This is a genomic window from Streptomyces sp. NPDC052910 (assembly GCF_055585605.1).
In genome coordinates this window covers 398,830-455,417 of sequence record NZ_JBVJJR010000003.1, presented here as the reverse complement: position 1 = coordinate 455,417, position 56,588 = coordinate 398,830, and the positions used below count along the sequence as shown (strand labels likewise).

49 protein-coding genes and 1 pseudogene (1 of these 50 running past the window's edge) are annotated in these 56,588 nt (G+C 72.9%); 20 read left to right on the top strand and 30 right to left on the bottom strand.

What is annotated here, in order from left to right; translation table 11 throughout:
• Both ACZ6X9_RS13005 and ACZ6X9_RS13000 read left to right on the top strand, forming a co-directional pair.
• Nucleotides 1–848, top strand: partial view of an APC family permease gene (locus ACZ6X9_RS13005; protein ID WP_469778049.1) — the 3' portion only. 670 nt of this gene lie to the left of the window's left edge; the window shows 848 of its 1,518 coding nt (coding positions 671–1,518); the start codon falls outside the window, past its left edge; it ends in the stop codon at nt 846–848.
• A gap of 125 nt (nt 849–973) precedes the next feature.
• Nucleotides 974–1,876, top strand: a complete 903-nt coding sequence (locus ACZ6X9_RS13000) for an alpha/beta fold hydrolase (protein ID WP_469778048.1) — start codon at nt 974–976, stop codon at nt 1,874–1,876.
• A 13-nt stretch (nt 1,877–1,889) separates the two neighbouring features.
• Here ACZ6X9_RS13000 and ACZ6X9_RS12995 read toward each other — a convergent pair whose 3' ends face one another.
• Nucleotides 1,890–2,336: a hypothetical protein gene (locus ACZ6X9_RS12995; protein ID WP_469778047.1), complete on the bottom strand. Its 447-nt coding sequence runs from the start codon at nt 2,334–2,336 to the stop codon at nt 1,890–1,892.
• 203 nt (nt 2,337–2,539) lie between these two features.
• On the opposite strand from ACZ6X9_RS12995, the gene ACZ6X9_RS12990 reads away from it, so the two are divergent.
• On the top strand, nt 2,540–3,178 hold the full coding sequence (locus tag ACZ6X9_RS12990; RefSeq protein WP_469778046.1) for a hypothetical protein: 639 nt from the start codon (nt 2,540–2,542) through the stop codon (nt 3,176–3,178).
• Nucleotides 3,179–3,377: 199 nt separating this feature from the next.
• Here ACZ6X9_RS12990 and ACZ6X9_RS12985 read toward each other — a convergent pair whose 3' ends face one another.
• A complete protein-coding gene (locus ACZ6X9_RS12985) occupies nt 3,378–3,566 on the bottom strand; it encodes a hypothetical protein (protein WP_469778045.1) in 189 nt (62 codons plus the stop codon).
• 199 nt (nt 3,567–3,765) lie between these two features.
• On the opposite strand from ACZ6X9_RS12985, the gene ACZ6X9_RS12980 reads away from it, so the two are divergent.
• From ACZ6X9_RS12980 to ACZ6X9_RS12970, 3 genes are read left to right on the top strand one after another with little or no spacing between them, the layout of a single operon-like run.
• The gene (locus ACZ6X9_RS12980; RefSeq protein ID WP_469778044.1) at nt 3,766–4,683 is read left to right on the top strand and encodes a MerR family transcriptional regulator; all 918 of its coding nucleotides are present in this window, start codon (nt 3,766–3,768) and stop codon (nt 4,681–4,683) included.
• Complete coding sequence (locus tag ACZ6X9_RS12975; protein WP_469778043.1) at nt 4,680–5,912, top strand: glycosyltransferase; 1,233 nt, start codon at nt 4,680–4,682, stop codon at nt 5,910–5,912. Before ACZ6X9_RS12980 ends, ACZ6X9_RS12975 begins: the two co-directional genes overlap by 4 nt.
• Nucleotides 5,913–5,965: 53 nt before the next feature.
• Nucleotides 5,966–6,343: a cupin domain-containing protein gene (locus tag ACZ6X9_RS12970; protein WP_469778042.1), complete on the top strand. Its 378-nt coding sequence runs from the start codon at nt 5,966–5,968 to the stop codon at nt 6,341–6,343.
• A gap of 55 nt (nt 6,344–6,398) precedes the next feature.
• Here ACZ6X9_RS12970 and ACZ6X9_RS12965 read toward each other — a convergent pair whose 3' ends face one another.
• Nucleotides 6,399–6,839: a nitroreductase/quinone reductase family protein gene (locus ACZ6X9_RS12965; protein WP_469778041.1), complete on the bottom strand. Its 441-nt coding sequence runs from the start codon at nt 6,837–6,839 to the stop codon at nt 6,399–6,401.
• Nucleotides 6,836–7,783 carry an aldo/keto reductase gene (locus tag ACZ6X9_RS12960; RefSeq protein ID WP_469778040.1) on the bottom strand — a complete coding sequence of 316 codons (948 nt, stop codon included), beginning with the start codon at nt 7,781–7,783 and terminating at the stop codon, nt 6,836–6,838. Before ACZ6X9_RS12960 ends, ACZ6X9_RS12965 begins: the two co-directional genes overlap by 4 nt.
• Before the next feature lie 70 nt (nt 7,784–7,853).
• On the opposite strand from ACZ6X9_RS12960, the gene ACZ6X9_RS12955 reads away from it, so the two are divergent.
• Both ACZ6X9_RS12955 and glnA (ACZ6X9_RS12950) read left to right on the top strand, forming a co-directional pair.
• Entirely contained in the window at nt 7,854–8,216 is a 363-nt protein-coding gene (locus tag ACZ6X9_RS12955) for a MerR family transcriptional regulator (RefSeq protein ID WP_469778641.1), read from the top strand.
• 254 nt (nt 8,217–8,470) lie between these two features.
• The gene (gene glnA / locus ACZ6X9_RS12950) at nt 8,471–9,832 is read left to right on the top strand and encodes a type I glutamate--ammonia ligase (RefSeq protein WP_099200781.1); all 1,362 of its coding nucleotides are present in this window, start codon (nt 8,471–8,473) and stop codon (nt 9,830–9,832) included.
• Here glnA (ACZ6X9_RS12950) and ACZ6X9_RS12945 read toward each other — a convergent pair.
• Nucleotides 9,829–10,767 (bottom strand): S1 family peptidase, encoded by a 939-nt coding sequence (locus ACZ6X9_RS12945; protein WP_469778039.1) that lies wholly within the window; start codon nt 10,765–10,767, stop codon nt 9,829–9,831. The genes glnA (ACZ6X9_RS12950) and ACZ6X9_RS12945 overlap by 4 nt on opposite strands.
• A gap of 261 nt (nt 10,768–11,028) precedes the next feature.
• Here ACZ6X9_RS12945 and ACZ6X9_RS12940 point away from each other — a divergent pair, with 261 nt between their 5' ends.
• Nucleotides 11,029–14,085 carry a bifunctional [glutamine synthetase] adenylyltransferase/[glutamine synthetase]-adenylyl-L-tyrosine phosphorylase gene (locus ACZ6X9_RS12940; protein WP_469778038.1) on the top strand — a complete coding sequence of 1,019 codons (3,057 nt, stop codon included), beginning with the start codon at nt 11,029–11,031 and terminating at the stop codon, nt 14,083–14,085.
• Nucleotides 14,086–14,289: 204 nt separating this feature from the next.
• Here ACZ6X9_RS12940 and ACZ6X9_RS12935 read toward each other — a convergent pair whose 3' ends face one another.
• The 6 genes from ACZ6X9_RS12935 to ACZ6X9_RS12910 form a co-directional block, all read right to left on the bottom strand.
• Nucleotides 14,290–15,135 carry a phosphatase PAP2 family protein gene (locus ACZ6X9_RS12935; RefSeq protein ID WP_469778037.1) on the bottom strand — a complete coding sequence of 282 codons (846 nt, stop codon included), beginning with the start codon at nt 15,133–15,135 and terminating at the stop codon, nt 14,290–14,292.
• A 128-nt stretch (nt 15,136–15,263) separates the two neighbouring features.
• Nucleotides 15,264–16,289, bottom strand: coding sequence for a LacI family DNA-binding transcriptional regulator (locus ACZ6X9_RS12930; protein WP_469778036.1), 1,026 nt, complete (start codon nt 16,287–16,289; stop codon nt 15,264–15,266).
• Between the two features lie 25 nt (nt 16,290–16,314).
• Nucleotides 16,315–17,949 (bottom strand): glycoside hydrolase family 13 protein, encoded by a 1,635-nt coding sequence (locus tag ACZ6X9_RS12925; protein WP_469778035.1) that lies wholly within the window; start codon nt 17,947–17,949, stop codon nt 16,315–16,317.
• 274 nt (nt 17,950–18,223) lie between these two features.
• Nucleotides 18,224–19,069, bottom strand: coding sequence for a sugar ABC transporter permease (locus ACZ6X9_RS12920; RefSeq protein WP_469778034.1), 846 nt, complete (start codon nt 19,067–19,069; stop codon nt 18,224–18,226).
• A complete protein-coding gene (locus ACZ6X9_RS12915; RefSeq protein ID WP_469778033.1) occupies nt 19,066–20,040 on the bottom strand; it encodes a carbohydrate ABC transporter permease in 975 nt (324 codons plus the stop codon). The genes ACZ6X9_RS12920 and ACZ6X9_RS12915 overlap by 4 nt, the downstream gene beginning before the upstream one ends.
• Before the next feature lie 4 nt (nt 20,041–20,044).
• Nucleotides 20,045–21,349, bottom strand: a complete 1,305-nt coding sequence (locus ACZ6X9_RS12910) for an extracellular solute-binding protein (protein WP_469778032.1) — start codon at nt 21,347–21,349, stop codon at nt 20,045–20,047.
• A gap of 450 nt (nt 21,350–21,799) precedes the next feature.
• Between ACZ6X9_RS12910 and ACZ6X9_RS12905 the strand changes: the two are divergent.
• Nucleotides 21,800–23,206, top strand: a pseudogene (locus ACZ6X9_RS12905) (alpha-amylase); the annotation flags it as partial.
• A gap of 65 nt (nt 23,207–23,271) precedes the next feature.
• Complete coding sequence (locus ACZ6X9_RS12900; RefSeq protein ID WP_469778031.1) at nt 23,272–23,931, top strand: TetR/AcrR family transcriptional regulator; 660 nt, start codon at nt 23,272–23,274, stop codon at nt 23,929–23,931.
• A 7-nt stretch (nt 23,932–23,938) separates the two neighbouring features.
• Here the strand turns inward: ACZ6X9_RS12900 and ACZ6X9_RS12895 are convergent, their stop codons facing one another.
• The 8 genes from ACZ6X9_RS12895 to ACZ6X9_RS12860 all read right to left on the bottom strand — a co-directional run bounded on the left by ACZ6X9_RS12895 (nt 23,939) and on the right by ACZ6X9_RS12860 (nt 34,053).
• Nucleotides 23,939–25,921, bottom strand: a complete 1,983-nt coding sequence (locus tag ACZ6X9_RS12895) for a hypothetical protein (protein ID WP_469778030.1) — start codon at nt 25,919–25,921, stop codon at nt 23,939–23,941.
• Nucleotides 25,922–26,097: 176 nt separating this feature from the next.
• Nucleotides 26,098–26,892, bottom strand: coding sequence for a tyrosine-protein phosphatase (locus ACZ6X9_RS12890; RefSeq protein WP_469778029.1), 795 nt, complete (start codon nt 26,890–26,892; stop codon nt 26,098–26,100).
• Nucleotides 26,893–27,125: 233 nt separating this feature from the next.
• On the bottom strand, nt 27,126–27,773 hold the full coding sequence (locus tag ACZ6X9_RS12885) for a LuxR C-terminal-related transcriptional regulator (RefSeq protein ID WP_469778028.1): 648 nt from the start codon (nt 27,771–27,773) through the stop codon (nt 27,126–27,128).
• Between the two features lie 180 nt (nt 27,774–27,953).
• Complete coding sequence (locus tag ACZ6X9_RS12880; protein ID WP_469778027.1) at nt 27,954–28,538, bottom strand: cupin domain-containing protein; 585 nt, start codon at nt 28,536–28,538, stop codon at nt 27,954–27,956.
• 400 nt (nt 28,539–28,938) lie between these two features.
• Nucleotides 28,939–30,204: a sensor histidine kinase gene (locus tag ACZ6X9_RS12875; RefSeq protein ID WP_469778026.1), complete on the bottom strand. Its 1,266-nt coding sequence runs from the start codon at nt 30,202–30,204 to the stop codon at nt 28,939–28,941.
• Between the two features lie 506 nt (nt 30,205–30,710).
• Nucleotides 30,711–31,487: a winged helix-turn-helix domain-containing protein gene (locus tag ACZ6X9_RS12870; protein ID WP_469778025.1), complete on the bottom strand. Its 777-nt coding sequence runs from the start codon at nt 31,485–31,487 to the stop codon at nt 30,711–30,713.
• A gap of 534 nt (nt 31,488–32,021) precedes the next feature.
• Entirely contained in the window at nt 32,022–33,062 is a 1,041-nt protein-coding gene (locus ACZ6X9_RS12865) for a S66 family peptidase (RefSeq protein ID WP_469778024.1), read from the bottom strand.
• A gap of 82 nt (nt 33,063–33,144) precedes the next feature.
• Nucleotides 33,145–34,053 carry a phosphatase PAP2 family protein gene (locus tag ACZ6X9_RS12860; protein ID WP_469778023.1) on the bottom strand — a complete coding sequence of 303 codons (909 nt, stop codon included), beginning with the start codon at nt 34,051–34,053 and terminating at the stop codon, nt 33,145–33,147.
• Between the two features lie 392 nt (nt 34,054–34,445).
• Between ACZ6X9_RS12860 and ACZ6X9_RS12855 the strand changes: the two genes are divergently transcribed.
• The gene (locus ACZ6X9_RS12855) at nt 34,446–35,204 is read left to right on the top strand and encodes an SDR family NAD(P)-dependent oxidoreductase (protein ID WP_469778022.1); all 759 of its coding nucleotides are present in this window, start codon (nt 34,446–34,448) and stop codon (nt 35,202–35,204) included.
• A gap of 356 nt (nt 35,205–35,560) precedes the next feature.
• On the opposite strand, the gene ACZ6X9_RS12850 is transcribed toward ACZ6X9_RS12855, so the two are convergent.
• Entirely contained in the window at nt 35,561–36,127 is a 567-nt protein-coding gene (locus ACZ6X9_RS12850; RefSeq protein ID WP_469778021.1) for an AAA family ATPase, read from the bottom strand.
• A 137-nt stretch (nt 36,128–36,264) separates the two neighbouring features.
• Between ACZ6X9_RS12850 and ACZ6X9_RS12845 the strand changes: the two genes are divergently transcribed.
• From ACZ6X9_RS12845 to ACZ6X9_RS12830, 4 genes are all read left to right on the top strand, one after another.
• Nucleotides 36,265–36,690, top strand: coding sequence for a hypothetical protein (locus ACZ6X9_RS12845; protein WP_469778020.1), 426 nt, complete (start codon nt 36,265–36,267; stop codon nt 36,688–36,690).
• Entirely contained in the window at nt 36,687–38,618 is a 1,932-nt protein-coding gene (locus tag ACZ6X9_RS12840) for a caspase, EACC1-associated type (protein ID WP_469778019.1), read from the top strand. The genes ACZ6X9_RS12845 and ACZ6X9_RS12840 overlap by 4 nt, the downstream gene beginning before the upstream one ends.
• Nucleotides 38,619–38,951: 333 nt before the next feature.
• The gene (locus ACZ6X9_RS12835; RefSeq protein WP_469778018.1) at nt 38,952–39,650 is read left to right on the top strand and encodes a transglycosylase SLT domain-containing protein; all 699 of its coding nucleotides are present in this window, start codon (nt 38,952–38,954) and stop codon (nt 39,648–39,650) included.
• Nucleotides 39,651–39,825: 175 nt separating this feature from the next.
• Complete coding sequence (locus ACZ6X9_RS12830; protein WP_469778017.1) at nt 39,826–41,211, top strand: phosphatase PAP2 family protein; 1,386 nt, start codon at nt 39,826–39,828, stop codon at nt 41,209–41,211.
• Nucleotides 41,212–41,603: 392 nt separating this feature from the next.
• On the opposite strand, the gene ACZ6X9_RS12825 is transcribed toward ACZ6X9_RS12830, so the two are convergent.
• Nucleotides 41,604–42,476: a hypothetical protein gene (locus ACZ6X9_RS12825; RefSeq protein ID WP_469778016.1), complete on the bottom strand. Its 873-nt coding sequence runs from the start codon at nt 42,474–42,476 to the stop codon at nt 41,604–41,606.
• A gap of 368 nt (nt 42,477–42,844) precedes the next feature.
• Between ACZ6X9_RS12825 and ACZ6X9_RS12820 the strand changes: the two genes are divergently transcribed.
• Nucleotides 42,845–43,396, top strand: a complete 552-nt coding sequence (locus ACZ6X9_RS12820; protein ID WP_469778015.1) for a hypothetical protein — start codon at nt 42,845–42,847, stop codon at nt 43,394–43,396.
• Nucleotides 43,397–43,622: 226 nt separating this feature from the next.
• On the opposite strand, the gene glnA (ACZ6X9_RS12815) is transcribed toward ACZ6X9_RS12820, so the two are convergent.
• Nucleotides 43,623–45,032: a type I glutamate--ammonia ligase gene (gene glnA, locus ACZ6X9_RS12815; protein ID WP_469778014.1), complete on the bottom strand. Its 1,410-nt coding sequence runs from the start codon at nt 45,030–45,032 to the stop codon at nt 43,623–43,625.
• A 197-nt stretch (nt 45,033–45,229) separates the two neighbouring features.
• On the opposite strand from glnA (ACZ6X9_RS12815), the gene ACZ6X9_RS12810 reads away from it, so the two are divergent.
• Nucleotides 45,230–45,697, top strand: a complete 468-nt coding sequence (locus tag ACZ6X9_RS12810; protein WP_469778013.1) for an RDD family protein — start codon at nt 45,230–45,232, stop codon at nt 45,695–45,697.
• Nucleotides 45,698–45,958: 261 nt separating this feature from the next.
• Here ACZ6X9_RS12810 and ACZ6X9_RS12805 read toward each other — a convergent pair whose 3' ends face one another.
• From ACZ6X9_RS12805 to lipB, 4 genes are all read right to left on the bottom strand, one after another.
• A complete protein-coding gene (locus ACZ6X9_RS12805) occupies nt 45,959–46,642 on the bottom strand; it encodes a DUF4191 domain-containing protein (protein ID WP_469778012.1) in 684 nt (227 codons plus the stop codon).
• A gap of 54 nt (nt 46,643–46,696) precedes the next feature.
• Nucleotides 46,697–46,957, bottom strand: coding sequence for an SCO2195 family GlnR-regulated protein (locus tag ACZ6X9_RS12800; RefSeq protein ID WP_469778011.1), 261 nt, complete (start codon nt 46,955–46,957; stop codon nt 46,697–46,699).
• Between the two features lie 240 nt (nt 46,958–47,197).
• Nucleotides 47,198–48,136 carry a lipoyl synthase gene (gene lipA / locus ACZ6X9_RS12795; protein WP_469778010.1) on the bottom strand — a complete coding sequence of 313 codons (939 nt, stop codon included), beginning with the start codon at nt 48,134–48,136 and terminating at the stop codon, nt 47,198–47,200.
• Between the two features lie 282 nt (nt 48,137–48,418).
• Nucleotides 48,419–49,201 carry a lipoyl(octanoyl) transferase LipB gene (lipB, locus tag ACZ6X9_RS12790; RefSeq protein WP_469778009.1) on the bottom strand — a complete coding sequence of 261 codons (783 nt, stop codon included), beginning with the start codon at nt 49,199–49,201 and terminating at the stop codon, nt 48,419–48,421.
• 290 nt (nt 49,202–49,491) lie between these two features.
• Here lipB and ACZ6X9_RS12785 point away from each other — a divergent pair, with 290 nt between their 5' ends.
• Nucleotides 49,492–51,000 carry a regulator gene (locus ACZ6X9_RS12785; RefSeq protein ID WP_469778008.1) on the top strand — a complete coding sequence of 503 codons (1,509 nt, stop codon included), beginning with the start codon at nt 49,492–49,494 and terminating at the stop codon, nt 50,998–51,000.
• Between the two features lie 149 nt (nt 51,001–51,149).
• Here the strand turns inward: ACZ6X9_RS12785 and ACZ6X9_RS12780 are convergent, their stop codons facing one another.
• The 3 genes from ACZ6X9_RS12780 to ACZ6X9_RS12770 all read right to left on the bottom strand — a co-directional run bounded on the left by ACZ6X9_RS12780 (nt 51,150) and on the right by ACZ6X9_RS12770 (nt 54,191).
• Nucleotides 51,150–52,478, bottom strand: coding sequence for an NAD(P)/FAD-dependent oxidoreductase (locus tag ACZ6X9_RS12780; RefSeq protein WP_469778007.1), 1,329 nt, complete (start codon nt 52,476–52,478; stop codon nt 51,150–51,152).
• A gap of 168 nt (nt 52,479–52,646) precedes the next feature.
• Complete coding sequence (locus ACZ6X9_RS12775; protein ID WP_469778006.1) at nt 52,647–53,561, bottom strand: TIGR01777 family oxidoreductase; 915 nt, start codon at nt 53,559–53,561, stop codon at nt 52,647–52,649.
• 111 nt (nt 53,562–53,672) lie between these two features.
• The gene (locus ACZ6X9_RS12770) at nt 53,673–54,191 is read right to left on the bottom strand and encodes a DUF4240 domain-containing protein (protein WP_469778640.1); all 519 of its coding nucleotides are present in this window, start codon (nt 54,189–54,191) and stop codon (nt 53,673–53,675) included.
• A 197-nt stretch (nt 54,192–54,388) separates the two neighbouring features.
• Here ACZ6X9_RS12770 and ACZ6X9_RS12765 point away from each other — a divergent pair, with 197 nt between their 5' ends.
• On the top strand, nt 54,389–55,312 hold the full coding sequence (locus ACZ6X9_RS12765; RefSeq protein ID WP_469778005.1) for an SDR family oxidoreductase: 924 nt from the start codon (nt 54,389–54,391) through the stop codon (nt 55,310–55,312).
• A gap of 232 nt (nt 55,313–55,544) precedes the next feature.
• Here ACZ6X9_RS12765 and ACZ6X9_RS12760 read toward each other — a convergent pair whose 3' ends face one another.
• Nucleotides 55,545–56,528, bottom strand: a complete 984-nt coding sequence (locus ACZ6X9_RS12760; RefSeq protein WP_469778004.1) for a helix-turn-helix transcriptional regulator — start codon at nt 56,526–56,528, stop codon at nt 55,545–55,547.
• Between the last annotated feature and the right edge of the window lie 60 nt (nt 56,529–56,588).

Sequence of the window (56,588 nt, the reverse complement as noted above, 5' to 3'; positions counted from 1 at the left end):
GCGGCCACGTGCTGCCGCCGTGGACCGGCGTGGCGAGCCTCGTCCTCATCGTCGGCAACTTCCTGTCGTACGCGGGCATGGAGATGAACGGCGTGCACGTCGCGTCCCTGCGCCGGCCCGGCAGGCAGTTCCCGCGCGCGATGGCCCTGGCCACCGGCCTGGTCCTGCTGATCTTCATCCTGCCCGCGCTGGCCGTGAGCTGGGTGATGCCCGGCGAGGACCTGAGCCTCACGGCCGGTGTGATGCAGGCGTTCCAGGGCTTCTTCGACCACTTCGGGGTCGGCTGGCTGACCAAGGTAACCGGCGTGCTGCTGGTCGCCGCCGCGCTCGGCGGCATGCTCACCTGGCTGGCCGGGCCGTCCAGCGGGCTGCTGCTGGTCGCCCGGCAGGAGGGCTATCTGCCGCCCGTCCTCCAGAAGCTCAACCGGAACGGCGTGCCGCGCAACATCCTCGTCGCGCAGGGCGCGCTGACGACGGTCATCGCGCTGCTGTATGCGTTCCTGCCGGACGTCTCCAGCGCGTACTGGATCTTCTCGGTGATCACCACGCAGATCTATCTCGTCGTGTACCTGCTGATGTTCGCCGCCGTGGTGCGGCTGCGGCGGCTCCAGCCGGACCGGCCGCGCGGCTTCCGCGTCCCGGCCGTCCGGCTCGTCGCGGGCGTCGGGTTCGCGGCGTCGCTGGCGGCGATGTGCATCGGGTTCGTGCCGCCGGAGCAGTTCGGGGGGCAGCCGCTCTGGCGGTACCTGCTCATCGTCGGCGGCGGGCTGCTGACCATCGGGTTCCTCGCGCCGCTCGCGTTCCTGGCGTTCCGCAGGCCGCACTGGGCGGCGGCGGACGCGGACTGAACTCCCGCCCTGCGGAACCCCCGCCGCCCGTCCGCCGTTTCCCCGACGGGGAGGGGCGGACGGCGCCGCCGCTCCTCCCCGCCAACCCGAGCGCGTGGACGAGGCCGGACGAGGGGTGGACGAGGATGAGCGAAGGCCGGCCGCCGGGCCGGATGCTGCGGGTCGGCGGCACCGCCCTGCACGTCCTCAGCGAGGGATCCGGGCCGGTGTGCGTGCTGAGCCCGGGGCTGGGCATGGGCTGGTTCGACTGGGAGCCCGTCGTCCCGCTGCTCACCCCGCACCGCACGGTCGTCCGCTTCGACCGGCCCGGGCTCGGCTACAGTGCCCCCCTGACCGAGCCGCCGACCGCCCAAGGCGAGGCCGCGCGGATCGCCGGCGTACTCGACGCCCTCGGGCACCCGGGTCCGGCGACGGTCGTCGGCCACTCGCTGGCGGGCTTCCACGCCGAGGCGTTCGCCCGGCTGTACCCGGAGCGCACGGCCGGCCTCGTCCTCGTCGACACCAGCGTCGAGGAGAACGCCCGGCCGCTCCCCGCCCTCGCCCTGCGCACCGCCGCAGCCCGGGCGCGCGGCCACGCCTTCGCCACCGCCGGCCTGCCACGCGCCCTCGGCCCGGCCCTGCGCCGGCTCGCCGTCCGCGCCTCGTCCGCCGGCCGCGCCGACCCCGTCCCCGCCGAACTCGTCCGCCGCACATACGGCACGGGCCGCGTCACCCGCGCGCTGCTCATGGAGAACGCCCGCTACTTCGACGTCGCCGCCGAACTCGCACTCCTCCGCGCGGACCATCCCCTGCCGCCCGTCCCCGTCACCGTCCTCGCCGCCTCCGCCGGCACCGACTCCCGCCGCGAACGCCGCCGCCTCGCCCGCCAGCGCGCCCTCGCCGACCTCCTCGACGCCCACTTCACCACCGTCGCCCCGGCCGGCCACCTCCTCATGTACGACCGCCCGGAGGCGGTGGCGACCGCGATCCTGGAGGCCCCCCGGTCCCGCCCCGCGGCGGTGTCGACGGGCGGTCCCGCGCCCCTGTGAGCGTGGCTTCGCGTCAGGCGCGGGGCGGCTCGGCAAGCCAGGCCGCCCGCTGCGCCTCGGCGGCCAGGAACGGGAGGAGTGCCTCCACGGTCCTCCTCCTCGCCTTGGGCAACGCATAGAACTCGCGCATCCGGATGTCGAGCCGGAACGGCCCCCTCAGAGTGCGTCTCCAGTCGGCCGACTCCTTGGCGGTGACCGCGAAGACGTAGCACATCCAGATGGGCTGGGGTGAGGGCTCGGGGTGGTAGGGGGTCACGAAGAACCCGTCCGCGTCCACCTCCTCCAGCCCTCGCGCCCTCCTGCTGAACCCCTCCCGCTGCGCGGTGTCCATCAGTTCGCGTATCCGCCGCGCCGACGCGTATCGCGGCGTGGCAGGCACGGGCCAGCCCGTCGGCGAGTCCGTGAGCCGCACGAAGCGCGGGTAGCGCCAACTGTTCCCGGGCCGTTTCCCCTCTTCCATGCCCGCCGACTCTGCCGCCTCGGAGGCGAGTCGTCCACTCCCGGCCGTCCGTTGCCGATCGCCGGACGGGACGATCATTCAGCCCGTCCAGTGTTTGAGAACAACCGCCGCGGAGCGCGGTTTCGGGGGTGCGGGTGCGTAGCCTCCGCAGGAAACGGTGAAAGGGCGGGGACGGGGAGCCTCCCGGGGTGGAAAGGAAGAACATGGGGCTCGACATCAGCGTGCTGGTCGTCGACTGGGAGCGGCTCGCGGGGTTCGCGCCCGGTGAGCGGTGGGAGCGGCTGACGGACGCCGCGTATCCGGACGGGTGCGAAGGGGCGTTCGAGACAGGGCTGCCCGACGGGTGGGTGCGATTTCCGGACGAGGTGGCGGAGTGGTCCGCGCTGTACGAGTTCCGGTCCACGAGCGGCTCGTTCAAGGCGCACTTCTGGGCCGGCGAGCGGTGGGAGGACGTCCGGGAGCAGGCCGTGCCGGAGCTGCGGGCGGCGCTGGACGCGTTCCTGTCCGGGCTGTTCTGGGACCCGGGCGGTACGGCCGTGCCACCTGCGGGCGCCGGGCCCGACGCGCCGGGAACCCGGGAGTTCATCCCGTACGAGACCGGCCGGCGGTACCCGTACCTCCTCGTGGCCTGCCCGCCCGGCGCCGTCCCCGCCCTGGCCGCCGCCTGGGACACGGCGGAGCCGCTCCTCGACGGGCTGAAGGGGCCGCACACCGCCCACGCCGACGCCCCCGGCCGCTGGATCGCGAACCACGACGAGTTCGCCGTCCTGCTGCGCGAGTGGGCGGAGGTGGTGCGGGAGGCGCGGGCGCGGGGGTGGGGGATCGTCGGCCTGCCGTTCTGAGGGCGCCGGGGGCGGGGCGGCCGGGGCGGGGACGGCGGGGCGTGGCCGCTCGCCCGCCGCCCATCCTTCTGTCCGTCCGTCCGTCCGTCTGTCCGTCCGCCCGCCCGTCCGGCGGAGAGGAGCGGAGCGGGACCGGGCCGGGCCGGGCTCGGCGCGCGCGTCACTTCGGCCGGCGCCCCCGGTCACCCGTCCGCCGGCGTCAGGCGCCTCCGACGCCCAGGGCGGTGAGCAGCACCAGGACGAGGGTGGCGACGGCGAGCAGGCCGTGGGCCAGTACGACGACCATGGGGAAGTGCCGTTCGGCGGGGACGGTCTCGTCGGTGCCCTGAACCGTCGCGGGGGCGGCGGCGCGGGCGCGGCGGACGGGGATCCAGCGGGCCAGCATCACGAAGCCCAGCAGGGCGACCGGCAGCAGCAGTCCGAAGCGGAGACGACCGCCGTGTCACCCCCTCGGGCCGTGCCGCTCCCCCCGCCGTCTCGGAGAGCGATACGCCTCCGCCGCCACCGCCTGACCAGGCGCGGAGTCCCGCTTGACCCTCACCTCACGTCAGGCGGCAGGCTGAGGCGCGAACGAAAGGCAGGACCCCATGACGTACACCGTCGGACAGGTCTCGGGCTTCGCCGGCGTCACCGTGCGAACCCTTCACCACTACGACCGCACCGGGCTGCTCGCCCCCAGTGAGCGCAGCGCGGCCGGTTACCGGCTTTACACCGAGGCCGATCTGGCCCGCCTCCAGCAGATCCTTTTTTACCGGGAACTCGGCTTCTCGCTGGAGGAGATCGCCGCCATCCTGGAGAACCCCCAGGCCAACGCGCTCGACCAACTGCGTGCCCGGCACAAGCTGCTCAGCGAGCAGATCGGCCGGCTGCGGCGGCTCGTGGAGGTCGCCGAGCGGGCGATGGAGGTGCAGGAGACGGGGGTCGCGCTGACCCCGGCCGAGCGGTTCGACGTGTTCGGCGAGGTGGTCTTCGACCTGAGCTACGCCACCGAGGCCGCCCTCAAGTGGCGGGACAGTGACAAGCACCGGCAGTCGCTGGCCAGCGCCGCCGCCCACAGCAAGGACGACTGGCGGCGGATCATGAGTGAACTGGCGAAGTGGCGGGTGGAGTTGTGTGCCGCCTTCGACGCCGGCGAGCCGCCGGACGGCGAGCGGGCCATGGACCTGGCCGAGGCGCACCGGGGACACCTCGACCGCTGGTTCATGGACTGCCCGGCCGAGACCCACGTCCGGGTCGCCGACGACTTCGCCGCCGACCCGAGGGCGTTCGCCCTGCTCGTGCCGCCCTCCGAGCAGCGGCCGGGCCTGGCGGAGTACGTACGGGCAGCCGTACACGCCAACGCCGCCCGCGCCAACGCCGCCCACCCCGATGCCGGCCGCACTGATGCCGCCCTCACCAGCGCCGCCCGCACCAACTCCACCCACGCCAACGCCCCCCACACCAACGCCACCCACCCCGATGCCGCGCGGCAGGGCTTCCCGGAAGGTGAGGAGGACGCCCGGTGAGGATCCTGATCACCGCCGCGGGCTCGCGCGGCGACGTCGCCCCGTACACCGGCCTCGGCGTCCGGCTGCGCGCGGACGGCCACGACGTCACTCTGGCCACCCATGACCTCTTCGCCCCCCTCGTCCGCGCCGCCGGGCTGGGTTTCCGTCCGCTCTCGGGTGACCCGCGCACCGGGCGGCAGGAGGGTGGCAACCGGCAGCTCATGCGTACGGCGGCGGAGTTCGTCGGCCGGCTGGCGGGTGGGGTGGCGGAGGCCGTCACCGGCGGCGACGGCCGGGGGCCCGACCTTCTGCTGCTCTCCGTGACCACGGCCCCCTTCGGCCGCCACCTCGCCGAGGCCACCGGCGTCCGTACCCTCGACGTCCCCCTCCATCCCACCGCCCCCACCGGCGACTTCCCGCCCGTCGTGGGCGGCACCCGCTCGCTGGGCCGGTGGGGCAACCGGACGGCCGGCCGGCTCGCGCTGCGCGTGACCGACCGGCTCTACGCCGACGCCGTCCGCACCCTCCGCGCGGACCTCGGGCTGCCGCCCGCCACCCCGGCCGCCGTGCGGCGCCGCCACGCGGCGACGGGCGCGCCGGTGCCGCACGGCTTCACCGAGGCGCTCGTCCGCCGTCCGGCCGACTGGCCGCCCGGCCACACGGTGACGGGCCCGTGGTGGCCGCACCGCGACGCCGACCGGCTCCCCGCCGTCCTGGAGGACTTCCTGGCCGCCGGCCCGCCCCCGGTGTTCGTCGGTTTCGGGAGCATGCCCACCGACGACGGGGAGCGGGTGAGCGCGCTCGCCGTCGAGGCACTGCGCCGCGCCGGGCTCCGCGGTGTCCTCCAGTCGGGCGCCGCGGGTCTGTCCGCGACCGGTGACGATGACGTCCTGACCGTCGGCGACGTCCCGCACGAGCTGCTGTTCCCGCGGCTCGCGGCCGTCGTCCACCACGCGGGCGCGGGCACGGCCGCCGCGACGCTCCGCGCGGGTGTTCCCTCCGTGCCCGTCCCGGTCATGGCGGACCAGCCCTTCTGGGCCGCCCGCCTGGCCGCCCGGGGCGCGGCCCCGGCCCCCGTCCCGTTCCGCGACCTCACCGCCGGCCGCCTCGCGGACGCGCTGACGCGGGTGACGGCGGACCGGTCGTACGCCGACGCGGCCGGCCGGCTGGCCGCGGAGGTCGCGAAGGAGGACGGGGCGGGGCGGGTGGCCGAGATCGTGGCGGGGACGGCGTCCGGTGTGCGCTGATACCTGCTGGTACGTGCCGGTATGTTGTGGTGGCACTGGTACGTTCCGGTGGCATGAACGACACGGTGTACGTGGGCAACGCGGGCAAGGACGCCGCTCTCGACCGGGGCTGGCTGCTCGGCCACTTCAAGGACGTCTCCGACCCCCGTCACAGCGAGGCGGTCGAGATCAAGTGGGGCGTCCACCCGCCCGGCGACGAACGCGCCCAGTGGGTCACGGGCGAGGCCCGCACCGCCCTGCTGGTCCTGATCAGCGGCCGGTTCCGGGTGGAACTCCCCGGGCGCAGCGTCCTGTTGAGTGAGCAGGGGGACTACGTGGTGTGGGGCGAGGGGGTGGACCACTCCTGGCGCGCGGAGGAGGAATCGGTGGTGCTGACGGTGCGGTGGCCGTCCGTGCCGGGGTACCGGGTGGAGGAGAGCGGGGCGGGCTGACGGGCCGGGGCCGGCTGTCTTCCCGCGGAACCACGGTGTGAGCGACCGCTCGAACTCACAAGACGAAGTCCCAGCGCTCCAGCCGTACCACCGGCACCTCGCGTCCCGCCCCCTCGGCCCGTTCCCGGAAGCCGGCGAACTTCGGCTCGGCCTCGGTCTGCCGCCGCCACAGTTCCTCGTACTCCGCCGGGTCCGTCACCTCCACGGCCCGGGCGCGGAACGAGTCCTCGCCCAGCTCGACGCGGAGCGACTCCGGATGGGCGCGCAGGTTGTGGTACCAGGCGGGGGCCATGGGCGCGCCGCCGTTGAGGGCGAAGACGTGGGGGCGGCCGGCGTCGTCCGGCAGGTGGACGAGGGGTGTGGTGCGGAGCAAGCCGCTGCGGGCGCCCCTGGTGGTGAGCAGGAGCAGGGGCGTACCGGCGAACTCACCGCCCACCACGCCTCTGTTGGCGCGGAATTCGCCGATCACCCGCAGGTTGAAGGGGTTGCTGTTCATGACGTGGCCGCCTGGGCCCCCGGGGCCGTGGCCCGGTCGATGCGGGCGTACTGCTCGGCGGTGAGACGCAGGTCCAGCGCGTCCCGGTTCTCCGCCAGGTGCGTGGGCGAGGAGGTGCCGGGGATCGGAATCATGGTGGGGGAGCGGTGCAGCAGCCAGGCCAGGGCCGTCTGCGCCGGGGTCGCCCCCAGCTCCCGCGCCACGGCCGCCACCACCGCGACCGGGCCGTTCGAGTCGTTCACCTCGGCGTGCTCGCCCATCGCGAGGGGCCAGAAGGGCAGGAACGCGATGCCGTGCTCGGCCGCGTGGTCGATGACGGGGTCGTGCCCGCGTTCGCCGAGGTTGTAGAGGTTCTGGACGGAGTGGACGCGAACGATGCCGGACGCCTCCCGTACCTGCTCGACGGTCACCTCCGACAGCCCGATGTGACGGACCTTCCCCTCGTCCTGGAGCCGCTTCAGAGCGCCGACCTGGTCGGCGAGCGGGTACTCGGGGTCGACGCGGTGCAACTGGAGGAGGTCGATGCGGTCCGTGCCCAGCCGGCGCAGGCTCAGTTCCGCCTGCTGCCGCAGGTAGGCGGGGTGCCCGTGGGTGACCCACTCGGTGGGGGAGGGCCGGACCACACCCACCTTGGTGGCGATCACGACCTCGCCGGCGAACGGGCGGAGCGCCTCCGCCACCAGCTTCTCGTTCGTGCCGAGGGCGTACGCGTCCGCCGTGTCGAAGAAGCGGATCCCGAGTTCGACCGCCCGCCGGAGGAGCGCGACGGCGTCCGCGCGGTCGGTGGGGGCCGTCCAGATCGGGGCGGTGAAACCGCGCCGCTCGTCGGGTCGGCCCGCGAGGCGCATGGCGCCGTAGCCCATGCGGGGTACGACGAGATCGCCGCCGATGGTGTGGGTCAGGGGGTGGACGGGAGCCGGGGTGTGCGCTGTGTTCTCCTGCATGGCGGAGAAGGTAGAAGCTCACACGGGTGTGAGCTTCAAGCCGGAGCACGGCACTGTGAGGGGGATCACTGTGAAGATCGGCGAACTGGCGGCGGCCACCGGGGTGAGCGTCCGCCTGCTGCGCTACTACGAGGAGCAGGATCTGCTCACGCCCGTCCGCACGCCCGGCGGCCACCGCTCGTACGGCCCGGACGCGCCCCTGGCGGTCCGCCGCATCCGGGCGCTGCTGGACGCGGGGCTGCCCACGCGCGTCATCCGCGAGGTGCTGCCGTGTGTGGAGGGGGACGGGCTGTTCGTCCATCCCTGCGTGAGCGACCGGCTCCGGGACCGGTTGCGTGACATGGAGGAACGCATCGCGGAGCTGGAGGAGAGCCGGGCCGGGCTGGCGGCCATCCTCGCCGTCTCGGAGAACGCCGGGGCCGCGGCGGGGTGAGAGCGGCGGCGGGATGGGGCGTCCGGGTGCCGGGGGACGGCGGGGAGCAGGGGGAATGGAGGGGAACGCGGGAAACCGTGAGGCGAGGGGGAGACCCACCCCTGCGTCGCCCTTCCGTGGCACCCACAATGGAACCGACCACCACGGGACGCCCGGGCGCAACGCGTGCGAAATCGTGTGGTGGGATGCTGATGTGCCCCCGTCCTGCCCCGCGGCCGGGAGCCGGACGGCCTGACCAGCGAGGATAGGTAGCTATGGATAAGCAGCAGGAGTTCGTGCTCCGCACCCTCGAGGAGCGCGACATCCGCTTCGTGCGGCTGTGGTTCACCGATGTGCTCGGCTACCTGAAGTCGGTCGCCGTCGCTCCGGCGGAGCTTGAGCAGGCCTTCGACGAGGGCATCGGGTTCGACGGCTCCGCGATCGAGGGATTCGCTCGCGTGTACGAATCCGACATGATCGCCAAGCCGGACCCGGGCACCTTCCAGATTCTTCCCTGGCGCGCGGAGGCCCCCGGCACGGCCCGGATGTTCTGCGACATCCTGATGCCGGACGGCTCCCCGTCCTACGCGGACCCCCGCTACGTCCTCAAGCGGATCCTCGCCAAGACCTCCGACCTCGGGTTCACCTTCTACACCCACCCCGAGATCGAGTTCTTCCTGCTCAAGGACAAGCCGGTGGACGGCACCCGCCCGGTGCCCGCCGACTCCTCCGGCTACTTCGACCACACCCCGCAGAACGTGGGCATGGACTTCCGCCGCCAGGCCATCACCATGCTCGAATCCATGGGAATCTCGGTCGAGTTCAGCCACCACGAGGGCGCCCCCGGCCAGCAGGAGATCGACCTGCGCTACGCCGACGCGCTCTCCACGGCCGACAACATCATGACGTTCCGCCTCGTCATGAAGCAGGTCGCCCTGGAACAGGGCGTGCACGCCACCTTCATGCCCAAGCCGTTCTCCGAGTACCCCGGCTCGGGCATGCACACCCACCTCTCCCTCTTCGAGGGCGACCGCAACGCCTTCCACGAGTCCGGCGCCGAGTACCAGCTCTCCAAGGTCGGCCGCTCCTTCATCGCCGGTCTCCTCCGGCACGCGGCCGAGACCTCCGCCGTCACCAACCAGTGGGTCAACTCGTACAAGCGCATCTGGGGCGGCTCCCAGCGCACCGCCGGCGCCGGCGGCGAGGCCCCCTCCTACATCTGCTGGGGCCACAACAACCGCTCCGCCCTCATCCGCGTCCCCATGTACAAGCCCGGCAAGACCGGTTCGACCCGCGTCGAGGTCCGCTCCATCGACTCCGGCGCCAACCCCTACCTCACCTACGCCGTCCTCCTGGCCGCCGGCCTCAAGGGCATCGAGGAGGGCTACGAACTCCCCGCCGGCGCCGACGACGACGTCTGGGCCCTCTCCGACGCCGAACGCCGCGCCATGGGCATCGAACCCCTCCCCCAGAACCTCGGCGAGGCCATCGAGCTCATGGAGCGCAGCGAGCTGGTCGCCGAGACGCTCGGCGAGCACGTCTTCGACTTCTTCCTGCGCAACAAGAAGCAGGAGTGGGAGGAGTACCGCTCGGAGGTTACGGCGTTCGAGCTGCGGAAGATGCTGCCGGTGCTCTAGCCCCGCGGGGCGGGGCGGGCCCCTCCGCCGGTCTCCGCCTCCGTCCCGGGGGCGGGACGGGCCGTGGCCGGGGGAGCGCCGTCGGTCTTCATGGTCTCGCCGATCCAGTCCGCGTAGGCGGGCGCGCTGGTGTAGAGGCCGGGGCCCTGCGAGCACGGCACGCCCGGGGCGCCGGGACCCGAGGTGACGCCGATGAGTTCCCAGCGGCCGTGCCGCCCCTTGCGGATCTGCGGTCCGCCCGAGTCCCCGTGGCACGCCATGGCCTTGGGCACGGTGCTGATCGTGCACAGCCGGGTCCGGTCCGCGTAGCCCGGCGAGCACTCGGACTCGGCGCCCCTGCGGGTGTCCAGCTCCTGGAGCCGGTCCGGGAACGTGAACTCGCCGTCGACGACGGTGCCGAAGCCCAGGAGCCGGGTCCGTGTGCCGGGCGGGCCCGCCTGCTCGGCGATCCTGATCGGCCGCTCGCCGACCGGGCGGTCCAGGCGGATCAGCGCGAGGTCGTTCTTGTTGGGGCCCTTGTCGTCGCCGTTCACGTAGCCGGGGTGGACGAAGGCCCGGTCGATCTTCCGGACGGTGCCGCCGGACTTGCGGTGGTCGCTGCCGACCCGCACGATGCCTTCCAGCCTGAGACCTTCGAGCCGCACGCAGTGGGCCGCCGTCAGGACCCACCGCCGGTCGATCAGCGATGCCCCGCAGTTCCCGTCGTGCAGGCCCTGGTCCGGGGCCGACACCGGGATGACCGCCATGAACGGGTAGCTCTCGGTGGAGTCCGAGCCGTTGACGATGGCCCCGGCGCTTCCGGTCATGACGGTGGCGCAGACGGTCGCGGCGAGAACGCCGACCGCGGCGGTGCGAGCGGTACGAGCGGAACGGGTGAGGCGGGCAGTGCGTGTGGCATCGGCGGTACGGCTGCGCGGCTGTTGGAAACTGAGCACAGAGGGTTCCTTCTGCTGGGTCGATCCGTGTGCCTTCAGCCTTGTTGTCCGGGATCTTCCCCGCCATCCGGACAACGGGTCCGTCGGGGGTGTGGTCAACCCCCCTCCGCCGTACCGGCTGGCCGGAAGGACGCGGCGCCCGGCGAAACCCCGCACGCGATACGCGAGCCCCGACCGGCGGGTGCCGTGCCTCGTGCGGGCGCCGCTGTCGATAGGCTGGAGATCGAGCCTTGACCGGGCATGGTCAGTGGAGGCGATGGGATGACAGTGCCGGACGGGCGGCCCGAGAACCGCCGTGGCAGCACCTACACACGGCTGGTGCGGAGCGGGTTCACCGATCCGGCCGCCGCCGAGCGGCTGCTGGACGACGCCGGCGGGCTCGCGGCGCTGCGCGACGACCCCGTGTTCCTGGACGCGCTGGGGGCGACCGCCGATCCCGATCTCGCGCTGCTCGGGCTGGTCCGGCTCGCCGAGTCGCTGGAGGGGAAGCGCGGGGCGGCCGAACGGCAGGCGCTGCTGGACACCGTCGTCACCGCCAAGCCCCTGCGGGACCGGCTGCTCGGGGTGCTCGGGGCGTCCGAGGCGCTCGGGGACCACCTCGCGCGGCACCCCGGCGACTGGCACGCGCTCGTCACGTTCGAGCAGGCCGACCTGCACCCCGGCACCGCCGAGTTCGAACGGGCCCTCGCCGAAGGGGCCGCGGCGGGACGGGAGGCCGGGCTGACGCCGGCCGACGCGCTGCGCGCCGCCTACCGCCGGTGCCTGCTCACCGTCGCCGCCCGGGACGTCACCGGTACCACCGACGTCGCCGAGACCGCCGCCGAACTCGCCGACCTGGCCACCGCCACCCTCCGGGCGGCCCTCGCGATCGCCGCCGACGAGCAGCCCGACGACGCCGCGGCCTGCCGGCTCGCCGTCATCGGCATGGGCAAGTGCGGCGGCCACGAGCTCAACTACGTCTCGGACGTGGACGTCGTCTTCGTCGCCGAGCCGCGCGGCGACACCCTCGAGGGCACGGCGCTGCGGGCCGCCACCCGGCTCGCCTCCCGCATGATGCGCGTCTGCTCGGACATCACCCCCGAGGGCACCATCTGGCCCGTCGACGCCAACCTCCGCCCGGAGGGCCGCAACGGGCCGCTGGTGCGGACGCTCAGCAGCCACCTCGCGTACTACCAGCGGTGGGCGAAGACCTGGGAGTTCCAGGCGCTGCTCAAGGCCCGGCCGATGGCGGGCGACCCCGCGCTCGGGCAGGAGTACGCGGACGCCGTCTCGCCGCTGGTCTGGCAGGCCGCCGAGCGCGAGAACTTCGTCCCCGACGTGCAGCAGATGCGCCGCCGCGTCGTCGCGTCCATCCCCGCCGACCGGCTCGACCGCGAACTCAAGCTGGGTCCCGGCGGGCTGCGGGACGTGGAGTTCGCCGTCCAGCTCCTGCAACTCGTCCACGGACGCAGCGACGCCACGCTGCGCAGCGGCGGCACCCTCGACGCGCTGGCCGCGCTCGCCGCCGGCGGCTACGTGGGGCGGGCCGACGCCGCCGCGCTCGACGCGGCCTACCGCTTCCTGCGTGCCATGGAACACCGCATCCAGCTCCACCGGCTCCGCCGCACCCACCTCGTCCCGGAGAGTGAGGCGGAACAGCGGCGGCTGGGCCGGTCCTTGGGCTTCCGTACGGAACCCGTCACGGAACTGGGCAAGGAGTGGCGGCGGCACTCCCGCGAGGTGCGGCGGCTGCACGAGAAGCTGTTCTACCGGCCGCTGCTGGACGCCGTCGCGCAGCTCGAACCCGGTGAGATCCGGCTCAGTCCCAAGGCCGCCGGGCAGCGCCTGGAGGCGCTCGGGTACGCGGACCCGGCCGCCGCGCTCCGCCATTTGGAGGCGCTCGCCTCGGGAGTGACCCGGAAGGCGGCGATCCAGCGTACGCTGCTGCCCGTGCTGCTGGGCTGGTTCGCGGACTCCTCCGACCCCGACGCGGGACTGCTCAACTTCCACAAGGTGTCCGACGCGTTGGGCAAGACGCCCTGGTACCTGCGGCTGCTGCGCGACGAGGGCGCCGCCGCGGAGAACCTCGCCCGCGTCCTGTCCGCCGGGCGGCTCGCCCCCGACCTGCTGCTGCGTGCCCCCGAGGCGGTCGCCCTGCTGGGCGCCCCCGAAGGGCTGCGGCCGCGCGACCGCGAGGCGCTGGAGCAGGAGACGCTGGCGGCCGTGGGCCGGGCCGAGGACGCGGAGAAGGCCATCGTCGCCGTGCGCGGTGTACGCCGCCGCGAACTGTTCCGCATCGCCGCCGCCGACATCGTCGGCGCGTACGGCCGCCCGGGCGGCCCCACGCCCGGGCCCGGGGAGCGCGACCACGGCGCCCGCTGCGACCTCGTCGGCCGGGCCGTCTCCGACGTCAACGCCGCCGCCCTGGCGGGCGCCCTGCGCGCCGCCGTCCGCGCGGAGTGGGGCGAGACCCTGCCCACCCGGTTCGCCGTCATCGGGATGGGGCGCTTCGGCGGCCGCGAGCAGGGGTACGGCTCCGACGCCGACGTCCTCCTGGTGCACGAGCCCCGGGAGGGGGTCGGTGACGAGGAGGCCGCGAAGGCGGCGTTCGCCGTCGCCAACGAGATGCGGCGGCTGCTGCAACTGCCGACGACCGATCCGCCGTTGCCGATCGACGCGGATCTGCGGCCGGAGGGGAAGTCGGGGCCGCTGGTGCGCAGCCTCGCTTCGTACGCCGCCTATTACCGGCGATGGTCGCTGGTCTGGGAGAGCCAGGCGCTGCTGCGGGCCGAGCCGGTCGCGGGCGACGCGGACCTCGGGCGGCGGTTCGTGGAACTGATCGATCCGCTGCGGTATCCGGCGGAGGGGCTGTCCGAGGACGCCGTACGCGAGATCCGGCGGCTCAAGGCCCGGATGGAGACCGAACGGCTGCCCCGGGGGGCCGACCGGACCACCCACACCAAGCTGGGGCGGGGCGGCCTCTCCGATGTGGAGTGGACCGTTCAGTTGTTGCAGATGCGGCATGGTCACGCGGAGCCCCGGCTTCGTACGACGCGCACGCGGGAGGCTCTCGCCGCGGCGTGCGCGGCGGGTTTCCTGGACGCCGACGAGGCTCGCATCCTCGACGAGGCGTGGGTGCTCGCCACGAGCGTGCGGAACGCGGTGATGCTGGTGCGGGGGCGGCCGGGGGACACGTTCCCCGGTGATCCCCGGGAGTTGGCGGCGGTGGGGCGGTACCTCGGGTACGAGCCTGGGCACGTCGGGGAGATGCTCGACGATTACCGGCGGGTCACCCGGCGGGCTCGGGGCGTGGTGGAGGAGCGGTTTTACGGGGGGTAAGGGGTGGTGCCCCGGTCCCTCCCCTTCGCCGATTCCTGGGGCTGCGCCCCAGACCCCCTTGTCGCGGCTTCGCCGCTTGTCCTCAAACGCCGGACAGGCTGATACAGCCTGTCCGGCGTTTGAGGACAACCGCGCGGAGCGCGGTTTCGGGGGGTCTGGGGGCTTGCCCCCGGGAATCGGCGAAGGGGAGGGACCGGGGCACCCTCACCGCGAAGCGGCGACCTGCCGCGCCAGCCGGTACGGAAACGCCCGGTACCACGCGTACGACACCCCGAACCCGAAGACCAGGCAGAGCAGCCCGCCGACCGCGTCCAGCCAGAAGTGGTTGGCCGTCGACACGATGACGGCGAGCGTCGTCACCGGGTACAGGGCGCCGAGCACCCGTACCCACACCCACCGCGCCAGCAGCGCGATCGTCACGCCGCACCACACCGACCACCCGATGTGCATGGACGGCATCGCGGCGTACTGGTTGGACACGTCGGCGAGGTTGCCGGAGGCCATGGAGCCCCAGGTGTGGTGGACGAGGACGGTGTCGATGAAGCCGGGGCCGTCGTCCATGAGCCGTGGGGGAGCGAGCGGGTACAGGTAGTAGCCGAGGAGGGCCACGGCGGTGGTGGCGAAGAGGGCGAGGCGGGCGGCGGCGTAGCGGCCGGGGTGCCGGCGGTAGAGCCAGACGAGCACGCCGATGGTGAGCACGAAGTGCAGGGTGGCGTAGTAGTAGTTCATGCCGACGATGAGCCACGTCACCGAGTTCACCGCCTTGTTGACGGTGTGCTCGACGGCGATGTGGAGGCTCTGCTCGGTGGACCAGATCCAGTCGGCGTTGCGCTGCGCGTCGGCCCGCTGTTCCGGAACGGCGTTGCGGACCAGGGAGTAGGTCCAGTAGCCGACCGCGATGAGCAGCACCTCGAACCAGAGCCGCGGGCGGCGTGGCGCACGCGGCCGGCGCGGCGACGGCCGCTTCGCCGGCGGCCTGTCCCCGCTTTCCCCGTTGGGTGGCGGGGCGGCCGTGCGGCCTTCGAGGGTCTTTGCAGTCGCTTCACCCATAGGCCCACAGTGTGCCAGAGTCCGCCGGAGCGCAGATCGACCTCAAGTCGGGTTTGGCCTGCTTTCGGCCGGGCGCGCGGACGTCGTACGGGCGCCCGGGGCCGGTGCCGCCCGCCGGGCGGGCGGTGTCAGGCGGTGCGGGCCGGCACCGACCCCGTCGACCCGCGGACGACCAGCTCGGGCAGGAACACGAACTCGCTGTGCGGGGCGGGCGTCCCCCCGATCTCCTCCAGGAGGGCCCGCACCGCCGCCTGCCCCATGGGCCGGACGGGCTGCCGGATGGTCGTCAGCGGCGGGTCGGTGAAGGCGATGAGCGGGGAGTCGTCGAAGCCGACCACGGAGACGTCCCGGGGCACCTCCAGGCCGGCTCTGCGGGCCGCGCGGACCGCTCCCAGGGCCATCATGTCGCTGGCGCACACCACGGCCGTACAGCCGCGTTCCAGGAGCGCGGCGGCGGCCGCCTGGCCGCCTTCCAGGGTGAACAGGGAGTGCTCGACCCACTGCCGGGCGTCGTCGGCGGCCACGCCGAGCTGCTCGGCCATGCCGTGCAGGAAGCCCTCGATCTTGCGCTGTACCGGCACGTAGCGGCGGGGGCCGAGGGCCAGGCCGATCCTGCGGTGGCCGAGCTCCGCCAAATGGGTGACGGCGAGCCGCATCGCGGCCCGGTCGTCGGGGGACACGAACGGCGCCCTGACCTGTGCCGAGAAGCCGTTGATCAGCACGAAGGGCACGCCCTGGGCACGCAGCCGCTCGTAGCGCTGCATGTCGGCGGAGGTGTCGGCGTGCAGGCCGGAGACGAAGATGATCCCGGCGACCCCGCGGTCCACCAGCATCTCGGTCAGCTCGTCCTCGGTGGAGCCGCCGGGCGTCTGGGTGGCCAGCACGGGGGTGTAGCCCTGGCGGGTCAGGGCCTGCCCTATCACCTGGGCGAAGGCCGGGAATATGGGGTTCTCCAGCTCGGGGGTGATCAGCCCGACCAGTCCGGCGCTGCGCTGCCGCAGCCGCACCGGCCGTTCGTAGCCGAGCACGTCGAGCGCGGCCAGCACGGACTGGCGGGTGGAGGCGGCCACCCCCGGCTTGCCGTTGAGGACGCGGCTGACGGTTGCTTCGCTGACACCCGCCTGGGCTGCGATATCGGCCAGCCGTGCGGTCACGGGAGGTGACTGTACCGGTCGCATCTCAGACTTCCCACCAGACGCAGGAGTCGGCGGGCAGCCGGACGGCCCCGGCGTGGAACTCCAGGGCGGCGGTGGCGAGCACCGGACGCCCCGGAACCGTGAGTTCCACTTCCTCGGGAAGGGTGTTGAGGGTGCACACGAACCCCGGCCGGGAGAACGCCAGAACCCCCTCCGGCGCCGTCAGCCACGTCATCTCCCCGTCGCCCAGCCCGGGCAGGGCCCGCCGCAGGGCCAGCGCGGAGCGGTAGAGCTCCAGCGTCGAGCGGGGGTCGCCGGACTGCGCCTCCACCGACAGCGCCCGCCACGCGGCGGGCTGCGGCAGCCAGCTCCCGCCCGGGCCGAAGCCGTACGGCGCCTCCCCGCCCGACCACGGCAGCGGCACCCGACAGCCGTCGCGGGTGCCGTCCTGGCCGTCCCCCCGGAAGAAGGCCGGGTCCTGCCGCACCTCGTCCGGCAGGTCCACGACCTCCGGCAGCCCCAGCTCCTCGCCCTGGTAGACGTAGGCGGAGCCGGGCAGCGCCAGCATCAGCAGCGCGGCGGCCCGGGCCCGGCGCATCCCCCGCTCCCCGCCGCCGTACCGGGTGGTGTGCCGCACCACGTCGTGGTTGGAGAGCACCCAGGTGGTGGGCGCGCCGACGGAACGGGTGGCGGCCAGCGAGTCGTCCACGACCCGCCGCATCGGCTCAGCACCCCAGGCGCAGGTCAGGAACTGGAAGTTGAACGCCTGGTGCAGCTCGTCCGGGCGGACGTACAGGGCCAGCCGCTCGGGCGACGGCGCCCACGCCTCCGCCACGCCGATCCGCTCGCCGGGGTACGAGTCCAGCAGCCGGCGCCAGGAACGGTGGATCTCGTGGACGCCGTCCTGGTCGAAGAACGGCAACACCTGGGCGCCGATCAACTTGGCCTGTTCCTTTCGCCCGATGTCGGGCAGGCCCGCCGCCTTGACCATGCCGTGCGCCACGTCGATGCGGAAGCCGTCCACGCCGAGGTCCAGCCAGAAACGGAGCACCGACTCGAACTCCGCCCGCACCTCCGCGTCGTCCCAGTTGAGGTCCGGCTGCTCGGGGGCGAACAGGTGGAGGTACCACTCGCCGGGGGTGCCGTCGGCGTCCGTCGTGCGCGTCCAGGCCGGGCCGCCGAAGACCGACTCCCAGTCGTTCGGCGGCAGCTCGCCGGCCGCGCCGCGGCCCGGGTGGAAGTGGTAGCGCGCCCGCGCCGGGCTGCCCGGCCCGGCCGCCAGCGCCTCCCGGAACCAGGCGTGCCGGTCGGAGGTGTGGTTGGGCACGATGTCCACGATCACCCGCAGGCCGAGGCGGTGCGCCTCGCGGACGAGGTCGTCCGCGTCCCGGAGATCCCCGAACAGCGGGTCGACCGCCCGGTAGTCCGCCACGTCGTACCCGCCGTCCGCCTGCGGCGACGCGTAGAACGGCGTCAGCCACACCGCGTCCACGCCCAGCTCCGCCAGGTACGGCAGCCGCTCCCTCGCTCCGCGCAGGTCGCCGATGCCGTCGCCGTCGCTGTCGGCGAAGGAGCGGACGTAGATCTGGTAGATGACGGCTCGGCGCCACCACGCGTCCGTGCCGGACGGGGTGGTGGCGGGGTGGGTTGCCGTGACGGGGGCGAGGTTGTGGGTCATGGAGGTCCTCACGGGTGGTGGTGTGGAGGGTGGTGGGGCGCCTGCGGCGGGAGGTGCCCCGGTCCCTCCCCTTCGCCGATTCCCGGGGAGGTCCCCGGACCCCCGAAACCGCGCTCCGCGCGGTCGTCCTCAAGCGCCGGACGGGCTGGATCGGGCGCCCCACTCAGCCCGTCCGGCGCTTGAGGACGAGCGGCGGAGCCGCGAAAGGGGGGCTGGGGGCTTGCCCCCAGGAAACGGTGAAAGGGAGGGACCGGGGCACAACCCGCCCGGAGGGCTACCCCTTCGTGCCGCCGGCCGTCAGCCCGGCGACAAGGTGCCGCTGGGCGAAGAAGAACGCCACCCCCGCCGGCACGGCGATGAGCACGGCGGCCGCCGTCATCAGCCCCCACTCCGCCTTCTGCTGCCCGACGAACGTCTGGAGCCCCACCGCCAGGGTGTAGTGCTCCTCGCTGCTCATGAACTGGCCGGCGAAGGCCACCTCGCCCCAGGCGGTGATGAAGGAGTAGAAGCCGGTGACGGCGAGGCCGGGCCGGGCCAGCGGCAGGATGAGCCGCCAGAACGTACCGAAGGGGGTCAGCCCGTCGACCCGTCCGGCCTCGTCGATCTCGGCGGGTATGGAGTCGAAGTAGCCCTTGAGCATCCAGGCGCAGAAGGGCACGGAGACCGAGCAGTAGGTCAGGATCAGACCGCCGTGGGAGTCCAGCAGCCCCAACCGCCCCAGGATGTCGTAGAGCGGCACGATCAGCACCGCCATCGGGAACATCTGCACCACGAGGAACGTCCACATCAGCGGCCGGCTGCCCGGGAACCGCATGCGGGACACCGCGTACCCGGCGGTCGCCGCGATCAGCACGCCGATCACCGTCGCCCCCAGGGCCACGATCACCGAATTGCCGAACCAGGTCAGGAACTTCGTCTCGGTCAGGACGTGCCGGTAGTTCCCCCACCCGAACCCCGAGAATCGGGTGGGCTCCTGCCAGCCGTCCCGCCCCCGCAGTGAGACGAAGACGATGAACAGCACCGGGAAGAGGGCGACGAGCGACGCCGCGATCAGCGTCGCGTGCAGGGCGACGGACGCGCCCCGCGAGCGCTCCCCGCGCGTGCGTGCCTTCCGCGTCATCGCGCTGCCTCCTGCCGTGCGAGCAGCCTGCGGTAGAACACGGCGAACACCAGCAGCAGCGAGAGGATGAGGATCCCGTACGTCGCCGAGCCCGCGTAGTCCCGGATGCCCTGGAAGGCCAGCCGGTAGGAGTACGTCACGAGGATCTCGCTCTCGGAACTCGCGCCCTGCCCGATCAGCAGGTAGATGACCTGGAACATGTTGAACGACCAGATGGTGCCCAGCAGGATCACCGTCCCGCTCACCGGCCGCAGTCCCGGCAGGGTGACGTGCCGGAACCGCTGCCAGGGCGAGGCGCCGTCCATCTCGGCCGCCTCGTGCAGTTCGGCCGGGATGGACTGCAGCCCGCCGAGGATCGCGACCATCATGAACGGCACGCCCAACCACACGTTGACCGCGACGGCCGACACCTTCTGGAGGAGGCTGTCGCCGAGCCAGTCGACCGCGCCCACGCCCAGCTTCCCCAGCACCGCGTTGAGCACGCCGTACTTCTCGTTGAACATCAGCCGCCACGAGAAGGTGGCGACGAACGCGGGCACCGCCCACGGCAGGATCAGCAGCACCCGGTACAGCCCGCGGAGGCGCATCCCGCGGTGGAGCAGCAGGGCCAGCCCGAGGCCGATCACGTAATGGAGGAAGACGCAGGAGGCCGTCCAGACGACGGTCCAGCCGAGCCGGCCGTAGAAGTGGCCCTCCTGGCCGGAGAGCACCTTCCAGTAGTTGTCCAGCCCGACGAACCGGTAGGTCGACGGGATGTGGTTGACGCCGATCGTCCGGCCGATGTTGGCCTCGTCGGCGTCGGTGAGGGAGAGGTAGATCCCCCGGCCCAGCGGGTACCCGACGAGGACGGCGAGGACGACGACCACCGGCAGCACCATCGCCCAGGCGTACCAGTGGGTGTCGAAGGACCGGCGGACCCGCGCCGGCAGGCCGGGGCGGGAGCGGGCGGTCGAGGTCACGGCGGCGGTCACGGCATTACTCCTGGACCGCGTAGTCCTTGAGGAGGGCGGACTTCCACTCCTTGGCCGTGGCGTCCAGACCCGCCTGCGGCTCCTCCTTGAGCGTCAGGATCCGGGTGTAGTGCTGGAGCCAGACGGTGAACAGGTCGCCGCCCTGCGGGATCGGCGGGCGCGGGTGCGCCGTGGCCAGCGCCTCGTGGAAGGACTTGCGGACCGGGTCGGCCAGCACCTCCGGCGTGTAGGCCGCCTTGCGCGTCGGCAGCAGCCCGACCGCCTTGGAGATCTCGGTCTGGCGCTCGGCGTCCGTCATGAAGCGGGTGAAGAGGTACGACGCGTCGAAGTTCCCCGAACCGGCGTAGACCACCAGGTTGTGTCCGCCCACCGGAGCCCCCGCCACCCCGGTCGACCCCGCCGGCACCGCCGCGATGCCCAGGTTGCCCTTGTCCTTGAACGCCTCGCCGCCGAACAGCTCCTTGGTCGCCCAGGGGCCGTCGATCAGCATCGCCAGCCTGCCGTTCTTGAAGTCCGTCTTCAGCGCGTTGTACCCGTCGGTACCCGCGGGCTTGGGCGCCGCGCCCGACTTCACCAGGTCCACGGCGGTCTCGACGCCCTTGCGGGACGCCGCGTCGGAAATGGTGATCTTCTTGGCCGCCGCGTCGACCATGTCGCTCTTCTCGCCGTAGAGGAACGGCAGCGAGTAGTAGCTGTCCGGGCTGAGCCCGATGCCGCCCGCGCCCGCCTTCTCCTTGACCTTCTTCGCCGCCTCCTTGACCTCCTGCCAGGTGGCCGGCGGCTTGTCCACGCCCGCCTTCCTGAAGAGGTCCTTGTTGTAGAGCAGCCCGAGCGTGTCGGTGACCTGCGGGACGCCGTACGTCTTGCCCTCGTAGGCGGCGTTCTTCAGCGGCCCCTCCAGGAAGTCGTCCGTCTTGTCCAGGGCCGGCGTCCCGGTGAGGTCCTTGAGGTAGCCGAGCTGCGCGAAGCCCGGCGTCCAGCCGACGTCCGAACGGAGGACGTCCGGGGCGCCCTTGCCGGTGGAGGCGGCGGTCTTGAACTTCTGCTGCGCCTGATCGAAGGGCACGTTGACGTAATCGACCTTGATCTTCGGGTACTTGGCCTCGAAGTCCTTCACCAGCTTCCGGAAGGCCGGTGCCTCGTTGGTGGCGTCCGACGTGTCCCACCAGGTGACCGTCCCGCTCACACTGCCCGGATCCTCGGCCGCCTTGGACCCGTCACCCCCGCCCCCGCCGCCGTCACCGCCGCAGGCGGTCACGGTCAGGGCCAGCACACCGACGACGGCGGCGACCGATATGCCTCTTCGCATCCGGTTCTCCTCTTCACGAGGGCCGTTCCTTGAGCGGGCGGCCCGAGCTGAGGAGGAAGCTAACAGGCTGCAATCTCTTGCGAAAGAGCTTGCAAGGAGGGAAAGCGGGGATTTCCGGGTCGTCACCGGACCGTGTCCTGAGGGGTTGACCGGTGCGGGTGGGACTCGTACGGTCTCGGGGCGCGGTGCGGCGTGGCGCGGATGGCCGGGAGGCGAGGGCGCCTTGCAACCGTCATGCAGTCCGCTTGCAACGTGACGTGAGTGGTGTGAGCGGCGTGGTGTGACGTGGCGTGACGTGACGAGGCGGTAGGGGACGCGGGGCGCGGGGACGCGGCCGAAGGCGTACGGGACGCCGCCGGTCCCCCCCGAGGCCGTAGGAGTCCGCGTTCGCGTCCGCTGCCGCTTGCCGCCGCCCGCCGCCGCTCGCTGCCGACGACCCGGGGAGCCGCCATGCCGCACACCACCGTCCTGCGGAGAGCCTTGACCGCCGCGCTCGCCCTGGTGGCGGGCGCCGCCGTCGCCGCGCCCCCGGCGCACGCCGGGGGCCGGGGCAGGGCGCCCGGTGAACGGGACGTCACCGCCGTCCTGTTCCAGTGGCCCTACGACGCCGTGGCGCGCGAGTGCGGCGCCGCGCTGGGCCCCGCCGGGTACGGCCACGTCCAGGTGTCGCCGCCCCAGGAGCACATCCGGGGCCCGCAGTGGTGGACCTCGTACCAGCCCGTCGGCTACCGGATCGCCGGCCGGCTCGGCGACCGCGCCTCCTTCGCGGCCATGGTGACCGCCTGCCACCGGGCCGGGGTGAAGGTCGTCGTGGACGCGGTGCTCAACCACATGTCCGCCGGATCCGGTACGGGCACCGGCGGCACGCCGTACACCAAGTACGCCTACCCCGGGACGTACGGGGACGCCGACTTCCACCCCTGCCGCCAGCCGATCACCGACTACACCAGCCGGGACGACGTCCAGAACTGCGAACTCGTCGGCCTCGCCGACCTGGACACCGGCAGCGAACGCGTCCGCGACCGCCTCGCCCGCTACCTCGACGACCTGCTCGCGCTCGGCGCCGACGGTTTCCGCATCGACGCCGCCAAGCACATCCCGAGCACCGACCTGGCGGCCGTCAAGGCACGGCTGAGCAAGCCGGACGTCTACTGGAAGCAGGAGACGATCCACGGCGCCGGCGAGGCGGTACAACCGGAGGAGTACCTCGGCACCGGCGACGTCCAGGAGTTCCGCTACGCCCGCGAACTCAAACGGATCATGACCCAGGGCCACTTGGCCGAGCTGCGGACCTTCGGAGAGGCGCGCGGCTGGGTGCCGTCCGGGTCGGCGTCCGTCTTCGTCGACAACTGGGACACGGAACGCGACGGCAGCACGCTCGACCGCACCATGGGCCCCGTCTACGCCCTCGCCAACGTCGCCCTGCTCGCCTGGCCCTACGGGTCCCCCGACGTCCACTCCGGGTACGCCTTCACGGACCGCGACGAGGGAGCGCCGGGCGGCGGGTGGACGTACGAGCACCGGCGGGCGGAGACGGCGGGGATGGTCGGGTTCCGTGCGGCGGTGCGGGGGAGTGGCGTCGGGTACTGGTGGGACGACGGAGGCGACGCGGTCGCCTTCGGGCGGGGACGGAAGGGGTTCGTGGTGCTCAACCATGGGCGAGGGGCCCTTGAGCGGACGTTCGCCACCGGGCTGCCGGAGGGGGAGCACTGTGACGTGCTGAGCGGACGCCGGGTGCGGGTCGGCCGGGACGGCCGGCTGACGGCGAGGGTGGCGGCGGACTCGGCGCTGGCCGTGGTCTCCTGCGCGAAAGCGGCCGGGCGCGGTTTCCGGGGGCCTGGGGGCCCGGACCCCGGAAACCGGTGAAAGGAGGGACCGGGGCACTCAACCCCCCTCCCCGGCCGACCGCTTAGGATTCACCCATGAACCCCCGGCCGCGCCGCAGAATGGACGTGGAACAGCGACGCCGGCAACTGATCACAGTAGCCCTGGACCTGTTCAGCGAACGCCCGCCCGAGGACGTCTCCCTCGACGACGTCGCGGAAGCGGCGGGAATCTCCCGCCCCCTCGTCTACCACTACTTCGCGGGCAAACAGAGCCTCTACGAGGCGACGTTGCGCCGCGCCGCCGACGACCTCACCGCGCTGCTGACCGCGTCATGCCAAGGACCGCCCGGCGAAGGTCTGTTGGCGGTGGCCGGCCGGTTCCTCGACTTCGTCGAGACGCACGGCGCCGGCCGTTTCACGCTGCTGCGCGCCCACCCGGACCTGATCGACGAGGTACGGGAAGCGGCGTACGGGCACCTCCTCGGGCACCTGGGCGTCGAGACGCCGGGGCCCCGGCTGGAAGTGGTCCTGCGGTCGTGGATCTCGCTCGCGGAGACGGCCGCCCGCTGGTGGCCGGACGGCCGCCGGATCCCGCGCGCCGAGCTGGAGTCGCAGCTCGTGCACTCGTTCGTGGCGCTGACCGCGGTGGGCGCGGCGCACGACGACGGGATGGCGGCCGTGCTGCGGCGGATCGTGGCCGAGGAGCCGGCGGACGGCCCGTTCACCGAGGCGGCGACGGCACTGGCCGCCCTCTGAACCGGCCTCACCTCAACGCGGCCACCCGCTTCCCGTCCCGCGTCCGCCCGGCCAGCCGGGCCACCGCGCCCTGCCCGGCCGGGAGGGTGAGGACCGGACCCGGCCCGCTGCCGTGGACGCCGCCCGTCGCGGTGATCGAGACGACGTCCGGGCTGCCCGCCGCCAGGGCGTACCAGGAACCGCCGGGCGACTTCCACAGCGCGCCCGCCAGGACGTGCGGCTGCCGGGGGCCACAGGCCGGGGAGTCCTCGGCCCGGGCCACGACGGCCGCCTGACCGCCGGGACGGCCGCCCGGCGCCAGGAACTGGGCGACCGCGCGCCCGCCCGCGCCGCGCCACGTCTCGGTGCGCGTGCACAGCCACTCCGCGACCCCGGCGCCGCCGGGCAGCGGCTGCCGGGCGAACTGCCAGGTGTTGACGGCCCGTACGCCCTGCGAACGCAGGCTCGGCAGCAGGCAGGCGGTGTGCGCCCAGGCGGCGCGCTCGGCCGCGCCCGCGTCGGCGGCGCCGGGCGCCCCGCCGGTGAGACGTGCCGGGACGAGCTCGCCGAGGTCGGTCGCCAGCCGCCCGCCGAGCTGGAGCACCGGCCAGGACCGGCAGTCGCCCGCCGCCGCCGGGCCCGTCGTCGGGTCGGTCACGCCGTCCGCGTTCCGGTGCAGGGGCTGGGCGCTCCCGGCCGGGTCGAGCAGGTCGCGGACGGCCGTCGTGGCGACCCAAGGAGCCGTCAGATACCGCACGTTGCCGTCGGTACGGCCGAGGACGACCGCCGTCGCGGTGTCGGTGTCGGCCGCGTCCGCCCGCGCGAAGTCCAGGGCGGCGGCCGTCGCGTCGCCGTTCCTCGCCTCGGCGTACCGGACGACGCGCAGCCCGTCGTAGAGCAGCACGACCACCGCCGAGTCGACCGCGCCCGCGTAGAGCAGTTGCGGCGGGCCGGGGGCGGGTCCGGCCGGTGTGCCGGGGGTGGCGGTCACGCGGACCGTGCTCCCCGGGCGGGCCCACACGGACAGCGCACGCCGGAGCAGCGCCTCGTCCTCCGTGCGGTCGCCGCGGGCCGGCCAGGAGGCGAAGCCCGGACGGTCGGCGCGGCGCCAGGCGTCGGCCGGCGCGCGGGTCAACCGGCCCGGGTCGAGCGCCTGTTCGGCGGCGGCGTTCCGGGCGTACGCCGGGGCCGCGGCGCCGTCGGGCCCCCAGCCGCCGCCCGACAGGGCGAGCAGCGTGCCGCAGACCACGGTCGCCGCCAGGGCCGCCGCCCCGGCCCGCAGGTGCTGGCGGCGGCGCATCAGGTCGGTGGGGCGCGCCTGGAGCGAACACGGGTCGAACTCCGCCGACGCCAGCAGCGACCCGTCCCGCGAGCCCGCCGGCACCTGCACGGCCGCCGCCTCGGCGAGGGCCGCGCCCGGCTCGGCCACCCCGGCCGCCGCCAGCAGCGCCCGCACCTCCCGGTCGGTCGGCAGCTCCAGGGCGCGCAGCACGAACGCCGCGCGGGCGGGCGGGGACAGCCGGCCGAGGGCCTGGTCGAGAGCCAGTTCGTCGGCCCCTCCCGAGCGGGGGAACAGCCGCAGGCCCCACACCTGCGGGAGCGGCGGCGGCAGTTGCCCGGGGCGCGGCGGCCACAGCCGGCCGCGCGGCCGGCCGGCCGCCAGGGCGCCGCGCAGCACCCGCAGCCGGACGTAGGCGTAGCCGGGGTCGTCGTTCCGCCGCCCCTCCGCCCCGCGCGGACCGGGGACGGCGGTACCCGCCGCGCACTCGACGAGACTCACCCGGTTGCGCGGCAGGGACCGCTGGACCAGCGCGTGCGCGGTGAGCACCCTGCGGTTGCGGCCGAGACCGGAAGGCAGTACGAGGTAGCCCAGGCGCACCAGGCGGGGGTAATGCTCGACGATCGCGGCCTCGGCCTGCTCGATGTCGAGGGGACTGGTGGTGTCGGGGGCGCCGGCGGCGTCGGCGGGGGTGCCGTCGGAGGGCCGGGGGGCTGTCGCTTGCTGCTCCACGTCGGTAGAACGAGTGAATGGTGGGATGGTCACCTCACCCCCGCGAGCGACTCGCCCCCGCGAGCGACGGCGCACCGGGGCGGCCGGGAGGGGCCGGCCGGGAGGGGGCCGGGCGGCTCTCCGTACACCTTGCGAAGGCGACCTACACCCCGCGCCGCGTCGTCCCCCCTGCCGTCCTACGCCACGTACCGCGCCCGGATCCGGTTCACGGCCGTGTCCGGGACGCCCAGGCCGACCCGTACGTACCCCTCGACCGACCCGTACAGCCGCCGTACCTCCTCCAGCGCCGCCGCCAGGTACGCCGGCCGGACGCCGAAGATCGCGGAGGCGATCTCCGGGTCGCCGCCGGCCGCGGTGAAGCGGTCGGTGATCGGCGCGAACGCGGCGCGTACGGCGGGTTCGACCGCCAGGTATTCCGCCTCCGCCGTCTCCGGCGCGGCGCCGAGCAGCAGCAGGAGGACCGTCGCGGCCCAGCCGGTGCGGTCCTTGCCGGCCGTGCAGTGGAAGAGGAGCGGCCCGCAGTCCGGTTCGGCGAGGGTGGTCAGCAGCCGGCCGTAGGCGCGGCAGGCGGCCTCGGAGGTGACGAACGCGCGGTACGACTCGCACATCAGCTTCTCCGCCTTGCCGCCGCCGAGGCGTTCGTCCGCGGCGGCCGGGCTGCCCAGCACCGACTCGATGTGCGCGGGCATCGCCGCACCGCCCGGGACCGTCCCCTCGGCCAGGACGTCGGCGACGATGAGCCGGGCGCCGCGGGGGAGCCGGTCCGGGTGCTCGCGGCGCTCGTTCTCGCTGCGGAGGTCCACCACCGTGCGGATGCCGAGCGCCGCCACGGCCGGGTCCGCCGCCGGGTCGTGCCGGTCGAGCTGGCCGGAACGCAGCAGCAGGCCCGGCCGCACGGCGGAGTTGCCCACGAGCGCGATGCCGCCGAGGTCGCGGAGGTTGATAATGGTCGAGGCGTCGAACTGCGGCATGCGCGCGTCTCCCTCTTGTCGGCCTTCGGCGTTGTCGCGGGCGTTTTTCCGCTTTCCACTTTTATTGTGGAGAACGGTAGCCGAGCCCGCGACGGCACCACCGTGCGAGGGGCGCTTCGCGGGGGTGCGAAGCCGTGCGCGAGGCGCTCAGGGCAGCCGTACGCCCCCTCCCTGCCGGACGCGCGTACTCCGTACGGGCGTAGGAGCGTGCGGACGCGCCGTGCCGCCCCGCCTCACCCCCGGTCCAGATACGCCAGCACCGCCAGCACCCGCCGGTTGTCGTCGTCGGAGGGCGCCAGCCCCAGCTTCCCGAAGATGTTCGAGGTGTGCTTGGCCACCGCCCGCTCGGTGATGGTGAGCCGCTCCGCGATGGCCGTGTTCGACCGGCCCTCGGCCATCAGCTCGATCACCTCGCGCTCGCGCGGCGTCAGCCGGGCCATCGGCGCGTCCTGCGAACGCCGGGACAGCAACTGGGAGATGACCTGCGGGTCCATCGCCGTACCACCCGCCGCCACCCGCCGTACCGCGTCGACGAACTGCTCGGCGTCGAAGACCCGGTCCTTGAGGAGATAGCCGATCCCACCGGTGCCGTCGGCCAGCAGCTCCTGCGCGTACAACTGCTCCACGTGCTGCGACAGCACGAGCACCGGCAGCCCCGGCACGGCCTTGCGCGCGGCCAACGCGCACTGCAGCCCCTCGTCGGTGAACGACGGCGGCAGCCGGACGTCCACCACCGCCACGTCCGGCCGCAGCTCGGCCAGTGCCCGGGTCAGCTCGGGGCCGCTCTCCACCGCGGCGACGACCTCGAAGTCGTACGCCTCCAGCAGCCGGACCAGCCCGTCACGCAACAGAAAGAGGTCTTCGGCAAGGACGACGCGCACAACGGCTCCATGGTGATCAGGCCCGTGCCCCCCACGGGCCCGGTGACCCCCACATGGTCCCCCATGGCGTCGGAGCGCTCGCGCGCTCGGCGTCAGGGCGCCGCGGGCTCGGCGTCAAGGCGCCACGGGCTCGGCGTCAAGGCTTCGCGGGCTCGGTGTCAGGACTCCGCGGGCTGGGTGTCAGGACTCCGGGTCCGGTTCCCGCCGCGGCTCGGGGCCCAGGGTGAAGTCCGCGTAGTCGAAGCCGGGCGCCACCACGCAGGAGACCAGTACCGGTTCGTCGCCGGCGGGCTCGGCCGACTGCCACACCCCGCCCGGGACCAGGAGCTGCGGCCACTGCCCGGTCTCGACGGCCGGTCCCAGGACCCGCTCGACGGCCCCCGGATCCCCGGATCCTTCGACGCCGGATGGCTCGATGACGCCGGAGGGCTCGGTGACGCCGGACCCCGTGGCGCCGGATCCACCAGTGACGCCGGATGCCGCGGCGCCGACTCCCTCGCCGTCGAGTTTCTCCAGTCCCTCCAGCCGCATCCGCAGCGGGCCGCCGCGGTGCCACAGCCACAGCTCGTCGGAGCGCACCCGGTGGCGGCGGGAGCGTTCGCCCGGGTGCAGCAGGAAGAGGATCCCCGTCGCGAACGGCCGCGGCCCCGGGTAGCCGTCGGGCACGGCGGTACGGGTGGTCCGCCAGGTCTCACGGAACCAGCCGCCCTCCTCCGGATGCGGGCGCAGACCGAGAAGGGCCACCAGCGGGGAGAGCTCCGTCATGGACCCAATGTGGCAGCACGCGGGCCTCGCCGCCGCCCGGTCGGCCGGATCGGGGGCGGGAGAGCGTGGTGAGGCGGGTGGGGCCGGTGGGACGAGAGCGGGGGCGATGCGCCGAGCGGCGGAACGAGAAGCCGGGCGGAACGAGAAGCCGGGCGGATCGAGAAGCCGGGCGAGGCGGGAAGCCGGGCAGGGAGAGGAGGCGGTGCGGAACGAGCCGGACGGGCAAACGGAGCCGGGCAGGACGGGGGCTGTACGGAACGGGGGCCTGTGCCGGACGAGGGCTTGGGTCGAACGAGGGGCTGTGCCGAACGAGGGCCTGGGCGGAACGAGCCGGACTGGAAAGAAGGCCGGGCAGTAAGGGTCCGGGCGGGCCAGAACCCAGGCAGGGCGAACGGCGCGCTCAGCCGGCCGCCGCCGTGAGGGCGCAGGGAACCTCGATCGTGACCAGCGTCGGTCCGCCCGGCGGGCTGCTGACGGCCAGGATCCCGTCGAACGCCCCGAGCCGCCGCTCGACGCCCAGCAGCCCCGTGCCGGCACGGACGTCGGCGCCCCCGCGGCCGTTGTCGGTGACGGCGGCGCGCAGCATCCCGTCCGCGTGGTGCAGGTCGATCCAGATCCGGTCGGCGCCGGAGTGCTTGACGGCGTTGGTGAGCACCTCGCTCACCGCGAAGTAGGCGGCGGACTCGATCGGTTCGGGCGCCCGGCCCGGCAGGGCCACCGCCGTCTCCACGGGCAGCGGCAGCCGCAGGGCCAGTGCCCGGACGGCGTCTCCGAGACCGCGCTCGGCCAGTACCGGCGGGTGGATGCCGCGCACCAGGTCCCGCAGTTCGGTCAGGGCCTCGGCGGAGTCCGCGCGGGCGGCGGCGAGCAGCCGCTTGGCCTGCGCCGGGTCCTTCTCGATCAGCGCCTCGACGGTGCCCAGGCTCATGCCCATGGCGACCAGCCGGGCTTGCGCCCCGTCGTGCAAGTCGCGTTCGATGCGGCGGAGTTCGGCGGCGGAGCTGTCCACGGCGTCGTGCCGGGTCTCCGTCAGGTGCTCGATGCGCTGCGCCATTTCCCGCTGCGGGGTGGGCTGTAGGAAGGCGCGGGCCATCCGGAAGTCGGCGCGCAGCATGGCCGGCGCGGTGGCGACGCCGAGGACCGCGTAGACCGCGCCGAGGGCGACGGCCATGTTGGCGGTGGACTGGCTGCCGACGTGCAGGAAGGTGAACCACACGTTGCCGTCGGCGCGGACGATCGGCTTCCACACCCCGGCGGCCAGCACGATGCCCCACGGCAGGTAGAGGACGAGCCCGGGCGGCAGGACGGCCAGCGTGAAACCGGCGCCCATGTCGACCAGCAGCCACTGGAGGTCGCGCCAGGTGGCCGGGTCCCGCAGCAGCGCCATGCAGCGCTCGACCGTCCCCAGGAAGCCGGCCCGGGCGCGCACCGGCTGGTACGGGCTGGGGATCCGGACGTCCGACCACTTCAGGGCCCAGGCCCGGCGCTGGTCGGCGTAGGCCCGTACGGCCTTGAGAATGTACGGGGTGGTGAAGAGGCCGAGCCCGACGGGGATCAGGCAGATCGACACCACGGCGAGGGTGAACAGCAGGGTCGACGCCACCAGCCCCCACAACGCGAGCCTCATGGACCTCGCGACTGCACCGAACGCTCGGCTGATCCCCATCGGTTTTCCCGCCCCGTCATTCGCCGTCCGGGGCGGTCGCCCCGGATCCGGCCCCCAGTCTGCCGCCCGCCGGCCGCCCGGTCACGGGGTGCAACCGGCGGAGCGGGGGTGTACCCGGCAACACCCTCTCACCTGGCCTCCCGTCCCCACGGGAGGGGTCGGGCGGCCGGGACGGCACGGCTTCCGTTCCTGACGTCAGGGGCGTGACGGACCACGCGGACTCCGGCCGGGGCCCCGGCCCGGGCAGCGGCTGGGCCCGGCCGCTGCCCGCCCGACCCCGGCTGCCCGGCTGGGCCTGGCTGCCCGGCCGGGCCTCTGGAGCACCCGCCACCCACGGCCGCCGTCCTCGGGTGGCTGCCGCCCCCGCCGCGGTGGCGCGGACGGTGCTGCTGCCCGCGGTCTGGCCCTGCCGGGCGAAGGGAACCGGCGTGCTCCGCGCGTACCGCGCCGGCTCCCGGACCTCATGGGCCCGGGGCGCCGACAGTCGGCGTGTGAGTGACGAGACGTCAGAAGTCGGTCAGCGGCGCGTACTTGTAGCCGACCCGGCGCACGGTGACGATCGACGAGCGGTGCTCCGCCCCCATCTTGCGGCGGAGCCTGGCCACGTGGACATCGACCGTGCGGCCGTCGCCCACGTGTCCGTAGCCCCACACCGTGGTCACCAACTGATCGCGGGTGTGCACCCGGTGGGGATGGGCCACCAGGTGGGCCAGCAGCTCGAACTCCAGGTAGGTCAGGTCCAGCGGCCGTCCCGCGACGCGGGCGATCCGCTGCTCGGGGTCGATGCTCACCAGGCTGTCACCGTGCCCGGCGGGGCGGGGAGCGGCGGAGAGGGAGCCGGTGGGGTCGCCGGTGATGGTGGCGGGTGAGGCGCCTGCGGGGCCTGACGTGCCTGCGGTGCTCGCGGAGCCGACGGGGTGCGCGGGGCCGGCGGGGGCCGGGAGGTGTCCCGCCGTATGCAGGTCGGCGGGTACGAGCACCAGGTAGCCGATCATCGGCGGCCGGCCCGGCAGGACCGGCAGCGCCTCCTGCGGAGCCGGCAGCCAGGTCGCTCCCGGATGCAGCAGGTCGGCGACCGGCGGAGCCTCGTCGGGAGCGACGGCACGGAGGCGGTGGCGCTGGGCGGGAACGCCGGGAACGCCGGGAGCGGCGGGGGCGGCAGGTACGGCCGAGGCGGCGGGGTGGACGGGATGAGGGCGGGGGTGAGAGTGAGGGGGATGGGCGGGTGAGGGGGTCGCAGCGGTGACGGCGGTCGCGGCGGTCAGCGTACGGAGGTTCGACATGAGCTCAGCTCTTTCGCGCGGTGAACGTCGAAAAGACGTGCTGGCGCGGGCCGTTGGCCGGCAGTGGTGCCGACGGCTGACTTCGACGGGGGTCAGCGAGGAAGGTGGGCCTGCGCGCGAGGACACGCGCGACAACACACTCGGTCGAAGTCGTGGTGCTGACGGGACGGCCAGAAGGGCTCGAGGTCGCTGCGACCCTTCGCGATGTTCCGGTGGCTGGCCATGCCCCTATTGAAACATGGCCACGGCCGGGGGAGCAGGCCCGTTTCGGGCATGTGACCGGGAACGCGGGGGCAGAGCGCCGGCCGGCACGGACCAGGCCGGGCTCGCGGGCCCGGCCGCCACAGGTCCGGGCGGGCCCGCGAGACCGACGCCCCCAGGAGATCAGGGAGGTCGAGGAGCTCACGGGAGCTCACGGGAGACCTCGGGAGCTCACGGGACATCACGGGAGACCACGGGAGCTCGCGGACATCACGGGAGACCACCGGTGCTCCGCTTCCGCAGGGCGCGGCGTTCAGCGGACCACCGTGGAACTCAGTAGTCCACCGTGATCCGCCGCGCCGGCCCGTCCACCCGGACCGTGCCTCCGTAGGGGATGACCTGCTGCGGGTCGGTGTGCCCCAGGTCGACGTCGAAGACGACCGGAGCCTCGGGCGCGTACTCGTCGAGCGCGCGGCCCACCGCCTCCCGCAGCGCCCGCCGGTAGGCGTCGCCCTCCTCGGGAGTGCGCCGCCGGTCCAGCGACCAGCCCTTCGCCCGGCCCACCAGGACGGCGGCGAAGCGGCGCAGCAGCCCCCGCTCGCCCATCGCGCGCAGGACGCCGTACACGTCGGCCGGGCGCGGCTGGTCCTCGGAGGTCTCGAGGAAGAACACGCACCCTTCGTAGGCCTCCGGCTCCCTGATCTCCCGGCCGGTCATGAGGAGCCAGGACAGGATCTCGATGTTGCCGCCCCAGGAGACGCCCTCCACCACCCGGCCGGGGTTCCGCCAGGTCCACCCCTGACAGGGGCGCATCGGGGGCGCGTTCAGGAAGGTGTCGGGGTCGTCCCAGGGCCGGTCGACGTCGTTGAACTCCCGCGCCTCGGCGAGTTCGTACGGTCCGGAGGTGAACAGCGCGGCGCGCAGGGAGGCGGCGGTCAGCGGGTGCAGGGCCCCGGGCCGGCCCAGCTCCACCATCACGCTTCCGCCGTGGTAACTCACGATGCCGGAATTCCACAGCCAGGCGTGGAGATTGGTGTTGTCGCTGTAGCCGAAGAAGGGCTTGGGGTGGGCCCGGACCAGGTCCCGGTCCAGGTGGGGGAGGACGGTGAGCTGGTCGTCGCCGCCGATGCTGCTGAACACCGCCGTGATCGTCGGGTCCGCGAAGGCGGCGTGCAGGTCGTCCGCCCGCTCGCGCGGCGACGCGCCCGTCTTCCTGGTCGCCGGGAACTCCACCGGCACCAGCCCGAACTCCTCCTCCAGCCGCCGCAGCCCGAGCTCGAACGGGCGGGGGAAGAGACCGGGCAGCCCGGCCGAGGGCGACACGACGGCGATACGGTCACCGGGTCGGGGCTTGGACGGGTACTCGGGACGCATGCCGGTCACCCTAGGGGCGGGCAGGGGCGGTGCGCTCCCGGGTTTTCGGGGGAACGCCTCGCTCCACCGCGTCCCTGGTCCGTCAGGCGGAGCGGTACGGACCGCCGCAGTCGGACGAGCCGGGATTGCGCGCCCCACCGGTGCCACCACAGCCGCCACCACCGTCGGGGCTGCGGCCGCTCGCCCGCTCCGTCTTACCGTCTGGCCGCTCCCCTCGCGGCTCTCCTCGCCGTTCCGGACCCCCGCTGTCACCGACCGATGCCCCACCCTCACCCCCGTCACCGTCATCACCGTCGTCCCCCTCGTCTTCGTACCCTCCGCCCCGCCGGCCGCCGCGCAGGACGGCCCCGTACCGCGTGGCGGGAAGGAAGCGGAGGGCGGCCCATGCACAGGCGCAAAGCCAGGTCGTGGCGAACAGCCAGCCTGCGATGACGTCGGTGAACCAGTGCACCCCGAGGTACGCGCGGCTCAGCCCCACCGCCACAGCCCAGCACCCGACGACGGCGCCCACCGGCCCGGCGGCCCGGCGGGAGCCGAGCGACAGGGCGGCGGCGAGCAGGCCCGCGGCCATGGCCGAGGTGGCGGTGTGGCCGGACGGGAACGACCAGCCGTCGGCATGCGTCGCCCAGCCGTCGACGGGCGGCCGGGGCCGGGCGAACGCCGCCAGCACCCCGTACCGCACCGCCTGCCCGCAGGCCAGCACGGCCACCGCCGTACCCGCCGCCCACAGCCGCTGCCGTCGGCCACGCACCGCCAGCCACCCGGCGAGGAGAGCCAGTAGGTAGGGCACCGGTCCGGTACCGGTGGCGGTGATCGCCCGGGCGGTGGCGACACCGACGTCCGGGCGGTGGGCGAGCGCCCAGGCACGGACGTCGGTGTCGACGGGGAGCCCGGCCCCACCGTGCCGGACCACCAGCACCGCCATCACGACGAAACCGAACAGGGCGGCCCCGGCCGAAACCCCGGCCCGGGCGCCGCGCCCGCCGCTCACACGGACCCTGAGGGGGACGCGGAACCCGTACGGGAAGTGGAACCGGTACGGGACGTGGAACCCCTACAGCCCGTGATCCCTCCACAGGGCCCGGGCCCCGTACGAGACGCCGCACGGCGGGATCCGGGCGGGCAGGGGAGGGGAATAAGGGCGGACAAATGCGCGGTCACCACTGTGGTCCCTTCATCCTGCGAGCGCCTCAGGCTCTTGGAGACGGTCCGGGAAGAGGGAAGGTTCCCACGCCCGGCGGACGGATCGGCGACGCCGGGCCGACCGGCGGCGGGATCGGATCCGCGCCTGCCCGGACCGGGAGGTTCGCGAACGTGGTGGTACCGACAACAGGTTCGACACCCGCCTTCCGAACACCGGCCGGTGATCCCACCATGACAGTCATGAATCGTTTCACCGACAAGACGGTCCTGATCACCGGCGGCACCAGCGGCATCGGCCTCGCCACGGCCCGGCGCCTTCTCGACGAGGGCGCGCACGTGGTCATCACCGGCCGAGACGACGCCCGGCTCAAGACCGCGTTCGAGGAGCTCGGCGCGGACCCCGACCGCATCCTGACCGTGCGCGCCGACGCCGCCTCCCCGGCCGAACTCGAAGCGCTGATGCGGCGCGTCGCATCCTGGCGCGGTGGCCTGGACGCGCTCTTCGCCAACGCCGGCGTCGGCATCTTCAAGCCCGCGGCGGAACTGACCGAGGACGACGTCGACCGGATGCTGGACGTCAACGTCAAAGGCGTCTTCTACACCGTCCAGAAGGCGTTGCCGCTGCTGCGGAAGGGCGGTGCCGTGGTCCTCAACGCGTCCTGGACCCTGCACCGCGGCATGGCGGTCGCGTCCGTCTACTCGGCGGGCAAGGCCGCCGTCCACAACCTGGCCCGCACCCTGGGCGCCGACTTCGCGCCGCGCGGCATCCGCGTCAACTCCGTCAGCGCCGGTTTCATCGACACCGAGATGTACCGGGAGTCCGTCACCGACCCGGCCCAGCACGCCCGCAACGCCGCCACCGTGCCGCTCGGCACTCTCGGACGGCCGGAGGACATCGCGGCGGCGGTGGCGTTCCTCGCGTCGGACGACGCCGCCTACATCACCGGCCAGGACCTGGTGGTCGACGGAGGCCTCGTCGGCTCGATCCCGCAGCACTGAGGACCACCGCGTCACCACGAGCCACCCCGGTCACACGGTCCACGTCAAAGCCGCCTTCGCCGCGCCGCCCCGGCCCGGCTGTCCCTCGTCGCGCCGCCGCCCTGTCGCGACGGGGGACTCATCCCGGGCCCCGCCGACGCCCCGGCTCCGACCCCTGCCCCGCCCTGCCCCGCCGGCGCCCCGGCCCCTGCCCCGCCGGCGCCCCGGCTCCGACCCGCCCCCAGCCCCGCCCTTATCCGGACTCCGCCCTCATCCGGATCCCGCCTCCATCCCAACCCCACCCCCGTCACGACGAACCTCCGCCCCACGAGAACCCCCGCCTTACGACGAACCTCCGCCCCACGAGAACCGCCGCCTCACGACGAACCCCCGCCCCACCGAACCCCCACACCCACAACCCCCCGATCCCCCCGCTCCACGATCACCCCGGCAGACTCCTCCACGCTCATCGCCGCCGTGTCCAGCCACCACCCCACCCCGGCCGGCCGCTCGCGCATCGACCGGTCGAGCGGGGCCACGTCGTAGTCCACCCGTTCCCGCTCTGGCCGGGCCGCGTTGCGCGCCCGGCACACCGCGACCGGCGGCGCGAGGACGACGAACCGCACGGGCCGTGGCCGGAGCAGCCCGAGCATGAGGTCGAGCACTTCCCGGTCCGGGACGACGTGGTCGACGACCGCAGTGAAGCCCGCGTCGGCGAAGTTCCCGGCGAGCGAGCAGATGTTCCGCGCCCGGAGCAGCAGTTGCCGCCGCGCCTCCGGTTCCGGGAGCCGCACCACGCTCACCCGCCCCCGGACGATCATGTCCGCCACCGCGTCCCCGGACACCAGCGCCGAACGCTCCAGCCTCTCGGCCACCGCCCGTCCCACACTCGTCTTCCCTGCCCCGGGCAGCCCGGAAAGGATCAGGCACCCACCGTCCCGCACACGTGCCCCCTTCCACACGCCAACGCCCTGTCCCCCACGGCATCGCCCCCACCCTCCCGTGCCCTCGCCCCTCCGCGCACGCCGTTTCGCCCCGCGTATCGTGAGCCGCACAAAACGTGAGGAAAGCGGAGCACAGAGTGAGCGGAACCATGCGGTTGGCCCTGTTGGGCCTGCCCGACACCGACGAGGACGAACTGGCCGACCTCAGCGGACGGTTGCGGCGGACCCTCCTCGAACTCGACGTGGAGGACGTGCGGCCGCTGAGCGCCGACGCCGCCCCGCCGGAGAGGACGAAGGGCGGCGAGGCGATCACGGCCGGGGCCCTCCTCGTCACGGCGGCCCCCTTCGTCCTGCGCCAAGCGGTCCGGCTCACGGACACCTGGCTCAAGAACAGGCCGGTACGCGGCGTCAAGATGGAACTTGACGGCCGCACGATCGAGCTGACCGACGCCACGGCCGACGAACGGGCGCGCCTGATCGAGGCGTTCCTCGCCCGCGGGCCGCAGCCGGACGGCGAACGGAACGACCCCGAACCGCCACAGGGCGCGGGTGTGGCACCGTGACCCGTCCGGCATTCGGCGAGGGCGGCCGTCGCGCCCTGCTCATCGGCACCGGGGAGTATGACGACGACAGGCTCGCCCGGCTGCGCTCACCCGCGGCGGACTGCGCGGCGCTGGCCGACGTCCTGAAGGACCCGGAGATCGGCGGCTTCGAGGTCCAGGCGCTGGTGGACGCCGACAGGTCCCTGGTCGGCCGCGCGATCGGCGACTTCTTCCGGCAGGCGGGACGGAACGACCTGCTGCTCCTCTACTTCTCCTGCCACGGACTCGAGAGCCACGACAAGCTCTACTTCGCGCTCCGGCACACCGACAAGGACCAGCCCATCTTCACGGGCATCCCGGCGACCCTCGTCCGCGAGGCGATGGACGCCTGCCGGGCACGGAGCATCGTCGTGGTGCTCGACTGCTGCCACAGCGGCCTGTTCCTGCCCGGCGCCAAGGGCGAGGCGGCGGCGGACTTCGAGAAGGTGCTCGCCGGCCACGGCCGCGTCGTGCTCACGGCAGGCACCAGGAACCAGCTCGCCTGGGAGGGCGACCACCCGGAAGGGGACGCGCCCGCCTTGTCCCGCTTCACGGAAGCGCTTGTCGAGGGCCTGCGCAGTGGCGCCGCCGACCTCAACGGCGACGGCCTCGTCACGGTGTCGGAGCTGCACACCTACGTCTGCGAGCGGGTTCACCGCGAGGGGCCGGAACAGACGCCGGGCATGGGTGGTGAGCTGCGGTACGACATAGCCCTGGCGAAAGTGCGGAGGAAACCGCGGCGCCGGGGCGCGAGCGGCACCAAGCCGGCCCGCCGTTCCCCGGCGGCCCGCCCCCGGCCCGTACAGCCCTGGCGCGCGGCGGCCGCCTCGGGCCCCGCCGGCCAGCCGGTCCGGCAGGACGGCCTCCTGATCGTCCAGGAGAAAAGCCTGCTGCACGTGATCGACGAGGCGACGCACGACCGCTACCCGCTGATACGCATGAAATACACCGGGGCACCCGCCTTTCACGGCGGCGCGGCCTACTTCCCCGACCGTGGCGGCACCCTCCAGGCCGTCGATCTCCGGACGGGTCGCCCGCGACACCTCCACCGATTCCTCAGGGTGTGCGACGGGCTCCTCTCCGTGTCCGGCGACACGCTTTACGCGGCGGCTCCGGACACGACGCTCCGCGCCATCGACCCGGAGTCCGGAGCCGACCGTCGGCCGCCCTCTCCCATCGGAGCGGTCATGACCCGCGCGCCCGCCCGAGTGGGCGACACCGTGGTCTGCCTGACGAGAGCGCTCGGCGCCGAGGACGCTCCCGAAGACCGGGTCGTGGCGATCAGTGCCACCACGGGACGGGAGCTGTGGTCCCGGTGCATGGAGAGCGCCCTGGTCCCGGAATGGCTCGCAGCCGCCGACCAGGGCGTTCAGGGCGTCCGGAGTGTCCAGAGCCGCCAGGACCGCCAGGACCGCCAAAGCCCCCAGGACCCGCAGGACCCCCGGGACCCGCAGAGCCCCCAGGACCCCCAGGGCCTCTACCTGGTCGAACAAGCCGGCCCGGGCCACCAGGTGATCACGGCACTCGACCCGGCGGACGGTGAGCGGCTGTGGGCCTACAAGCCCGCCGCGCGCCTCGCCGCCGCCCCGACCGCCACGGGCGGGCTGGTGGTCTTCGGCGACATGGACGGCCGGCTCACCGCACTCGACGGCCGGAGCGGCGAGGTGACCTGGGAGAAGAAGACGGACGGCAGCCTCCTCACCCCTCCCTTCACCCACCGGGACACCCTCCTGACCGCGGACCGCGCCGCGGTGCTGACCGCTCGGCGACTCTCCACGGGCCGCAGGCTGGCCTCCCGCGAGCTCTTCCTCAGCCCGGACCCCCAGCGCCCTCCGGCCGTTGGCGACGGCGTGCTGTATCTGACCGACAGCCGCGGATACCTCCACGCGCTGAGGGCCGACCTTCGATGACCGAGAGGGCGCGGCCGTCCCCCTACCCCGCGCCACGGACCAACGACCAAGCGGAGCGGCCCCTGTGAGGCCGGGCATAGGGCCCCGATCACATACGAAGCCCTTTAGTGCTGTGGGGTGCGCATTTCCCGCGGGATGGGCGGGGGTTTGGCGGGTGGTGAACGAGGTGGGGGAGTAGGTCACAGTGCTTGGCAGGGGTTTTCCGGGCCGCTATCAATGTGTGAGTCGCAGGGCGCCGTGCTGGGAACGGCGCTTCTTTTACGCGCCGGGTTCGGTTTCGGTTCGGGTTTCGGTGTGCTGCGGCTTTCGCGAGAGAAAGAGGTTCGGTTCGATATGCGCTCCACTCACTCCGGCTATACCCGTCTGTCGAAGGTCCACAAGTTCTCCGCCGCCGGTCTCGGTGCCGCGGGTGCCGCCGCGGTCGCGTTCGCGGTGGTCTCCGGTGGTACGGCCGTCGCGGACACGCAGTCGGTGTCCGTGAAGCCGGTGGCGTTCGAGGCCACGGCGTTCGCGGGTCAGGGCCAGGGCGAGGCGGCGCACACGTCGGACGAGGCGGCCGCGCGGGCGAAGGCCGAGGCGGCGGCGAAGACGAAGGCCGGCACCGAGGCGAAGGCGAAGGCGGAGAAGGAGCGGGCCGGGAAGCAGGCGGCGAACCGTTCCACCACCCGCGAGCCCGTCCGCAAGCCCGCCGCCGCGGCGCCGAAGGCGTACGCGGACGACCTGGAGGGCTGGATCTCGCAGGCGCTGGACATCATGAAGGCCAAGGGCATCCCGGCCTCCTACGACGGTGTGAAGCGCAACATCATGCGGGAGTCGACCGGTAACCCGCGTGCGATCAACGACTGGGATGTCAACGCGGTGAACGGTGTGCCGTCGAAGGGTCTGCTGCAGATCATCGACCCGACGTTCAAGGCGTACCACGTCGAGGGCACGTCCTGGGACATCTGGGACCCGGTCGCCAACATCGTCGCGTCCTGCAATTACGCGGCCGACAAGTACGGCTCGATGGACAACGTCAACTCCGCCTACTGACCCGTCCACGAACGAGCGCGATACGGCGATACGGCACCACCGCCCGCCCCGTCGCCCAGCGCACCCACCCGCCGTAACGGCCGCTCACCGGCCCGTAGTCGCCGCCCCGCAGCCCCCCCGTACCTCCACTGATCCAACAAATCGTGCGAAACGGACGACGTCTATAGTGTTCTGAGTGTTCGCGCGAATAAGCAGCAGAAGCAAGTTCGCCGCGTGGCGGCAACCACGGGTGATCCTGTGGGCCGTGGCGGGGGTGGTGACGCTCGGATTCCTCATCACGCTGGAGATCGTCGCGCGCCGCGTCGGCGGCGAGCCGGGCCCGCTGGTCACCCAGGCGAAAGAGCTCGTCTTCCCACCCAAGCCGGGCCCGCTGTACGCCGGTCTGGCCTTGATGATGGTGGTCCTCACCTGGCGGCAACGGCTCATCGCGGCCGCCTTCGCGGTCGGCATCGACGTCGTCTTCGTGCTGGGGCGGTGGGCGGCCGACGTCAAGGTGACCGACGGCCGTTACTTCGGCAACGGCGCGCTGTGGGTGATGCTCGGCGTCGCGGTCATCGCCGTCACGCGCCGCACGGGGGCGGAACGCACCCTGCTGCTCAAGGGCGTCGGGCTCGGCCTGCTGCTGGTGGCCGGCCGCAAGATCGGCGACACGTGGCTCATGATCACGTGGAAGACCCGCCCGACGGTGCTCGACCAGTACGTGGCGACCGCCGACCACGCGCTGGGCAACCCGTCCTGGGTGGCGGGCCGGATCCTCCAGGCCACCGAGCCGATCGGCCCCCACGTCCTCGACATCGTCTACGCACACCTCGCGGTGGCCGCGATCGTCTTCGCCCTCTACCAGCTCCGCCACGTGGCCGCCGAGCGCCGCTTCCCCAGCCACCACCTGGTCCGCACCTTCCTGGTGATCGGCCTCCTCGGCCCGGGCATCTACATGCTCTTCCCGGTGGTGGGACCGGTCTTCGCCTACGGCCCCGGCGCCTCCGGCACCGGCGGCGTCGAGTGGGCGACGGCCAACATCTGGCCGCACACCCCGCCCGTGATCGGCATCCCGCACGCCTTCACGTACGACGACCTCACCCCCCGCAACTGCATGCCCAGCCTGCACACGGCCTGGGCCACCGCGATCTTCCTCCACTCCCGCAAGGGCGCCCGCTGGGTGCGGTACGGCGGCGCGTTCTGGCTGGTCGCCACCATCAGCGCCACCCTCGGCTTCGGCTACCACTACGGCGCGGACGTCATCGCCGGCGTGGTCTTCGCCCTCACCATCGAAACGGCCATGCGCCTCCTCGACCGCGGCCCCGACCGCCCGGGCATCCTCCTGGTCGTCTACGGCACGACAGTCTTCACCGCCTTCCTGGTCGCCTACCGCTTCCTCCCCCTGGAAATGGCCGAACACCCGTGGATCTTCGGCCCCGTCCTCATCCTGGGCATGCTCTCGGTCATCTACGGCTACCTCCGGCTCACCAAACAGTGGGCCGCGACCCCTCTCACTCCGATCCCGCTGCCAAAACCCGAACCGGAACCCCAACACCCCGAACCCCAGCCCGAACCGGCCTGACCCCGTCGTCCACCGGGGCGACGGTGACGCGAACCCCGAGGGCCGCCACTCGAGGTGGGGCGGCGGCCCTGCGAGCTCGGCCAGGTTCGAGCGGTTCGAGCAGACAGCCGGCGAAGGGGTACACGGTGAGTGCCTTCGCAGCTCCGAGCCGGTGGGTCACCGCTCCGCTGTCCCGCTGAGTGGCGGCTCCTCCTGCGGTTCCCCTCCCGGCCCCGCTCTCCGGGCCGTGTGCAGCGAGGCAGCGAGGATCCGGCAGACCTCGACCCGCTGCCCTTGGTCGCAGCCTTCCAGGAGCCGCTCCAGGCGGCGAAGTACCGCCAGGTCTCGCATATAGCGCGCGACAGCGGCCAGGACCATGCACGCCGGCACTACGAGCACGATCCCGGACAGGGTCACGACGGGTAACCATTCCTGATGACTTCCGCGAGGTTCTCCGCGCCGTCGCCATACAAGCACGTCGCGTGACGGTTCAGGATCACTGTCCAGTCCCCGAAGCGAGCGGAGCACTGCGAGAGCAACTCGAAAGTCTTCGTCCGGGGCACGTCGTCGACGAAGCCATGAGCCAACAGGACCGCGCAGAGAGCTTCCACCGTGTCGCCGCAGCACCACTCGATCACGATGTCACCGGCGTGATGGGTGTAGCAGTTGGCGAAACCGTGCGGCGCCGCAGTCCTGTTGACCAGCCCAGGGCAGCGCAGGATTCGGCTCAGCAACAAGTCGCGAATTCCCAGGTCTTTGACCCACCTGGATTCCCTCCACTGGTCAGCCTCCTCCCTTTCATCACGAGAGAGCCCACCGGGAACTCGTTTCCACAGAAGTACCTCGCCGTCGCGCGCGGACGGTAGGCGGATGTGGGCATCGTCGGCGCGCGCTACGGTGATTTGAGCCGAGCTCAGCGCATCGTGGAGAATCAGCCGTTTTCCGCTCCCTCGAACGCGCAACCCGGGGACCCCACGGATACCTCCGTAGAGCTGGTCGAACCGTGGGAGAAGCTCGCGGAGAACCTCGTCCGCCATCTCGGACTCCAGCATCAGCCTCACGCCTCGACTCTCTGGCTCCGCTTCTCGTACGCCAAGAAGGGCGCCGTTGAGTTGGTGGTCATGGAAGCTGCTGGCCAACACGTGAGCCACATGTGCTTCCAGGCGGCGCTGAAGCGGATCTGGGGAATCCACGATCGAGGACCCGAGGTAGACGTCGGCCTGCCGGGCCAGCCTGGAGGCAGTCGAGAGCGTGAGTGGCGTCTGGTCACGGATCTTCTTGGCCAAACGGTTGGTGTTGCGTGACCTGGACATGCGTCGCCCCTTCCGCTAGCCGCCCGGCGACGACAGGAGAGACAGGTCGGATGTCCTGGTGCGTACTGACTGCCAACTGCGGGTGACTCTCGAGAGCCCACTGCTCGCGCCGGCGCCGGGACCGGGTGTAGCGAGACACGCTGCCGCAGCAACGTCGGACACACCGTACAGCAACGTCTTGCGCCTGAGCCGACGAACGCAAGATGTGAGTGCCGGACAGATTCGGCCCCTGTGGGGCCTTGCAACGAAGCTTACGATGGCATCCGCTCTGGGTAGTTGAGCCGTAGCTCCAGGGGACGACCTGACGGTCATGACCTGTTCACCGGTGTCAGGAGGCAGACGTGGACCGCGATTTGGAGCTCCGGGCGTCGAAGATTTTCAAGAAGCAGCAAGGCGAAATCTTGTGGCCTTACGGGCTCGCCACTCCGAACCGGCGACGCAGCGGGCTCAGCGGAGAGCAGTACGAGAAGGCTGTCGCCCATGCGCGCGTGGCTCAACTGGTCATCGTGGGTTGGGCAGAAGATCACGGCCTGCGTAGCAGCGAGAGCGGATGCTGCCCAAGGTGGCTGTTGCGTAAGGCCGGCAGGCAGTGCGGACCTGACGTGTGCGGCAGGTACGGTACCGGTCCCCGCAGTGACGAGGACTGGCTTGACCACTCCGTTTTCTGGCTCAAGGACGGGCTGCCGGCCGCGATCACGTCGTCGCCGTATTCGGTGAGTGACGATGATCGGAGGCGTTTCGAGCTTTGGCGGGAGTCCGGCCTCATGACAGCTTTCGGGGGGCCAGGCTGGTACGGGTACGGCACGACACAGATCATCATGTGGAACCCCAAGCGTCTGGCCTGCGTGTCCCCGGCACAAGAGGCCGACAAGCTCTTGGAGCGGGGCACGTAATCGGAGCGCAGTGATTTACCCGGCGGATGTCCGCGCGTGTGAAAACGGTAAGGCCGTTACCCGTCTGGGGTAACGGCCTTACCGTTGCTGTCGCCGAGCCGGTGAAACGGCCGGGCGGCGCACACCTGGTGCGTCGGCGGGCGGAAGGCCCGTGGTGATTGCGAGACCTGCAGGAAGAGACTCGCAGGACGCGGACCTGTCTCCGGCTGCCCGGCCACGCCCCGGCTTAGAGGTCGAAGTACAGCTCGAACTCGTGCGGGTGCGGGCGGAGCTGCATCGGGGCGATTTCGTTGGTGCGCTTGTAGTCGATCCAGGTCTCGATCAGGTCGGACGTGAAGACGCCGCCGGCCTGGAGGTACTCGTTGTCGGCCTCGAGGGCTTCGAGGACGGCGGGGAGGGAGGTGGGGACCTGGGGGACGTTGGCGTGCTCGTCGGGGGCGAGCTCGTAGAGGTCCTTGTCGATCGGCTCGGCGGGCTCGATCTTGTTCTTGACGCCGTCGAGGCCGGCCAGGAGGAGGGCCGAGAAGGCGAGGTACGGGTTGGAGGACGGGTCCGGGGCGCGGAACTCGACGCGCTTGGCCTTCGGGTTGGAGCCCGTGATCGGGATGCGCATCGCGGCGGAGCGGTTGCGCTGCGAGTAGACCAGGTTGACCGGGGCCTCGAAGCCGGGGACCAGGCGGTGGTACGAGTTCACCGTCGGGTTGGTGAAGGCCAGCAGCGACGGGGCGTGCTTGAGGATGCCGCCGATGTAGTAGCGGGCGGTGTCCGAGAGGCCCGCGTAGCCCTGCTCGTCGTAGAAGAGGGGCTCGCCGCCGGTCCACAGGGACTGGTGGACGTGCATGCCGGAGCCGTTGTCGCCGAAGATCGGCTTGGGCATGAAGGTGGCGGTCTTGCCGTTGCGCCAGGCGACGTTCTTCACGATGTACTTGAAGAGCATCAGGTCGTCGGCGGCGGCCAGCAGCGTGTTGAACTTGTAGTTGATCTCCGCCTGGCCGGCGGTGCCCACCTCGTGGTGCTGGCGCTCGACCTGAAGGCCGGCCTTGTCCAGCTCCAGGGAGATCTCGGCGCGCAGGTCGGCGAAGTGGTCGACCGGCGGGGCCGGGAAGTAGCCGCCCTTGTAGCGGACCTTGTAACCGCGGTTGTTCTCCACCGCACCGGTGTTCCAGGCGCCCGCCTCGGAGTCGATGTGGTAGAAGGACTGGTTCGCCGACGTCTCGAAACGGACGTTGTCGAAGACGTAGAACTCGGCCTCGGGGCCGAAGAACGCGGTGTCCGCGATACCGGTGGACGCGAGGTACGCCTCGGCCTTCTTCGCCACGTTCCGCGGGTCACGGCTGTACTGCTCGCCGGTGATCGGGTCGTGGATGAAGAAGTTGATGTTGAGGGTCTTGTCGCGGCGGAACGGGTCCACGCGCGCCGTGGAGAGGTCGGCGCGCAGGGCCATGTCGGACTCGTGGATGGCCTGGAAACCGCGGATCGACGAGCCGTCGAAGGCCAGCTCCTCGGCCGGGTCGAACGCCGCCGCCGGAATGGTGAAGTGCTGCATCACGCCCGGCAGGTCACAGAAACGGACATCGACGAACTTGACGTCCTCGTCCTTGATGAACTTCTTGGCGTCGTCGCCGTTCTGGAACATCCAACCCTCCTAGCCCGGCCGCCAGCGGTCGGGGATTGCTTCGGTGGTGCTGCGGCCGACCCTAGAGAGACCGGATTTCCCAAGCATGACCCATTTGTTTCGCCGAGGTTAACCGGAGCGCCGCGAAATGATCATCGAATCAGTGCGACGCCTACCCGGCCGGTAGTGATCGCAAGCGTGCCCAGTACCGTGGTCGGGTGGACAAAAGGCAAGCAATCGGCTCGTGGCTCTCCGGCCCCCGCGCGGCGGCGGAGCAGATGGGCATCGACTTCGGCTACCGCGGGGAACAGCTCGGGCTGCCGGAGCACGGGCCGGGCTCCGTCGCCCCGCTCGGACGGCGGTTCGCCGCGATCTTCATCGACTGGGGCCTGGGCATGCTCATCGCGTACGGCCTCTTCGCCCGGGGAGACGTCCACCGGGCCGGCAACTGGGCGCTGCTGGTCTTCTTCCTGCTCAGCGTGCTCACCGTCGGCACGGTCGGCTTCACCCCCGGCAAGCGGCTGCTCCGCATCCGGGTCATCGGGGAGAGCGGCGACCGGCTGACGTTCCCGAAGGCCCTGCTGCGCAGCGTGCTCCTCGTGATCGTCATCCCGGCCGTCATCTGGGACCGGGACACCCGCGGGCTGCACGACCGGCTCGCCAAGGCCGTGCAGGTGCGGTTCTAGCCGAACGGTGACCAGCCTGTCGGCGGTTCTGGCCGTACGGTGACCGGCCCGTCGGCGGTCCTAGCGGAACGGTGACCGGCCCGGCCCGGCCCGTCCAGGCAGGCGGGCAGGCCGGTCGCGTCGGCAGGCAGGCCGCGTCGGCAGGCCGGCCGCTTCGGCGGGTCGGCAACGCAGTGCGGGCCGGCAACGGATGAGGGCGGGGCGGGACCGATACGGTCCCGCCCCGCCCTCATTCCGTCCGCGCCTTTCGCTGCGGCCGTGTCAGCGGCCCTTCGGCATCCGCATGCCCTTGCCAGGGAGCGGACCCTTCGGGATCGGCATGTTGCTCATCAGGTCGCCCAGCGCCCGCAGCCGGTCGTTGACGACCGTCACCTGCGCGCCCGGCAGCACTCGGGGCAGCTTCAGCAGCGTGGTGCGCAGTTTCTTCAGCGGCACCTGGCCCTCGCCGTTGCCCACCACGATGTCGTGCACCGGCACCTCGGCGACGATGCGCGCCATCCGCTTCTTCTCGGCGGCCAGCAGGCCCTTCAGCCGGTTCGGGTTGCCCTCGCCGACCAGCACGATGCCGGCCTTGCCGACCGACCGGTGGACGACGTCCTGGTTGCGGTTCATCGCCACCGCGGGGGTCGTCGTCCAGCCGCGCCCGATGTTGTCCAGCACGGCGGCCGCCGCGCCCGGCTGGCCCTCCATCTGCCCGAAGGCGGCACGCTCGGCACGGCGGCCGAAGACGATCGCCATCGCGAGGAAGGCCAGCAGGAAGCCCAGGATGCCCAGGTAGATCGGGTGGTCGATCAAGAAGCCGATGGCGAGGAGGACACCGAAGGTGACAATGCCCACGCCCGCGACGACAAGACCGACCTTCGAATCGACCTTCTTGGTCATCTTGTAGGTCAGGGCGATCTGCTTCAGTCGCCCGGGGTTCTCGGATGTTTCCTTCCTCGCCATATGGCGAAGTTTACGTGTCCCGGGGGCCGCCGGCTCACGTGGCCTGCGGGCCGCTCACGTGGCCCGCGGACCGGCTGCCGCCGCGGCCTCCAGGAGGTGCTGGACCTCGCTCCGGTCCCTGGCCCGGCGCCGGTCCTCCAGGACCGCGGTCCACGCGTTGCGGCGGGCGGTGCGCTGGCCGCCGCGCAGGAGAAGGCGTTCCAGGGCCAGCAGCGCACCCGTGACCGAGGGCGGCCGGACGGCGAGCGTGGAAGGCAGGGCGGAGAAGGCGTGCGCGGCGGTCGCCGTCGTCGCGCGGGCGGGCGCGGCCTGCATGTCGTGTCCTCTCGTGGGCGGAAGGATGAGAGGTGGGGGAGCGGCGGTGCGTCGTGCGCGGTCGTGCGCCAGTCCGATGGACGCACGACTGTTCGTGCGCACATCGTCACCCAACGGTGTTACCGGCGCGTGTCGGGGTGGTCAAAGTCTATTGAAACGTTGACGCGGCCCGACCGGGCCCTCCGGGTGGGAAGGTGGGGCCGGTCGGGCCGCGTCGGACGACAGGGACGGCAAAGGGAGCTACGCCGCCGCTTCGCTCCGCTTGTCGATCGCCTGGCGGTACAGCCGTCCCGCCCGGTACGACGAGCGGACCAGCGGCCCCGACATCACGCCGGCGTAGCCGATCTCCTCGGCCTCCTGCTGGAGCTCCACGAACTCCTGCGGCTTCACCCACCGCTCCACCGGGTGGTGACGCGGCGACGGGCGCAGGTACTGGGTGATCGTGATGAGTTCGCAACCCGCCTCGTGGAGGTCGCGGAGGGCCTGGGTGATCTCCTCGCGCTCCTCGCCCATGCCGAGGATCAGGTTGGACTTGGTCACCAGACCGGCCTCGCGGGCCTTGGTGATGACCTCGAGCGAGCGCTCGTAGCGGAAGCCGGGGCGGATGCGCTTGAAGATCCGGGGCACCGTCTCGACGTTGTGCGCCAGCACCTCCGGGCGGGAGGAGAAGACCTCGGCCAGTTGGTCGGGCTTGGCGTTGAAGTCCGGGATCAGCAGCTCGACGCCGGTGTCCGGCATCAGGCCGTGGATCTGGCGGACGGTCTCGGCGTACAGCCAGGCGCCGCCGTCCTCCAGGTCGTCGCGGGCCACGCCGGTGATCGTCGCGTACTTGAGCTCCATGGACCGCACGGATTCGGCCACGCGGCGCGGCTCGTCACGGTCCAGGGCCTGCGGCTTGCCGGTGTCGATCTGGCAGAAGTCGCAGCGCCGGGTGCACTGGTCACCGCCGATGAGGAACGTCGCCTCGCGGTCCTCCCAGCACTCGTAGATGTTGGGACAGCCCGCTTCCTGGCACACCGTGTGCAGGCCCTCGCGCTTCACCAGACCCTGGAGCTCGGTGTACTCGGGGCCCATCTTCGCCCGGGTCTTGATCCACTCGGGCTTGCGTTCGATGGGGGTCTGGGCGTTCCGGACCTCAAGGCGCAGCATCTTGCGTCCGTCGGGTGCGACAGCGGACACTCCGGCTCCCTATGGCTTCGATTCTTCGGCGGACACCAGGGTACGCCCGTTCGTTCTGACGTTCTTACGCCCGGGGAACCGGCGAGACGTCGGCGGCATTCCCGGAGGGGTGCGGGGCGGAGGTCCCGGGCGGCGGGGATCCGCCGGGCCCGGCCGGGGAGTGTCGGATGGCCGAAACCGGCCGTTACGCAGCCAGCCAGCCAGCCAGCCAGCCAGCCAGCCAGCCAGCCAGCCAGCCAGCCAGCCAGCCAGCCAGCCAGCCAGCCAGCCGCCGGCCCGCCGCTAGACCGCCCGCGGCAGCGGCTCCGCCGACTCCAGGACCTCCCGCAGGTGCTTCTCCACCACCGGCACCACCTCGGCGACGGAGACCCGCCGGCCGAGCTCGTTCGAGAGCGAGGTCACGCCGGCGTCCCGGATGCCGCACGGCACGATGCGGTCGAACCAGGTGTTGTCCGGGTCGCAGTTCAGGGCGAAGCCGTGCATCGTGACGCCCTTGGCGATGCGGATGCCGATCGCGGCGAGCTTGCGGTCCTCGCCGCGCTGGCCGGCGTTGGAGGGGGCGTACTCGGGGCCGTTGAGCCGGGGGTCGAACTCGTCGTCCGCCGGGCGGGGGGCCGCGAGGTCCAGGTGCAGACCGCCGGTCGCGGGCCGCTCGCGGGTCTCGCCGAGGACCCAGACGCCGCTGCGGCCCTCGACCCGGGTGGTGGCCAGTCCGAACTCCGCGCAGGTCCGGATCAGGGCCTCCTCCAGGCGGCGCACGTGGGCGATCACGTCCACCGGGCGCGGGAGCTTGAGGATCGGGTAGCCGACGAGCTGGCCCGGACCGTGCCAGGTGATCTTGCCGCCGCGGTCGACGTCGACGACCGGCGTCCCGTCCAGGGGGCGCTCGCTGTCCTCCGTGCGCCGTCCGGCCGTGTAGACCGCCGGGTGCTCCAGCAGCAGGCAGGTGTCCGGGATCTCGTCCGCGAACCGGGCCGCGTGCACACGGCGCTGTTCCTGCCACGCCTCCTGGTACTCGACGGCGTCCGCGCCGAAGCCCAGATGGACAAAGCGCAGCTCACTCACGGCGGCTCCTCTTCCCGTCCTGGTCGGTTCTCCTCGAACCCCTGGTGTCCACGGGTGCGTACGTCCCGGACGCGACCCGTGCCCCAGCCACTGTACGGCGGCCTCCGAATGGACTGCGGTCGAGCCCCTTACAAGATCGTCTGGCGGCGCTTTTCCGTGCCTATTTGATCTGTCTCTGATCTGTCCTCACACGATCGGATGAATGCGGGGCGAAGGTGGCGTTCAGGGCGGCGGGGACCGCTAAATTCACGCCGTTCCCAGAATGGCGATCAGGGAGACCGGGCAGGTTGATGACGGAACGACCCCCACAGCGCATTCCCAACCGCCAGCTAGCCGCGCTCATCGCGGAGGCCGGCTTCTCCAACGCGGGGCTCGCACGTCGCGTCGATCAATTAGGGCTGGAGCACGGCCTCGACCTGCGCTACGACAAGACCTCCGTCACCCGGTGGCTCCGCGGCCAGCAGCCGCGCGGTACGACGCCGGCGTTGATCGCCGAGGTCTTCACCCGGCGGCTGGGACGGCGGCTGTCCGCGCAGGACCTCGGGCTGGACGCGTGTGCGCCGGTGTACGCGGGGCTGGAATTCGCCGCGTCGCCGGCGGAGGCCATTGACATCGTGAGCGGCTTGTGGCGCAAGGACTCCGGCAGCCACACCGAGCTACGCAAAATCGCGTTCACGCCCGCGGGGCTGGTGGTGCCCAGCCGCGACTGGCTGATCGGACGGGCCGACGACCGGGTGGCCCGTCAGCCCGCCCCGCCCCCCGGGGCCGCCGGACCCCCCGGCGCCCCGGGGGGCCAGGGGCCGGGCACGGGCGGACCCCCCGGTGACGGCGGCCGGGCCGGCGAGCGGCCCCCGGGCCGGCCGACGGTGCCCCGGCAGCGCGCCGAACGGGCGCCCGGCAGCCGCGTCTCCATGGGCGACATCGCGGCCCTGCGCTCCGTCGGCGAGCTCTTCCGCACGCTCGACCACGCGTACGGCGGCGGGCACGCGCGGCAGGCGCTCGTCCGGTACCTCGAACACGAGGCCGAGCCGATGCTGCGCGGCACGTACGGCGAGACCACGGGACGCCGGCTGTTCGGCGCCGCCGCGGACCTCACCCGGCTCGCCGGGTGGACCTCGTACGACATCGCCGCCCACGGGCTCGCCCAGCGGTACTACGTCCAGGCGCTGCGCCTGGCGCAGGCCGCGGGTGACCGGGCCTACGGCAGCTACGTCCTGGTGACCATGAGCCGCCAGGCCGTCTACCTCGGCCACGGCCGGGAGGCGGTGCAGCTCGCCCGCGTCGCCCAGCAGGGCGTCGGCTCGGGGGCACCCCCCGTCGTGCAGTCCCTGCTGCACGCGGTGGAGGCGCGCGGGCACGCGGTGCTCGGCGAGGTGCGGGCCTGCTCGGCCTCGCTCGCCCGCGCCGAACGGGCGCTGGAGACGGCCCGGCCCACGGACGACGTGCCGTACTGGATCCGCTTCTTCGACGAGGCGGAGCTCGCGGACGAGTTCGCGCACTGCCACCGCGATCTCCAGCAGTGGCGGGCGGCGGCGCAGCACGCGGAGAGATCCCTGCAGCTCCGGGCGCCGGCCTATGCGCGGAGCAGACTCTTCTGCCGGGTGGTGCTGGCCGCCGCGCGGCTGGGGCTGGGGGAGTTGGAGCAGGCGTGTGCTCTGGGGGCGGAGGCGGCTCAGGCGGCTTCCGAGATGCGGTCGGTCCGGGCCGTGGAGTACGTGCGGGAGTTCGAGCGGCGGCTCGATCCCTATCGGGACGCGGCGGCGGTCCGGGCGTACCGGGAGAAGGTGGCGGTGTTGTAGGCCCCGGCCCCTCTCCCGGAGAGGGGCACCCCCCTTCGCCGATTCCTGGGGCTCCGGCCCCGGACCCCGGCGACGCGGCTTCGCCGCGAGGTCCGCGAACGCCGGACGGGCTGGTTTCCGGCCCGTCCGGCGTTCGCGATCGGCCCCCACTACGCCACCCGCAGCGCCTGCGCCCCCTGCTCCGGCCGGATCCCCAGGTCCCGCAGCAGCGCATGAGCGGCCCGCCGCCCCGAGAACAGCGCCCCCTGCACGGTGCTCGTGTCGCGGTGGTCGCCGCACACGTACAGCCCGGACAGCAACCGCACCGGGCGCCGTACGTCATGCGGCGCCGGCATGGCGGGAACGGCGTCGGCGTCGTGGTGGGACGCGAGCAGTTCGAGGTCGTCCGGGGCGACGCCGTACACCCGGGCCAACTGCGCCCGCGCCGTGCGGTCCAGGTCGGCGGTCGGGGTGCCGGCCGCGCGGCCGAGGACGGTGGAGGTGATGAGGACGCGGCCGGCGGGGGCCCGGTCGGGGTCGACCTCGCTGGCGACGGTGGTGTGGGCGACGGGCCCGCCCCGGCCGCCCGTCACGATCAGGGCGGCGTCGCAGGGCGGGACTTCGGCGGCGGTGTGGTGAAGCACCGTCACCGGGTGGAAGCCGGGCAGCCGGAGGCCGGGCAGCAGGTCGGCGGCGGCCCGGGCGCCGGTGGCGACGATCACCGAGCGGCAGCCGATCTCGCCGTGCGCGGCGGTCGTGACGGAGGTGATGTCCGCGGAGGTGGCCCGGACGCCGGTCCGGACGGTTCCCGGCGGCAGCAGCCCCGCCAGCAGTTCGGCCACCGTGCCCGCCCCGCCCGCCGGGAGGCAGAGCCGGCCGCGGGCGAAGCCGCGCAGGACGAGGTCGGCGCAGCGGCTGGAGGTGGTCAGTTCGGGGTCGGACAGCAGGGAGGCCAGCAGTGGGCGGAGGAAGCCCTCGATCGTGCGGGACGGCAGGCCGCGGCCGGCGAGGGTGGCGGCCGTCGGGCGGTCCGGGCGGGCCAGCAGCCGGTCGGTGGGCAGCGCGGCGAGCCGGGCGAGCGCCGCGTCGAGCCGTGCCTGGTCGAGGCCGGTGGCCCGGGAGGCGCGGGCGGCCGTGGCCAGGGCGCGGGCGGTGGTGAACGCCCTCTTGGCTCCGCGGGCTTCGCCGCCGATCCGGTGGTTGCGGCCGTCGGCGTGGACAAGGACCCCGGGCAGGAAGGGCCGCAGGGCGAGGGTGCCCAGGCCGGGGGTGCGTCGCAGGTCCGGGAAGGCGGTGTTGAGCAGTTGGCCGGAACGGTCCAGCCGGAAGCCGTCGATCCGGTCCGTCGTCATCCGCCCGCCCGGCCGGTCCGCGGCCTCCAGGACGGTGACGCCGACGCCGGCGCTGGTCAGTTGGTGTGCTGCCGAGAGCCCGGCGAGGCCGGCTCCCACGATGACGACATCGGCATGGTGTGCGGTGTGGCGTGCGCTGCTGGCCACGTGGCCTCCCGGGGTCGGTCCGCTCGCTCGGGGGCGTGATGCCCCCAACCGGCTGGCGCAATGCGCGAGTTCGCCTCGACCGTAGAGAGAATTCCGGTCAATAACAGTCGCGCACGGATAGAGCACGGTCGCACGGCGGTCGCACGGTTACGGTTCCGGGGCGCTCAATCATCGGGCGGAAGCGCGGCCGTCGGGGGTGAGTGCCGCGCGGACGGCGCTCTCGACGTCCGGGTGCGCGAACCGGAAACCGGAGTCCAGCAGCCGCCGGGGGACGACCCGCTGGCTGGACAGCACGTCCGACGCGAGCTCGCCCAGCACCAGCCTGAGCGCCGGGGCGGGCGCGGGCAGCAGCGCGGGCCGGCGCAGCACGCGCCCCATGGTCCGGGCCACCTCGCGGTTGGTGACCGGTTCCGGCGCGGTCAGGTTTACCGGCCCGGACGGCTCCGTGGTGTCCAGCAGGTGCCGCAGGGCGGCGATGTGGTCGCGCAGGGAGATGAAGCTCCAGAACTGACGGCCGTCGCCGAGGGGCCCGCCGAGCCCCAGTCGGAACAAGGGGAACATCCGGCCCCAGGCGCCACCGCTGCGGCTCACCACCAGCCCGGTGCGGAGCAGCACCGTCCGTACGCCCGCCTCCGCGGCGGGGGCCGTGGCCGCCTCCCACTCCTGGCAGACCCCGGCCAGGAAGCCGCGGCCGGGCGGGGAATCCTCGTCGAGGAGGCGGTCGCCCGCGTCGCCGTAGACGCCGGTGGCGCTCGCGCTCAGCAGGACCCGCGGCGGGGTGTCGAGGGACGCGACGGCGTCGGCGACCGCCGCCGTGCCGAGCACCCGGCTCTCCCGGATCTCCCGCTTGTACGCCTCCGTCCAGCGGTGGGCGCCCACGCCGGCGCCCGCGAGGTGCACCACGGCCTCACAGCCGACGAGCGCGCGGGCGTCCACCCGCTGCCGCTTCGGGTCCCACTCGGCCTCGTCCTCGCTCCGGGGCGCGCGGCGCACGAACCGTGTGACGCGGTGGCCGTCCGCTTCGAGCGACCGGACGAGCGCCGTACCGATGAGGCCGGTCGAGCCGGTGATGGCGATGCGCATGGGTCACACCTTTCCCGGGTGTTCCGGATCCACGCCCGGGTAGGGGGGATCCACGCCCGGGTGGGGGGATCCCCGCCCGGGTGGGCCGGAAGGGGGCACTGGTGAACGGGCCTACGACCGGAAACGCTCCCACAGCGCCGGGAACCGTTCGGCCAGCGCGGCCGTGTCGCCGGGATCGATCGGGGACCCCTCCGGCTCGTCCGGCGGGGGCGGCAGCGCCAGGTCCGGCAGATCGGCGCCGGTGAGCTGCTCGTACGCCTCCTCGGCCGCGTACCCGAGGTCCTCGGCGTCCCCGTCCGTCTCCTCGTCGAAATCGCCGAGCAGCCCGGCCAGGCGGTCCGGGTCGTGCAGGGCGCCCTCGAAGACGTGCCGGCCCTGGCCGATCAGCCAGCAGCGGAAGTAGTCGAACGCGTCCTCGCCCGCGCCGCCCAGCAGGACGGCCGCAGCGCCCCACAGGTCCCACCGGTAGGCCCGGTTGTAGCGCACCTCGAAGTGCCGGGCGAAGTCCGTGACACGCTCCGGGTCGAGCCGCATCAGCCGCTCGACCAGCAGATCGGCGTGGTCCTCGGGATCACCGCCGGCCTCGGCGCGCGTCTCGTCGATGAGCTGCCAGAACTCCGTCTCGTCCATCACGGCAACAGCATCCGTCCTGGCCTGCCGGGACGCACGCGGAGGGGTACGGAAGCGGTCGCGTGGGGGTGCGCGGGGTGCGCGGGAAATACCCGGGAAATCACGACAGAAGATGTCCGGTATTCGTGACACTGTTCGTCTCGCGCGACGAGGTCGCGTGCCGACCGGGAACGGTTACGAGAGGGGACGACACGAACGTGAACGCCGGAACGAGGGCACTCGAAGGCAAGGTCGCACTGGTCGCGGGCGCCACGCGGGGAGCGGGCCGGGCCATGGCGATCGAGCTCGGCCGGGCCGGGGCCGTGGTCTACACGACCGGCCGCACCACACGCGAACACCGCAGCGAGGTCGGCCGGCCGGAGACCATCGAGGAGACGGCCGAACTGGTCACGGCCGCGGGCGGCACCGGCATCGCCGTCCCGGTCGACCACCTGGAGATCGAGCAGGTCAGGGCCCTGGTGGAACGCATCGACCGGGAGCACGGCCGGCTCGACGTCCTGGTCAACGACGTCTGGGGCGGCGACCACCTGCTGGAGTTCGGGACCCGGGTGTGGGACCTGAAGCTGGAGCGGGCGCTGCGGATGCTGCGCCTGGCCCAGGACGCGCACCTGATCACCAGCCACTGCGCGCTGCCGCTGCTCATCCGGCGGCCGGGCGGGCTGGTGGTCGAGATCACGGACGGAACGCCGGAGTTCAACACCGCGCACTACCGGGAGAACGCGGTCTTCGACCTCGCCAAGTTCGCGCCGGCCCGGATGGCCTGGGCGCTCGCCCGGGAGCTGGAACAGTACGAGGGGACGGCGGTCTGCCTCAGCCCCGGGTTCCTGCGCTCCGAGGAGATGCTGGAGCACTTCGGGGTGACGGAGGAGAACTGGCAGGACGCGGTGGAGAAGGAACCGCACTTCGCGATCGCCGAGTCGCCGGCGTACCTCGGGCGGGTGGTGGCCGCTCTCGCCGGAGATCCGGAACGGGGACGGTGGAACGGGCAGGCACGGTTCGGCGGGGAGCTCGCCGCTCATTACGGGGTGACGGACGTGGACGGGTCGCAGCCGGACTGCCTCGGGTACTTCACGGACGTGGTGTTCGGGGGCAAGGCGGCGACGGCGGAGGCGTACCGGTAGGCGCCTGCGGCGGGCTGTGCCCCGGTCCCTCCCCCAGAGGGGGGACCCCCACCTTCGCCGTTTCCTGGGGGCAAGCCCCCAGGCCCCCGAAGCACGCTTCGCGCGCTGTCCTCAAACGCCGGACGGGCTGTCCATCAGCCCGTCCGGCGTTTGAGGACGAGCGGCGGAGCCGCGACAAGGGGGTCTGGGGCGCAGCCCCAGGAATCGGCGAAGGGGAGGGACCGGGGCATCCTCACCCCACCCCGTACAACGCCGCACTCCTCCGCGCCGCCTCCGCGAACCGCCCCCGCAACTCCGCAGGCGAAAGCACCTCCGCCTCCGGCCCCAGCGCCGGCAACTGCTCCTGGGCGACGTCGAGCGACTCGACGGCCAGCGTCACCGTGACCCATCCCGCCGCGTCCGGTGGCCCCGCCCCCTCGACCGCCTCCCGCCCGGCCCGCCGGTCCGTGACGTACGGGAGCCGGCGCACCCCCTCCGGGGTCAGCCGCAGGACGACGGTCTCGCGCAGCAGCGACCGCGCGAACAGCGCGGCCCGCTCCTCCCAGAAGGCGGGCAGGTCGAAGGAGTCGTCCCGGTCGAACCGGTCGGCGCCCGCCGCGACGGCGGTGAAGCGGTCCACCCGGTAGACGCGGTGGGAGGGGTGGGGTGCGGCGACGCGTGCGACCAGGTACCAGACGCCCCCCTTGAGTACGAGTGCGTACGGCTCCAGCTCCCGTTCCGCCTCCGTGCCGTCCCGCCGCCCGTAGCGGGCGGTCAGCAGGCGGTCGTCCCAGACGGCCTCCGCGATGGCGGGGAGCAGGGGCGGGGGGTCGGCCGGCTGCCACCAGCCGGGCGCGTCCAGGTGGAAGCGCTGGGCGGCGATCGTCGGGGCGTCGCCGAGTTCGGGGACGAGCGCCGCGGAGACCTTGAGGCGGGCGGCGGACGCGGCGTCGGCGAGGCCCATCTCTTGGAGTGCGGACGGCACGCCGGAGAGGAAGAGGGCCTCGGCCTCGGTGCGTCCGAGGCCGGTGAGGCGGGTGCGGTAACCGCCGACCAGCCGGTAGCCGCCGGTCCTGCCACGATCGGCGTAGACGGGGATGCCCGCCTCGCACAGGGCGAGGACGTCGCGCGCGACCGTGCGCTCGGAGACCTCCAGCCGCCGCGCCAGCTCGGGGCCCGTCATGGACGCACGGGACTGCAGCAGCAGGACGAGTTTGATGAGGCGGGCGGCTCGCATCCGCCCATGATGCCGTCGCGGAAGACCGCGGAAGACCGCGGAAGACCGCGGAAGACCGCG

What these genes read in the sequence shown, in the direction of transcription:
- ACZ6X9_RS13000 (WP_469778048.1), top strand. Translation starts at nt 974, where the DNA reads ATGAGCGAAGGCCGGCCGCCGGGCCGGATGCTGCGGGTCGGCGGCACC.
- ACZ6X9_RS12995 (WP_469778047.1), bottom strand. Translation starts at nt 2,336, where the DNA reads ATGGAAGAGGGGAAACGGCCCGGGAACAGTTGGCGCTACCCGCGCTTC.
- ACZ6X9_RS12990 (WP_469778046.1), top strand. Translation starts at nt 2,540, where the DNA reads ATGGGGCTCGACATCAGCGTGCTGGTCGTCGACTGGGAGCGGCTCGCG.
- ACZ6X9_RS12980 (WP_469778044.1), top strand. Translation starts at nt 3,766, where the DNA reads ATGACGTACACCGTCGGACAGGTCTCGGGCTTCGCCGGCGTCACCGTG.
- ACZ6X9_RS12970 (WP_469778042.1), top strand. Translation starts at nt 5,966, where the DNA reads ATGAACGACACGGTGTACGTGGGCAACGCGGGCAAGGACGCCGCTCTC.
- ACZ6X9_RS12965 (WP_469778041.1), bottom strand. Translation starts at nt 6,839, where the DNA reads ATGAACAGCAACCCCTTCAACCTGCGGGTGATCGGCGAATTCCGCGCC.
- ACZ6X9_RS12960 (WP_469778040.1), bottom strand. Translation starts at nt 7,783, where the DNA reads ATGCAGGAGAACACAGCGCACACCCCGGCTCCCGTCCACCCCCTGACC.
- glnA (WP_099200781.1), top strand. Translation starts at nt 8,471, where the DNA reads ATGGATAAGCAGCAGGAGTTCGTGCTCCGCACCCTCGAGGAGCGCGAC.
- ACZ6X9_RS12940 (WP_469778038.1), top strand. Translation starts at nt 11,029, where the DNA reads ATGACAGTGCCGGACGGGCGGCCCGAGAACCGCCGTGGCAGCACCTAC.
- ACZ6X9_RS12935 (WP_469778037.1), bottom strand. Translation starts at nt 15,135, where the DNA reads ATGGGTGAAGCGACTGCAAAGACCCTCGAAGGCCGCACGGCCGCCCCG.
- ACZ6X9_RS12925 (WP_469778035.1), bottom strand. Translation starts at nt 17,949, where the DNA reads ATGACCCACAACCTCGCCCCCGTCACGGCAACCCACCCCGCCACCACC.
- ACZ6X9_RS12920 (WP_469778034.1), bottom strand. Translation starts at nt 19,069, where the DNA reads ATGACGCGGAAGGCACGCACGCGCGGGGAGCGCTCGCGGGGCGCGTCC.
- ACZ6X9_RS12910 (WP_469778032.1), bottom strand. Translation starts at nt 21,349, where the DNA reads ATGCGAAGAGGCATATCGGTCGCCGCCGTCGTCGGTGTGCTGGCCCTG.
- ACZ6X9_RS12900 (WP_469778031.1), top strand. Translation starts at nt 23,272, where the DNA reads ATGAACCCCCGGCCGCGCCGCAGAATGGACGTGGAACAGCGACGCCGG.
- ACZ6X9_RS12890 (WP_469778029.1), bottom strand. Translation starts at nt 26,892, where the DNA reads ATGCCGCAGTTCGACGCCTCGACCATTATCAACCTCCGCGACCTCGGC.
- ACZ6X9_RS12880 (WP_469778027.1), bottom strand. Translation starts at nt 28,538, where the DNA reads ATGACGGAGCTCTCCCCGCTGGTGGCCCTTCTCGGTCTGCGCCCGCAT.
- ACZ6X9_RS12875 (WP_469778026.1), bottom strand. Translation starts at nt 30,204, where the DNA reads ATGGGGATCAGCCGAGCGTTCGGTGCAGTCGCGAGGTCCATGAGGCTC.
- ACZ6X9_RS12870 (WP_469778025.1), bottom strand. Translation starts at nt 31,487, where the DNA reads ATGTCGAACCTCCGTACGCTGACCGCCGCGACCGCCGTCACCGCTGCG.
- ACZ6X9_RS12865 (WP_469778024.1), bottom strand. Translation starts at nt 33,062, where the DNA reads ATGCGTCCCGAGTACCCGTCCAAGCCCCGACCCGGTGACCGTATCGCC.
- ACZ6X9_RS12855 (WP_469778022.1), top strand. Translation starts at nt 34,446, where the DNA reads ATGAATCGTTTCACCGACAAGACGGTCCTGATCACCGGCGGCACCAGC.
- ACZ6X9_RS12835 (WP_469778018.1), top strand. Translation starts at nt 38,952, where the DNA reads ATGCGCTCCACTCACTCCGGCTATACCCGTCTGTCGAAGGTCCACAAG.
- glnA (WP_469778014.1), bottom strand. Translation starts at nt 45,032, where the DNA reads ATGTTCCAGAACGGCGACGACGCCAAGAAGTTCATCAAGGACGAGGAC.
- ACZ6X9_RS12805 (WP_469778012.1), bottom strand. Translation starts at nt 46,642, where the DNA reads ATGGCGAGGAAGGAAACATCCGAGAACCCCGGGCGACTGAAGCAGATC.
- ACZ6X9_RS12800 (WP_469778011.1), bottom strand. Translation starts at nt 46,957, where the DNA reads ATGCAGGCCGCGCCCGCCCGCGCGACGACGGCGACCGCCGCGCACGCC.
- ACZ6X9_RS12785 (WP_469778008.1), top strand. Translation starts at nt 49,492, where the DNA reads ATGACGGAACGACCCCCACAGCGCATTCCCAACCGCCAGCTAGCCGCG.
- ACZ6X9_RS12775 (WP_469778006.1), bottom strand. Translation starts at nt 53,561, where the DNA reads ATGCGCATCGCCATCACCGGCTCGACCGGCCTCATCGGTACGGCGCTC.
- ACZ6X9_RS12770 (WP_469778640.1), bottom strand. Translation starts at nt 54,191, where the DNA reads ATGGACGAGACGGAGTTCTGGCAGCTCATCGACGAGACGCGCGCCGAG.
- ACZ6X9_RS12760 (WP_469778004.1), bottom strand. Translation starts at nt 56,528, where the DNA reads ATGCGAGCCGCCCGCCTCATCAAACTCGTCCTGCTGCTGCAGTCCCGT.